49 protein-coding genes (2 of these 49 cut by a window edge) are annotated in these 57,671 nt (G+C 40.5%); 37 read left to right on the top strand and 12 right to left on the bottom strand.

Annotated features, from left to right (window positions below; translation table 11 throughout):
- The 3 genes from NK987_RS15490 to mfd all read right to left on the bottom strand — a co-directional run.
- Positions 1-2,087, bottom strand: the 5' portion of a protein-coding gene (locus NK987_RS15490; protein WP_259264581.1) for an alpha/beta hydrolase family protein. Its footprint begins 328 nt before the window's first position; 2,087 of the gene's 2,415 nt are visible here — the first part of the coding sequence; its start codon is at positions 2,085-2,087; its stop codon lies beyond the left edge, outside the window.
- A 224-nt stretch (positions 2,088-2,311) separates the two neighbouring features.
- Positions 2,312-3,535: a gliding motility lipoprotein GldJ gene (gene gldJ / locus NK987_RS15485; RefSeq protein WP_258422235.1), complete on the bottom strand. Its 1,224-nt coding sequence runs from the start codon at positions 3,533-3,535 to the stop codon at positions 2,312-2,314.
- A 180-nt stretch (positions 3,536-3,715) separates the two neighbouring features.
- Positions 3,716-7,069: a transcription-repair coupling factor gene (gene mfd, locus NK987_RS15480; protein WP_259264580.1), complete on the bottom strand. Its 3,354-nt coding sequence runs from the start codon at positions 7,067-7,069 to the stop codon at positions 3,716-3,718.
- A 140-nt stretch (positions 7,070-7,209) separates the two neighbouring features.
- Between mfd and NK987_RS15475 the strand changes: the two genes are divergently transcribed.
- The 4 genes from NK987_RS15475 to NK987_RS15460 are packed head-to-tail and all read left to right on the top strand — an operon-like array spanning position 7,210 to position 10,275.
- Positions 7,210-7,818, top strand: coding sequence for a cytochrome c oxidase subunit 3 (locus NK987_RS15475; RefSeq protein ID WP_258422237.1), 609 nt, complete (start codon positions 7,210-7,212; stop codon positions 7,816-7,818).
- A gap of 44 nt (positions 7,819-7,862) precedes the next feature.
- On the top strand, positions 7,863-8,840 hold the full coding sequence (gene hflK / locus NK987_RS15470; protein WP_259264579.1) for an FtsH protease activity modulator HflK: 978 nt from the start codon (positions 7,863-7,865) through the stop codon (positions 8,838-8,840).
- A complete protein-coding gene (gene hflC / locus NK987_RS15465; protein ID WP_258422239.1) occupies positions 8,837-9,775 on the top strand; it encodes a protease modulator HflC in 939 nt (312 codons plus the stop codon). The genes hflK and hflC overlap by 4 nt, the downstream gene beginning before the upstream one ends.
- A 56-nt stretch (positions 9,776-9,831) precedes the next feature.
- The gene (locus tag NK987_RS15460; RefSeq protein WP_258422240.1) at positions 9,832-10,275 is read left to right on the top strand and encodes an SRPBCC family protein; all 444 of its coding nucleotides are present in this window, start codon (positions 9,832-9,834) and stop codon (positions 10,273-10,275) included.
- On the opposite strand, the gene NK987_RS15455 is transcribed toward NK987_RS15460, so the two are convergent.
- On the bottom strand, positions 10,272-10,742 hold the full coding sequence (locus NK987_RS15455; protein ID WP_258422241.1) for a Fur family transcriptional regulator: 471 nt from the start codon (positions 10,740-10,742) through the stop codon (positions 10,272-10,274). The genes NK987_RS15460 and NK987_RS15455 overlap by 4 nt on opposite strands.
- 216 nt (positions 10,743-10,958) lie before the next feature.
- Here NK987_RS15455 and NK987_RS15450 point away from each other — a divergent pair, with 216 nt between their 5' ends.
- The 5 genes from NK987_RS15450 (at position 10,959) to NK987_RS15430 (ending at position 17,551) form a co-directional block, all read left to right on the top strand.
- On the top strand, positions 10,959-12,209 hold the full coding sequence (locus NK987_RS15450) for an aspartyl protease family protein (RefSeq protein ID WP_259264578.1): 1,251 nt from the start codon (positions 10,959-10,961) through the stop codon (positions 12,207-12,209).
- Positions 12,210-12,339: 130 nt separating this feature from the next.
- On the top strand, positions 12,340-15,639 hold the full coding sequence (locus NK987_RS15445; protein ID WP_259264577.1) for a PAS domain S-box protein: 3,300 nt from the start codon (positions 12,340-12,342) through the stop codon (positions 15,637-15,639).
- A gap of 74 nt (positions 15,640-15,713) precedes the next feature.
- Positions 15,714-16,304 carry a LemA family protein gene (locus NK987_RS15440; protein ID WP_258422244.1) on the top strand — a complete coding sequence of 197 codons (591 nt, stop codon included), beginning with the start codon at positions 15,714-15,716 and terminating at the stop codon, positions 16,302-16,304.
- A gap of 4 nt (positions 16,305-16,308) precedes the next feature.
- Positions 16,309-16,743, top strand: a complete 435-nt coding sequence (locus NK987_RS15435) for a TPM domain-containing protein (protein WP_259264576.1) — start codon at positions 16,309-16,311, stop codon at positions 16,741-16,743.
- A gap of 7 nt (positions 16,744-16,750) precedes the next feature.
- Positions 16,751-17,551, top strand: a complete 801-nt coding sequence (locus NK987_RS15430) for a TPM domain-containing protein (protein WP_258422246.1) — start codon at positions 16,751-16,753, stop codon at positions 17,549-17,551.
- A gap of 180 nt (positions 17,552-17,731) precedes the next feature.
- On the opposite strand, the gene NK987_RS15425 is transcribed toward NK987_RS15430, so the two are convergent.
- Entirely contained in the window at positions 17,732-18,430 is a 699-nt protein-coding gene (locus NK987_RS15425) for a ComF family protein (RefSeq protein WP_259264575.1), read from the bottom strand.
- Between the two features lie 79 nt (positions 18,431-18,509).
- Here NK987_RS15425 and NK987_RS15420 point away from each other — a divergent pair, with 79 nt between their 5' ends.
- From NK987_RS15420 to NK987_RS15290, 27 genes are all read left to right on the top strand, one after another.
- Positions 18,510-18,866 (top strand): carboxymuconolactone decarboxylase family protein, encoded by a 357-nt coding sequence (locus NK987_RS15420; protein WP_259264574.1) that lies wholly within the window; start codon positions 18,510-18,512, stop codon positions 18,864-18,866.
- Complete coding sequence (locus tag NK987_RS15415) at positions 18,859-19,221, top strand: hypothetical protein (protein ID WP_258422249.1); 363 nt, start codon at positions 18,859-18,861, stop codon at positions 19,219-19,221. The genes NK987_RS15420 and NK987_RS15415 overlap by 8 nt, the downstream gene beginning before the upstream one ends.
- Before the next feature lie 33 nt (positions 19,222-19,254).
- A complete protein-coding gene (locus NK987_RS15410; RefSeq protein ID WP_259264704.1) occupies positions 19,255-20,013 on the top strand; it encodes an exodeoxyribonuclease III in 759 nt (252 codons plus the stop codon).
- 37 nt (positions 20,014-20,050) lie between these two features.
- On the top strand, positions 20,051-20,449 hold the full coding sequence (locus NK987_RS15405) for an ATP-binding protein (RefSeq protein ID WP_259264573.1): 399 nt from the start codon (positions 20,051-20,053) through the stop codon (positions 20,447-20,449).
- 1 nt (position 20,450) lies between these two features.
- On the top strand, positions 20,451-20,873 hold the full coding sequence (gene ybeY, locus NK987_RS15400; protein WP_258422251.1) for an rRNA maturation RNase YbeY: 423 nt from the start codon (positions 20,451-20,453) through the stop codon (positions 20,871-20,873).
- 75 nt (positions 20,874-20,948) lie between these two features.
- Positions 20,949-22,814, top strand: coding sequence for a tRNA uridine-5-carboxymethylaminomethyl(34) synthesis enzyme MnmG (mnmG, locus tag NK987_RS15395; RefSeq protein WP_259264572.1), 1,866 nt, complete (start codon positions 20,949-20,951; stop codon positions 22,812-22,814).
- The gene (locus NK987_RS15390) at positions 22,814-23,713 is read left to right on the top strand and encodes a class I SAM-dependent methyltransferase (protein WP_259264571.1); all 900 of its coding nucleotides are present in this window, start codon (positions 22,814-22,816) and stop codon (positions 23,711-23,713) included. Before mnmG ends, NK987_RS15390 begins: the two co-directional genes overlap by 1 nt.
- Positions 23,710-25,395: an Ig-like domain-containing domain gene (locus NK987_RS15385; RefSeq protein WP_259264570.1), complete on the top strand. Its 1,686-nt coding sequence runs from the start codon at positions 23,710-23,712 to the stop codon at positions 25,393-25,395. Before NK987_RS15390 ends, NK987_RS15385 begins: the two co-directional genes overlap by 4 nt.
- 471 nt (positions 25,396-25,866) lie before the next feature.
- Positions 25,867-27,624, top strand: a complete 1,758-nt coding sequence (locus NK987_RS15380; protein ID WP_259264569.1) for an AMP-dependent synthetase/ligase — start codon at positions 25,867-25,869, stop codon at positions 27,622-27,624.
- A 211-nt stretch (positions 27,625-27,835) separates the two neighbouring features.
- Positions 27,836-28,312: a MarR family winged helix-turn-helix transcriptional regulator gene (locus NK987_RS15375; protein ID WP_258422256.1), complete on the top strand. Its 477-nt coding sequence runs from the start codon at positions 27,836-27,838 to the stop codon at positions 28,310-28,312.
- Positions 28,313-28,326: 14 nt separating this feature from the next.
- Positions 28,327-30,732: a 3-hydroxyacyl-CoA dehydrogenase/enoyl-CoA hydratase family protein gene (locus NK987_RS15370; RefSeq protein WP_259264568.1), complete on the top strand. Its 2,406-nt coding sequence runs from the start codon at positions 28,327-28,329 to the stop codon at positions 30,730-30,732.
- 132 nt (positions 30,733-30,864) lie between these two features.
- Complete coding sequence (locus tag NK987_RS15365; RefSeq protein WP_259264567.1) at positions 30,865-32,040, top strand: thiolase family protein; 1,176 nt, start codon at positions 30,865-30,867, stop codon at positions 32,038-32,040.
- 78 nt (positions 32,041-32,118) lie between these two features.
- Complete coding sequence (locus tag NK987_RS15360; protein ID WP_258422260.1) at positions 32,119-32,472, top strand: four helix bundle protein; 354 nt, start codon at positions 32,119-32,121, stop codon at positions 32,470-32,472.
- A 67-nt stretch (positions 32,473-32,539) separates the two neighbouring features.
- Positions 32,540-34,339 (top strand): acyl-CoA dehydrogenase family protein, encoded by a 1,800-nt coding sequence (locus NK987_RS15355; protein ID WP_259264566.1) that lies wholly within the window; start codon positions 32,540-32,542, stop codon positions 34,337-34,339.
- Positions 34,340-34,632: 293 nt separating this feature from the next.
- On the top strand, positions 34,633-35,514 hold the full coding sequence (locus tag NK987_RS15350; RefSeq protein WP_259264565.1) for a bestrophin family protein: 882 nt from the start codon (positions 34,633-34,635) through the stop codon (positions 35,512-35,514).
- 276 nt (positions 35,515-35,790) lie between these two features.
- Complete coding sequence (locus NK987_RS15345; RefSeq protein ID WP_259264564.1) at positions 35,791-36,564, top strand: hypothetical protein; 774 nt, start codon at positions 35,791-35,793, stop codon at positions 36,562-36,564.
- Positions 36,565-36,792: 228 nt separating this feature from the next.
- Positions 36,793-37,701: a helix-turn-helix domain-containing protein gene (locus NK987_RS15340; RefSeq protein ID WP_259264563.1), complete on the top strand. Its 909-nt coding sequence runs from the start codon at positions 36,793-36,795 to the stop codon at positions 37,699-37,701.
- A 128-nt stretch (positions 37,702-37,829) separates the two neighbouring features.
- Positions 37,830-38,708 (top strand): SDR family oxidoreductase, encoded by an 879-nt coding sequence (locus NK987_RS15335; RefSeq protein ID WP_259264562.1) that lies wholly within the window; start codon positions 37,830-37,832, stop codon positions 38,706-38,708.
- A 23-nt stretch (positions 38,709-38,731) separates the two neighbouring features.
- Positions 38,732-39,643, top strand: coding sequence for an SDR family NAD(P)-dependent oxidoreductase (locus NK987_RS15330; RefSeq protein ID WP_259264561.1), 912 nt, complete (start codon positions 38,732-38,734; stop codon positions 39,641-39,643).
- A 10-nt stretch (positions 39,644-39,653) separates the two neighbouring features.
- Entirely contained in the window at positions 39,654-40,463 is an 810-nt protein-coding gene (locus NK987_RS15325) for an SDR family oxidoreductase (protein ID WP_259264560.1), read from the top strand.
- 325 nt (positions 40,464-40,788) lie between these two features.
- Positions 40,789-41,691 carry an NAD-dependent epimerase/dehydratase family protein gene (locus NK987_RS15320; protein WP_259264559.1) on the top strand — a complete coding sequence of 301 codons (903 nt, stop codon included), beginning with the start codon at positions 40,789-40,791 and terminating at the stop codon, positions 41,689-41,691.
- 184 nt (positions 41,692-41,875) lie between these two features.
- A complete protein-coding gene (locus tag NK987_RS15315; protein ID WP_259264558.1) occupies positions 41,876-43,342 on the top strand; it encodes a hypothetical protein in 1,467 nt (488 codons plus the stop codon).
- A 127-nt stretch (positions 43,343-43,469) separates the two neighbouring features.
- A complete protein-coding gene (locus tag NK987_RS15310) occupies positions 43,470-43,877 on the top strand; it encodes a VOC family protein (RefSeq protein WP_258422270.1) in 408 nt (135 codons plus the stop codon).
- Complete coding sequence (gene gloA2 / locus NK987_RS15305) at positions 43,874-44,266, top strand: SMU1112c/YaeR family gloxylase I-like metalloprotein (protein ID WP_258422271.1); 393 nt, start codon at positions 43,874-43,876, stop codon at positions 44,264-44,266. The genes NK987_RS15310 and gloA2 overlap by 4 nt, the downstream gene beginning before the upstream one ends.
- Before the next feature lie 91 nt (positions 44,267-44,357).
- Positions 44,358-44,810 (top strand): hypothetical protein, encoded by a 453-nt coding sequence (locus NK987_RS15300; RefSeq protein WP_259264557.1) that lies wholly within the window; start codon positions 44,358-44,360, stop codon positions 44,808-44,810.
- A 122-nt stretch (positions 44,811-44,932) separates the two neighbouring features.
- Entirely contained in the window at positions 44,933-45,760 is an 828-nt protein-coding gene (locus NK987_RS15295; RefSeq protein ID WP_259264556.1) for a DUF4349 domain-containing protein, read from the top strand.
- On the top strand, positions 45,757-46,743 hold the full coding sequence (locus NK987_RS15290; RefSeq protein WP_259264555.1) for an AAA family ATPase: 987 nt from the start codon (positions 45,757-45,759) through the stop codon (positions 46,741-46,743). The genes NK987_RS15295 and NK987_RS15290 overlap by 4 nt, the downstream gene beginning before the upstream one ends.
- A gap of 18 nt (positions 46,744-46,761) precedes the next feature.
- On the opposite strand, the gene NK987_RS15285 is transcribed toward NK987_RS15290, so the two are convergent.
- Complete coding sequence (locus tag NK987_RS15285; protein WP_259264554.1) at positions 46,762-48,063, bottom strand: aminotransferase class V-fold PLP-dependent enzyme; 1,302 nt, start codon at positions 48,061-48,063, stop codon at positions 46,762-46,764.
- A gap of 319 nt (positions 48,064-48,382) precedes the next feature.
- Here NK987_RS15285 and NK987_RS15280 point away from each other — a divergent pair, with 319 nt between their 5' ends.
- Positions 48,383-49,171 carry a hypothetical protein gene (locus NK987_RS15280; protein ID WP_259264553.1) on the top strand — a complete coding sequence of 263 codons (789 nt, stop codon included), beginning with the start codon at positions 48,383-48,385 and terminating at the stop codon, positions 49,169-49,171.
- A gap of 49 nt (positions 49,172-49,220) precedes the next feature.
- Here NK987_RS15280 and alr read toward each other — a convergent pair whose 3' ends face one another.
- The 6 genes from alr to NK987_RS15250 form a co-directional block, all read right to left on the bottom strand.
- A complete protein-coding gene (gene alr, locus NK987_RS15275) occupies positions 49,221-50,375 on the bottom strand; it encodes an alanine racemase (RefSeq protein ID WP_259264552.1) in 1,155 nt (384 codons plus the stop codon).
- Between the two features lie 122 nt (positions 50,376-50,497).
- On the bottom strand, positions 50,498-51,238 hold the full coding sequence (locus NK987_RS15270; RefSeq protein WP_259264551.1) for a tetratricopeptide repeat protein: 741 nt from the start codon (positions 51,236-51,238) through the stop codon (positions 50,498-50,500).
- Between the two features lie 4 nt (positions 51,239-51,242).
- Positions 51,243-51,803 carry an RNA polymerase sigma factor gene (locus NK987_RS15265; protein WP_259264550.1) on the bottom strand — a complete coding sequence of 187 codons (561 nt, stop codon included), beginning with the start codon at positions 51,801-51,803 and terminating at the stop codon, positions 51,243-51,245.
- A gap of 183 nt (positions 51,804-51,986) precedes the next feature.
- Positions 51,987-53,198, bottom strand: a complete 1,212-nt coding sequence (locus NK987_RS15260; RefSeq protein WP_259264549.1) for a serine hydrolase domain-containing protein — start codon at positions 53,196-53,198, stop codon at positions 51,987-51,989.
- A gap of 79 nt (positions 53,199-53,277) precedes the next feature.
- Positions 53,278-56,517 (bottom strand): CHAT domain-containing protein, encoded by a 3,240-nt coding sequence (locus NK987_RS15255; protein WP_259264548.1) that lies wholly within the window; start codon positions 56,515-56,517, stop codon positions 53,278-53,280.
- Positions 56,518-56,647: 130 nt separating this feature from the next.
- A protein-coding gene (locus NK987_RS15250) for a hypothetical protein (protein ID WP_259264547.1) crosses the window boundary here: on the bottom strand, positions 56,648-57,671 show its 3' portion. It continues 1,490 nt past the right edge of the window; only the last 1,024 of its 2,514 coding nucleotides appear in the window; its start codon lies beyond the right edge, outside the window; the stop codon is at positions 56,648-56,650.

Raw genomic sequence — 57,671 nt, 5'->3', positions numbered from 1 at the left:
CTTCTTGCGATTCCTGCTGCAAACAAGTTGGAGTGAGAAAGTAAGTTTGCTGTCATGAAAGCCCCATAAGAATGTCCGCCTACAGCGATTTTTTCGCGGTCTCCGATGCCCTGACCCACGATGTAATCTATCGCTGCTTCCGCATTGGCCACAAGTTGCACCACAAAAGTGTCATTTGGTTCATCGTCCCCTTCCCCGACTATCGGCATTTCTGTTTGGTCCATGATCGCATATCCCTGCGTCACCCAATAGATAGGAGAGCCCCAACTCAATCTGGTAAACTGGTATTTGGAACCGCGAACCTGTGCAGCGGTGGCTGCGGATTTGTATTCCCTAGGATAGGCCCACATCAATACAGGAAGTCTTCCGTCTTTGGCAGGGTCATAACCTTCAGGGGTATAGACCACGGCAGATAAGTTGAGTCCGTCATTTCTTTTGTAGGTGACGAGCTGCTTGTTGATGCCCTTGATGGATTCATAAGGATGGGCAAAGTTGGTAATCTGCATCGGGGCGATGCGCTTTCTAGTATTGACCAACCAATAATTGGGTTGGATATCAGTGCTTTCCTTGATGGTGATAAATTCTGTGGCGTCGGCATTGAGGACTTTGGCTACCCTTTCGTAATAGGGGGCTTGGCTCCTCCAAATGATTTTTTCAGTTTTGGTTTTGGTATTGAAAGCTGAAAGATAAGGCATACTGCCCTCGGGACTGCCCCCTTCGGAGGTCATAAATACATCGTCTCCTTTTCTCAGAATCACATTTTTGCCAAATGCATTGGTTGTAAATACAGGATTTCCCGGATCGTTGTAGATATCATCTGAGTTGCGCTCGATGATGACAGCGCCTTTTTCCCCCGGTTTGGAGGGATTGATGACAGAAACCCTTTCCTGTCTGCTGGCAAACCATCTTTCATTCAAAAGGGCAAAATTGTCGTCTGACCAAGCAATTCCTGCAAAACGATAGCCTATACTTGCCAATTTTGTCGGCGTGGCGGTAAAAGGAGCTTCCAAAGTATAGATGATTTCTCTTTCTTCCATTTTGACTTTGGGGTCACCGCCATCCTGGGCTTCAGTCCAATACAATGAAGCACCTTTGTCAGCCCTCCAACTGATGGCTCTTGGGCCTTTTACTGTAGCATCAAATCCTGTCGGTCTGACTTCGTCCAAAGGAATTTGGGCTAGGGTTTTGACTTTATTTCCTTTGCTGTCCCAAATCTCTACATCGTAAGGAAAACGGGAAGCTGGAACAAGGTAAGAAAACGGTTTTTTGATCAAATCCACCATGATATAATTTCCGTCAGGTGAAAGGTCAACAGACGAAATCAAGCCTGGAGCCCCTATGGGTTGCTTGCTGCCGGCCAAGTCTACCAACATGAGTTGTGAATCCATGAAGTAGGCAAACAAAGCTTCATCATAAGAATTGCTCAACAAATCCTGATAGGTACGTGAAGGAGCAGCATTGCCGGAAGTTTCCTGAACAATCGGTCCTGCAGGTGCAAGTGGGGCTTTGGGCATGTTGCCCCGGCTTGGGTTGACAGCTTTGAGGAGGATTTTATTATCCGGTGTCCAGGTGATGGCATTTCCATAAACGCCGTTGACAATTTCGTCAGTTAGTTTTTTGGCTTCCAAAGTAGTTAGGTCAACCATCCAAAGGCTGATTCCGGTATTCGAGGTATGGGTCATTGCCACAAATTTTTCATCCTTGGAAAGGGAGAAATTTCCCAATCTCGGGGAAGTGGGAAGCCCTTTGATGTCCTGTTCCATACCGGAACGGGTGTTTTTTAATTTTACATTTTCTACGGATCCTCCACGGCTAGGGCCGTTGGTGGCGGGATTGATACGGATCCCTGCAATCCTCAGTTCGGGCTGTGCAAGTTCTTCGATGGATGGGTTTCCGGCCCGCTCGAGCAGCAACATAAATTCTCCCGATCTGCTAAAACTCGCCTGTGGCGTAATCGGTGCATTGACCAAATCAGCAATTGCTTTTGGTGGAGTCTGATAAGTCAAAGCATTCTGTGCTTGGACAGAAATGCCTTTCCCAATACCACAAAGGCCCAACACCAAGATAAAACGATATAAATTTTTCATAAGAGAGAATTAATTTTGATTTGAAAATAAAGCAAATCCATGTAACAGAAACTGGTTTTGGGCTTATTGGTTTGAAATTGGGGTGAAAGGGAAAAAATTCAGAATGATAAATTAAGAATTAGGAAATGAGGAGGGTTATAAAAATGATTTTTCAGTAAAAAAAGGACATAAAAAAAAGGTGTCTTTAGGACACCTTTTTTGTTCTGTGAAACACTAACGATACATTATTTTCCTTCAGCACCGATAGAAATCATGGCACATCTGAATCCAATATGGTTGGTAGCAGAGTCCTGATGAATAAATCTTCTGGTACCCGGAGCAAGCCAATAAGCCATATCTCTCCAAGAACCTCCTTTGTAGACTCTATAGTTATCATCGATCAAGGTAGTGCCATAAGTTTCAGATTCGTCAAAAATTCCGTCTTTTCTCAATGGGTTGAGGTCATCAAAATCCTGATAAGAAAGCGGCCTGTAAACGTCCTGAACCCACTCATTGACATTTCCTGCCATGTTGTACAATCCAAAATCATTTGGTGGGAAATCATATACGTTTGTTGGGATGATTTCACCGTCATTGGTGCGGCTACCTGCAATACCTGCATAGTCACCTCTTCCACGCTTGAAGTTGGCTAAGAAGTCACCTTGCTTGCCTTGTCTTTTAACATTATATGGGTTTCTGACACCTCTGCCATCCCAAGGATAGATTCTACCAAATTCCTGATTTTCGTCCATATACTGTACGCCGATCATAGCCTTGGCTGCATATTCCCATTCTGCCTCACTTGGCAATCTGTATTCTGCAAAGGCTACCCCTCTTTCAATCAGTTGGTTTTTTGTAAGTGAACTGTCCAATTCATTTCTTTCTCTCACCAAGTTGGATACAAATTCTGTCCTCCACTTGGCATAGGTATTTGCCTGAACCCAAGATACACCTGCTACAGGGTAGAAATTGAAACCGGGAAATCTGAAATAGTAAGTATCATACACATCATTATAGGACAATACCCCACCCCAAACTCCTTCAGCAGGTTCCAATTTTTTGATGGAATCGGCAGAAACTTTCTTTTTCATGTCGAAAAGGAATTCCCTGTAGTCATTGTTTGAGATTTCTGTTTCGTCCATGAAGAACGATGCAATGGTCACAGTCCTTTCGGCGTTATCCCTGAAAGCCATGACATCCTGTTCCTGAGAACCCAAAACAGCACGACCGCCTTGGATAAATTTCAAGTTTGGCCCTATTTCCTGCTTTGCAAGTCTGGTGACGACAAAATTAGAACTGTCATTAGCATCGAAGCTATATTCCGCACCCGTTGTTGGGCTGGCTTTACCCGGTTTGGCGGCTGTTCTTCTGCCGTATCCCGGAGTTTTGTTACAAGACGATAGCAGCGCTCCTGCTACAAGCAACGCTGAAGCCAAAATTAAACCTGCTTTATTTTTCGCAAAAACCATAATATTTAACTGTTTTTAACCCTCAAATAGAACGCTAATATATAATCAATAATATCTTTATCACAATAATTTTTTTGACAAGTCCCTGATGGTGAAATAGGTTTTATGCAAGATTGTTAGAAATAATGCAAATTATTTTTCAGGAAAAGCAAAAATGATCTTGTTAAAAATTTTCAAAATTTATGCATTTTTCATCTCTTCAAGCCATTTTTTTGCTTTTTCAATGCTTTTCACTTCACTGATGATCAAAATAAGTCTGTTTTTAGCCTCTTTGATCTTACAAAGTTTGCCGTGCTTTTGGATGTAAGCAAGGATCTTACCAAATGTATCTGATTTGAAATACTTTTCCTTTTCTGAAGGAAGGAAATAGCATTTCATAATCTCTCCTTTGAGTACGAGTTTTTCAAATCCCAAGTTTTCAGCAATCCATCTCAGTCGGACAGTTTCAAACAAATCCTCTACAGGGGATGGGATCGGACCAAACCTGTCCCTGACAGATTGGATAAAGGTCTGAAGCTCCTCTTCTTTTTTGATGTTGTCCAACTTGGCATAAAGACTCAGCCTTTCAGATATATTGCTGACATAAGATTCCGGAATCAACAATTCCAAATCTGTCTCTATCACGCAGTCCTGCACCAAAACTTCCACCTTTTCTTTCAGGTCTACTTCAAAGAGGTAGGCAAACTCATTTTCCTTCAATTCCTGTACAGCCTCATCCAATATCTTATGGTACATCTCAAATCCCAAATCGGTGATGAAACCGCTTTGTTCGGCCCCAAGGAGGTTTCCTGCACCACGGATATCGAGGTCCCGCATCGCGACTTTGAAACCATCACCCAAATCCGAGAATTCTTCCAATGTCTGTAATCTCTTCCTTGCCTCTGCCGTCAATCCCGAAGTCGGAGTGGTCAAAAGGTAACAGAAAGCTTTTTTGTTACTTCTCCCCACACGTCCCCGCATCTGATGGAGGTCACTCAATCCAAACATATGAGCACGGTTGATAATGATGGTATTGGCATTTGGAATATCGAGTCCGGATTCGATGATGTTGGTGGACACCAAGACATCATATTCTCCCTCGATAAATTTCACCATGATGTCTTCGAGCTTTTTTCCGTCCATCTGACCGTGTGCTGCAGCTACACGTGCATCGGGCACTAACCTCAGAATCAGGTTGGCGATGGAATCAATCTCCCCGACACGGTTGTGGACGAAGAATACCTGCCCGCCTCTTTTCAATTCAAATGCGATGGCATCACGGATGACTTCCTCCCTGAAAGTGTGGATTTCGGTGGTGACCGGTTGTCTGTTTGGCGGAGGTGTAGCAATGACAGACAAATCCCTTGCTCCCATTAAAGAGAAATGGAGTGTCCTTGGAATCGGTGTGGCGGTTAAGGTCAATACATCCACATTGACTTTCATTTCTTTGAGTTGGTCTTTGACTTTTACTCCGAATTTTTGTTCTTCGTCAATAACCAAAAGTCCAAGGTTCTTGAATTTAATGTCTTTGTTGACGATCCTGTGTGTACCGATTAGGATATCTATTTCGCCTGTTGCGACTTGGGCGATGATGTCCTTAATCTCTTTGGCAGATCTGAACCTGTTGATATATTCTACTTTGACAGGAAAATTGGCCAACCTTTCCTTGAAAGTGTGGTAATGCTGCATGGCCAAAATGGTGGTGGGAACGAGCACCGCTACCTGCTTTCTGTCATTCAAAGCTTTGAATGCTGCACGGATGGCCACTTCGGTTTTGCCAAAACCTACATCTCCGCAAACCAACCTGTCCATTGGGTAGGGTTTTTCCATGTCGGATTTGACATCGATGGTGGCGGATGCCTGATCCGGGGTATCTTCAAATACGAAGGAACTTTCCAATTCCACCTGCATGACCGAATCTGGAGAAAACCTGAAACCGTTGGCCCCTTTCCTTTTGGCATACAGCGCAATCAAATCCTTGGCAATGTCTTTGACCTTGCCTTTGACCTTCCTCTTTTTATTTTCCCATTCGGGACTGCCGAGTTTTGACATGGCAGGCATTGTCCCTTCCTGTCCGGAGTATTTGGAGATCTTGTGGAGTGAATGGATGTTGACAAAAAGGAGGTCGTCATCCCTAAACACCAAGCGTACTGCTTCCTGGGATTTGCCATGGACATCGACTTTTTCCAATCCCGCAAACCTTCCTACACCATAATCTATATGGACAATAAAATCTCCGGGGTGCAAAGTCCTCAATTCCCGAAGTGTTAGGGCTTTGGATTTACTTGATTTGGCTTTGGTCTTATACCGGTGAAAACGCTCAAAAATCTGATGGTCTGTATAGCAAGCAATGGAAAGGGACCGGTCCACAAATCCTTCGCGTAGACCGATTTTCAGGTATTGGACTTTTAATGTGGGGTCAAGTTCATGGAAAATGTTCTCCAATCTTTGGATCTGCTTGTCACTTTCGGAACAGACAATGTTGAGCATCCCTGTTTTTTCATTTTCGACCAGATTTTGGACAATCAGGTCAAAATTCTTATTGAATGAAGGTTGGGGCTGAGCGTCAAACTTGGCCGAGACAGCATTTTTCAGGTAAAATTTATTTCCAAATTCAACTTTCCCAAATTTCGAAACCTGGGTAATGAATGCTTCTTCTCCATCAAATAAGTCCTCAGGTTTGAGCAGCAACTTTTGATTGGAAGTACGACTGACAATCTGGTCAAACTGGTTTTTGGCTTTTAGGAAATTTTCTTCAATTACATCAAGGGTATATTGATAATCCTTGAACCAAAGCATGCTTTCATTTGGAAGAAAATCTAAAAAAGACTGTCTCTGTTCCTGAAGCAATTTGGTCTGCACATTGGGAATCAAGCTGATGTGGTCCAAAGACTCCAGGGAAAGTTGGGTTTCGGGGTCAAAAGTCCTGATGCTTTCTATTTCTTTGCCAAAGAGTTCAAGCCGGTATGGAAGGTCATGTGCATATGAAAACACATCCAAAATTCCTCCTCTAATGGCAAACTGACCGGGTTCAAAAACAAAGTCAGTTTTCTCAAAATCATAGGTACTGAGCAATTCGGCTATAAACGCTAGATCCACTTTTTCGCCCACAGCTGCTTTGAAGGTGTTTTCTGTCAGAGATCTTTTGTTGATCACCCTTTCGTAAAGCGCCTCTGCGTAGGTGATGATGATCGGGTTTTGAACTTCCCGAGCGAGAAGCTTATTTAATATTTCAGCCCGTTGCAAGACATTGGCGTTTTCCACCTCATCATACTGGTAGGGTCTTTTGTAACTGGAAGGGAAAAAGAAAATTGTTCCTTCTCCTAAGAGTTCCTGAAGGTCATTGTTGATATAGGCTGCCTCTTCTTTGTCATGTGCAATAATGAGGTGACTTCCGCCGAGGGATTTGAAAAGGACTGAAAAAAGTAAACTGTCCAAACTTCCCGACAAACCTTTGATCTGATGGTTGCCTGATTTGTCTTTGAGTATGTTCTGGGCAATGGTCTGTACAAAAGGATCCTTTTCGTAAAGAGCAACAAATGCGTTTTTTTCCAATTCTGTGGGTTTGGCTAATGATGGACAAAGTTAGGAATTTGATTTAGAAACCTATTCCTACTTCTGTTTATGAAATTGTAGTCTATTTGGATGAACCTATGGCTTATTTAAATGTTTACTGAAATATAACTTCATGACACATGGAAAAAACAAAGGAAAGCTGGCTACAAAGGGTCGAAAAAATGCATCCCTATCAGACCATGATGTATTTGGGAATGTTTGGCAGTGGGTTGATTTTCCTTTTTTTGACAGTAGCCTTTTTGGCTTCGGGCACCGGATATTTTGAGCAATATGGCCACAAGATTCCTAAAGCTTTCATTTTGAGTACTTTTGTTATTCTATTTAGTGGTTACACTGTTTCCAAGCTATTAATCTATTTCAATGAAGAAAATCTGGAAAAGCTCAAATCCAACCTCGTATTGACAGCCATACTTGGGGTGATTTTTACTGTCTTACAGTTTTTTGGCTGGCGGGAACTGACAATGATGGGAGTGGATTTCAAGGGTTTGCCAAGCGGGAGTTTTCTATATATTTTGAGTGGTATCCATATTTTCCACCTTTTGGGGGTGATGATTTTTTCGATAATCATGCTGGTTCAATATAATCAAAACGGAAAAAGCGAAATACAGCAGATCCTGATGTTGACCAACCCATTTGAAAAGATGAGGATCAGACTTTTTACCACCTATTGGCACTTTATGGATTTGATCTGGCTGGTACTCTTCCTGGTTTTTGTACTAACTTTCTAAAAATTTGTGGTATTTTCGGCTAAATCGACGTTAAAGAAAGCATCATGAATGAAAACAGGTATGAAATAAATATTGACCCGGACTGGATAAAAAAGTATGCAGGCAAAATAATAGGAGGGTTTTTATTAGTGGTTGCCATTTTTACAAGCACCAAAACAGTCGGACCTGAAGAAGAAGGTGTCGTGGTTTTGCTGGGCCAATATAACAGAACTGTACAGCCTGGTCTGAATTTTATACTGCCCTTTGGCATAGAAAGCATGTATAAAATCCCCGTTCAAAGGCAACTTAAGCAGGAATTTGGATTCAGGACAGTCAAAGCAGATCAGCGTACAGAATATGAAAAAGGGACTTTTGGAGACGAAAGCATGATGCTAACGGGTGACCTCAACCTCACCGATGTAGAATGGGTCGTCCAATATAGGATTGTGGATTCGTACAATTACCTGTTTAGAGTGAGAAATGCTGAAAAGACACTCAGGGACATGTCCGAAGCAGCGATGAGAAAAATTGTAGGTGACAGGACAGTCAATGAAGTATTGACTGTGGGCAGACAAGAAGTCGCCACAAGTGTAGAAGTACTGCTTCAGGAAATGTGTGACGAGTACCAAAACGGAATCCGAATCGATCAGGTAGTTCTTCAGGACGTCAATCCACCGGAACCTGTGAAACCTTCCTTCAATGCTGTCAACGAAGCACAACAGGAAAGAGAAACATTAACCAACCAAGCAGAAGCAGAATACAACAGGGTAATCCCCCGGGCCAAAGGAGAAGCCGAAGAAACCATACAGCTAGCCGAAGCCTATGCATTGAACCGGGTCAACCGGGCCAAAGGTGAGGCTGACAGGTTCAACAGTCTTTTTGATGCGTACATCAAATCTCCTGAGGTAACCAAGCAGCGGATCTATCTGGAAACAATGGAAAAAGTACTTCCCAAAATCGGGAACAAAATAATCGTGGATGATAAGGGAAACAATATCCTTCCACTGCTCAACCTTGACAAAGCTAAAAAAATCAACCTATGAGAAACAGACAAACCCTCACCTTGGTATTTTTGGCTATCCTTATTTATACCTTATATAGTAGCATTTTCATTTTGGATGAAACCAAGCAAGCCATCGTCACACTTTTTGGTAAGCCTGTGGGTGAACCACGGACAGAAGCGGGCCTGAATTTTAAAATCCCCTACTTCCACAAAGTACAGTATTTTGACAAAAGGTACCTGGAATGGGACGGAGCGCGTAATCAGGTTCCTACCAAAGACAAAAAATTTATTTTTGTCGATACTTATGCCCGTTGGGAAATCACCAATCCCCTTCAGTTTTTTATCAGGCTGAGAGACGAACGGTCTGCACAGTCTAGGCTGGACGATATTTTGGATGGTGAAACCCGAAATGCCGTGGCAAGTCATGACTTATTGGATTTGGTGAGGTCTTCCAACAGGGATCCCGAAATCACGGAGGAGTTTATGGAACAGATAGAAATCCTGGAAGACATCAATGTAGGCCGTGCCAAAATAGAAAAAATCGTTTTGGAAAAAGCAAATGAAAGGACTGCTGACCTTGGCGTGAGGGTTTTGGACTTCAGGTTCAAAAGGATGAATTATGTAGATGAAGTAAGGGACAGGGTTTACGACCGGATGATCAGTGAAAGGAACAGGATAGCAGACCAATTCCGGTCTGAAGGACAAGGAGAGGCTAGAAAAATCGAAGGAAACAAAGAAAAAGACCTTGCGGAAATCCAATCAGAGGCATTCAAAAAAGCAGAGGAAATAAAAGGCCGTGCAGATGCCGAAGCTACCAAAATCTATGCTGCTGCTTATAACCGAAGCCGGCAATCCGTAGATTTTTATAAATTCATCCGGTCTATGGAAAGTTTTGAAAAATCCCTTGATGAAAATACCACCATCATTCTTTCATCGGATTCCGAGTTTTTCAGGTATCTAAAAAAAGTGGATTAAGGGATTTTTAAGCGCAGTACAAAACAAATGAACACATTTTGGACTTAGGTCTAGGCATGAAAATCAATATTGAAACTGCTGTCGGACAAAACTACCTTCAAGTCAAAGAAGGTTTTGATGAATCCCTGTTTACCAAGCTTAGTCCACCTTTCCCTCCTGTAAAGCTCCTGCGCTTTGATGGATCAAAAAAAGGCGATGAGGTAACATTAGAACTGGATTTCATCGTATTCAAACAAAAATGGACAAGCCTGATCACTGAAGACCGTACTGATGAGAATGAATTCTATTTTGTGGATCAGGGAACTGAATTGCCGTTTTTTTTGAAAGAATGGAAGCATAAACACAGGATTATAAAAAACGGGTCAGGATCCATCATCAGAGATGAAATCACTTTTAGTGCAAAACCGGGATTTTTGGGAATACTTCTTTACCCGGCGATGTACCTTCAATTTTTATACAGGAAACCCATTTACAAAAAATACTTCAAGACCAAGTCTTAAGCCAAAGACAGGTTATCACAGTTTTGGATCTGGCAGTCTCCATACAAAACCAAAGAGTGACTGGTAATACCTGACTGAAATTCTTTTCCCATGGCATCTTTGATGGAATTGATCCTTTCGTCAGAAAATTCCCTGATTTTGCGGCATTGATTGCAGACATGATGGTCATGATGCTTGTAAGTCAAGGCTTGCTCATAAAGTGCGACTTTATCCTTAAACTGGTGCTTTACTGCGAGTCCGCATTCTACCAAAAGGTCCAAAGTATTGTATATCGTGGCCCTACTGATGGTATAGCCTTTGTTCCTCATCAATAAAAAGAGACCTTCAACGTCAATATGTTCGTCTTGAGGCAATGCATAAAGTTCATCCAAAACAGAATACCTCTCGGGGGTTTTTCTGCTTCCCTGCCTTAACAGGAAGTTTTCAAAAATTTTTTTTGCTTTTTCTACAACTGATAATTCTGCCATATTGAATTGTACCAAAAAATAAAGATGGAGTATTTTTTAGATTTTATCAATTATACTAAGGCTTGATTGATTTTACAAAGCCTTATTTAATTTCAGTCCTGATAAAAATTTAAAGAAAGAGGCCTCCAAAAATTTAGAAATAAACAAAAGACGAATGAAATGTATTTATGCTTATATTAAACGACATATAGACCCGAAAAAACGATCAAATTTACTGTGCGCCGGTTATTTCTTCTTATTCTGATTTTTTTCTGCAACATTTTTGCAAATGTTGCTCAGGTACCTGGATTCTATATGAGGGAAAAAGGCAAAAAAGTAGAACTGCCCATTATAGTATCCAATAATCTGGTGGTGATTCCACTGTCTATCAACAATGGTCCTCCCGTGAATTTTCTTTTGGATACAGGAGTTAAAACCAATATTCTGTTCAGCAAAACTTTTGGAAATTATATCGGGCTGAATTACACAAGAAAACTTGATTTGGTAGGGGCAGATGGACAGACCATCCTGACTGCCTCTGTATCTCCAAATAATTATATAGACATGGGTCCATTGGAAGGAATCTACCAAACCTTGTTGGTCTTGGATGAGGATTTCATGGAACTTGAGCAAGTCATCGGGATTCCGGTATTTGGGGTTATCGGCTACGAATTTTTCAAATACAACCCTGTCAAGATTGACTATGACAAACAAAAAATCACTTTCTATGCTGGTGAAATGATGAAAAGAAAGCCATTTGGCTATAAGAAAGTTGACATCAAGCTAGATAACAGTAAACCCTATATTAAGGGTGAAGTAAAACAGGTGGCAGGTTCAGAAATAGAAACCAAACTTTTGATCGATATCGGAGCCAATCACGGTCTGCTGTTAAACAGGGAAACAAGTGACAAGATTTTCCTGCCAAAAAACCATATAGCGAGTGATTTGGGGAGGTCTCTTGGTGGGGATCTGTTCGGATACGTGGGCCGGACGTTTCTATTGAATATCAACGGGATCAAATTCAAAGATGTGATCACTTCTTTTCCTGAAGAGACAGAATTCAGCTATGTAATCCGAGAGAGCGGAAGGCAGGGAAGCATTGGCTCTGAGATTTTGGGAAGGTTGACCGTGATAATGGATTACAACAGGGAGAAAATGTACATCAAAAGGGGAGACACATTTGCTGTACCCTTTGAGTTTGATATGAGCGGGATTACTCCTAGGCTTATGCCTTCGGACGAAAAAGTGATTTTTGTAACCCAGATTAGGGAGGGATCTCCGGCATATGAAGCGGGAATCCGGATGAGGGATGAGTTCCAGGACATCAATAACATACCGATTGATTTTTGGGAGCTTCCGGATTTGATCAAATTGTTTCGCTCCGAAGAAGGCAGAGAGATCAAAATCACGATGAAGCGATATTTGGGTGATGACTCATCGGATTTTGAGATCAAAGAGTTTAAATTCAAGCTTAGAAGACAGATTTAATATTTGTTATCGATATTTCAAATTTTTCATTTTTAAAGTTGTTAGCCGAAGAATCGTATATTTGGATGAATGTTTTTAAAGTTGGGATGTCAAAATAGGAGACAAACTCAATGAATTCTTTGATTATTTTATGTCAGAAGGCGCTAAAGTTTCTTTTCAAAATATTCTGCTTACTTTAAAAAAGTATGACAACGGCAGGTTTGAGCTGCTTTATATATCCTCTGAAATTAGGAATATTCTGACTGAAGGCGAAAAGTTTTACCAAGAGGATTATTTTGAAAAATCCTTTCCTACATTACCTAAACCTTTTTTTGAATACCTGTTTCAGATCTTGGGAAACGGTGACAAAATCACCTGTCCATTGACTTGGAAGGAAAAGTATTTCAGGTTTGTCCAAGTGGAAGGTTATGTGATTTCTCAAGAAGACAATTCCTATCTTGTAAACGTCCTTATTTCCCAATTGCCATTTGACTCAAATGTCAAATTCTCCTGGTTAATGGACAAATCAGAAGATCGTATTTTTACAGGAATCCAATCAGGTCATGATCTCGACCGTGTCTCAGCATGGAAGGCCTCCTTCTTTTCAAAATTTGATTTCATTCCGGAAGCGGATTTCAATGGCTTCCTGGAAAATAAAAACACCAAAATCCTCCCCATTTTTCCCGGCCATATATTCCTAACCAAAAAAATATTGACTGAAAATCATTTGCTTTTGCAGCTTGTTTACGGTCCTAGTCCTTTGGTAGACAAAAATGCATCAAGCACGGAGGCTTTACAAATCGGTCCAAAGCAGGCTCCTGTTTATTATGAGTATGACTTTAAAAACGACCTGATCAATTTTTCAGGAAACTTGGACGGTATTTTGGGCTATTCAGCAGAATTTTTTGAAAACTTTACCTCCAAAGATTGGATCAATCTTGTCCATCCCCTTGACCGTCATTACTTTAATATGGGTTTTGACCATGGCTCGAAAATGATATACAGGGTCAGTCATGCAGATGGCAGCTATGTCTATGTGCAAGATGAGGTAAATAAACTATTGGATGACCCCAATAATTCGGGGATTTCTTTAGGGATAATTACTGATATCACCGCACTCAAAGAGATTGAAAAGGACATTTTGGAGCATAAAACCATCCTTGACCAACTTACAGGAGTCGTTCCGGGGATGGTATACATGCTCAAGGCTTTTCCTGATGGTTCGAGAAAATTCATTTTTGTCAGTGAAGGAAGCAAAAACCTGTGGGAACTTGACCCATCCATGATTATGGAAGATGAGGCAAGTATCCGTCGACTTGTTCATCCTGAGGACATCGATCATGTAATTGAGGCAGATAAAACAGCCTTTCAAAAGGACCTCAAGTTTGAAAGTACTTTTAGGATTTTTACCCCTTCGGGAAAAGCCAAATGGGTATTTGGTGCATCCAACAGACTAAAGCAATTTCCTAGAGAATCTATTTGGGCAGGATTTTTTATTGACATTACCTATACCAAACAAAAAGAAACAGAGTCCTTTTTACTTCTCAATAGGTATAAAGTCTTGTTTGATGAAAACCCTCTTCCCATATTCCAATATAACAGTCAAGGTATCATCCTTGATGTGAACAAACAGTTTATGGACAAGGTCAATGTGTCTGATTCCACAGAAATGATCGGAAAAAACATGTTTGAACTGACCAAAGGGCATCCTATTGAAAAAGCATATAGAGACAGCATTGAAAAAGGAAGAGGCTTTTATGAAGGGCCCTACACGAGCCACTTCAACAAAAAGATGTTTCATGTGCGGGTCAATGCCAAGTCGGTAGAAGATGGAAAGGTATTTCAGGCTATTTTGGAGGACATCAGCGAACAACAATATGTTTCGAACATTTTATCAGAACTGACAGAGCGAACATCACGGTACTCCGGTCAGGAGTTTTTTGACGTGTTGACTTCCTTCCTTTCAGAGAAGTTGTTTATGAGTACTTGCTTTATCGCAGAAGTGGATGAAAAAAATCAATTTGCTTACTCTCTATCATATTTCAAAAACGGACAAAAAGAAAAGAATTTCAAATATTCCCTAAAAGACGCACCGTGTTATGATTGTTTAAATTCCAATAGTCCATTTATCATCCCTTCCGGTGCAGCTTCCAAATATCCAAAGGACAAAGGATTAGTTAAAATGGGAATTTCCACCTACATGGGTGTTCCGATTATTGATATCGAAAAAAACCGTCTCGGTATTTTGGTTTTGATGGATCAAAAAGACCATCCTTATAGTTTTGGTCTATCGGGATTACTCTCCGTATTGTCGGATAGGGTGGGAGCAGAACTGAACCGCCTCCATTTTGAAAAAAAGTTGATTTCCTCAGAGTTGCTTTTTAGGAGTATTGCAGAAAACTTTCCAAATGGGACGATTGAGATTTTGGACAAAGATTTCAATTATGTATTTACTGATGGAAAAGGATACCAATCCTTGCAGATTGATCAAAAAAAACTGATTGGAACTCCCCATCTTTCTATATATGATGATGCGACTTCTGAAAAAGTAAAAGAGTTTTTGGAAAAAGTCCTTGCGGGTGAAGCCGTAATTTTTGAAGTCATGGTCAATAACCAATACTATCTCAAAAACGGCGTTCCACTAACCAACAGTTCTAATAAAGTGGACAGGATACTTTTGGTAACGCAAAATATTACAGAATCCAAAATAGCAGAATCAGAACGAGAAAGGCTTATAAAAGATCTAAAATCCCAAAATGAAGAGCTTCAGAGATTCGCCTATATCATTTCCCATAATCTCCGCGCGCCTATTGTTAATATTACCTCACTTCTAGACCTGTACAACAGCCACAATCCTGCTGACTTAGAAAATGTGGAAATCATAGAAAATCTGAAAATATCCACCCAAATTTTGAACGGTACACTCGAAGATCTGATAGAAGTAGTATCAATCAAAAAGAATAAACTACCAAAAATTGAACGGGTAAGTTTCAGAAAACTTCTCAAAAACATAGAAAGGAGTCTGTCCAAGCAGTTTAAGGAATCGGGTGCTGTTATTGTGAGTGATTATAGCACAGCACCTTATATCAATTATATTTATTCACACCTGGAAAATTTTATCATCAACCTGACTACGAATTCCATTAAATACAAACATCAGGACAGGAACCCTGTCATTCAGATTAAATCCTATCACGAGGAAGGTTACACGGTGATTGAATTCAGAGACAATGGAATTGGAATTGACCTTGATAGGTATAAGGATCGTCTATTTGGACTCTACCAAAGATTTCATTCCCATGTGGATGGCAAAGGATTGGGTTTATACCTGATCCGTGAACAAATCCGGGCACATGATGGCAACCTTAGGGTTGAAAGTACTGTTGGTGTAGGAACTACCTTCTACATCTATCTTAGAAATATGAAGGCCAATTATCCAGAAGAAAAATAATTGCGTATAAAAATCAAACACAAAAGATATTCACTTCAATATTTTAATTTTGAGCATCTAAAACAAATCAAAAAATGAAAAAAGCACTCATTCCTATTTTGATCATTGCCGTAGTGGGCATATTTATGTACACCAAAGCAGTGGGAGTTTACAATATGTTTGTCCAAAATGAGGAAACCATCAATGGCCAATGGGCGGAGGTCCAAACACAATACCAGAGAAGGGCAGATCTTATTCCCAATCTTGTCAATACCGTTAAGGGATATGCTGATTTTGAACAGGAAACCTTGACCGGTGTCATTGAAGCCCGTGCAAAAGCCACTTCGATCAATATTGATGCAAATGACCTCAGTCCTGATAAAATAGCCCAATTTCAGCAGGCACAAGATCAGTTGAGCGGTGCATTGAGCAGACTTTTGGTGACGGTAGAAAAATATCCGGATCTAAAAGCCAATCAGAATTTTCTTGACTTACAAGCGCAGCTTGAAGGGACAGAAAACAGGATTGCAGTTGCTAGAAGGAATTTCAATCAATCTGTGCAGGCCTATAATTCGGATCTGAGAAAATTCCCGAACAACCTATTTGCAGGTTGGTATGGATTTGAAACCAAGGGATATTTTGAAGCAGCTGCAGGTGCAGAAAACGCGCCGACAGTTCAATTTTAAGGATATGGCAGAAAATCTATTTTCTCAAGAAGACAAAAACAGGATTGTTTCGGCGATTGCAGCAGCTGAAATGGCTACTTCAGGAGAAATTCAGGTTCATATAGAAAACCATTGCGGTTCGGACGTTTTGGACCGGGCCGCAGAGGTTTTTGAAACCCTCAAAATGCATAAAACAAAAGAAAGAAACGCTGTGCTTTTCTATTTGGCTGTAGCAGACCACAAATTTGCCATCTTAGGAGATTCGGGTATCAATAAGGTCGTTCCGGAAAATTTCTGGGAAAAAATCAAAGAGGAGATGGCAAAATCTTTTAAACAACACGCTTTTACAGAAGGCCTGTCAAATGCGATTGAAGCATGCGGTCAGCAGCTCAAAACACATTTCCCTTATGATCAAAAAGGTGATGTCAACGAATTACCTGATGAAATCTCCTTTGGATAAAAAAATCATGAATTATAGATATTTCCTTTCAATAATCATTTTCCTATTGTTTGTCGGTGGTCTGTCAGCTCAGGGGGATTTTCCTGAAGTTCCAAATCCGCCGAAGCTCGTCAATGATTTCACAAATACCCTTTCTTCAAGTGAGGTTAGAAGTTTGGAAACCAAGCTTGTGGCCTACAATGACAGTACCTCTACCCAGGTGACTATTGTCATGATTCGCTCTGTAGGCCAATATGATATCAGCGACTATGCGTTTCAATTGGGTGAAAAGTGGGGAATAGGCCAATCAAAGCTTGACAATGGCGTGTTGATTTTGGCAGCGATGGATGACAGGAAAGTATTCATTGCTACAGGATATGGGATGGAGGGTGTATTGCCTGATGTGTTGGCAAAAAGGATTGTCGACCAATTAATTGTTCCAAATTTTAAAATGCAGGCCTATTATGATGGTCTGGATAAGGCAACTGAAATGATTTTCAAGTTGGCTTCAGGGGAATATGAAGCTGAAAAAGTTACTTCAACAGGAGAACATGGCGGAGCCATAATATTCTTTTTGATCTTCATCTTTATTTTTGTTATCCTTCCAATGATCAAAAACAGGAAAGACAATGACAACCACATGGGAGGCAAAGGTGGGGGAATTGACTTGTTTACCACAATTATGCTCGCCAACATGCTCAAAGGAAGTGGGAAAGGCAAGTTTGGAGACTTTTCATCCGGCCGTGGTGGATTTGGTGGCGGAGGCGGCGGCTTCGGTGGTTTTGGAGGTGGTTCATTCGGGGGCGGCGGTGCAGGAGGAAGCTGGTAAATTTGAGTTTTCGGATCTTTGAAGGCATTTTCCTTTGGTACTCGGTCAAAATCTCACCTTGATTTGAGTCTTTAAATATTTCATGCTTTCATATTTTAATATAAGCCTTTTTCAAAAAACAGCGTTGGTTCAATCAGGAGGCACTTATTTTCTGTTGTGAAAAATTTAATTAATCGCAATCTATTGATTCTTTCCTGCTGCGATGACGGCTAAGTCTACCAATTGACAACCTTTTTCTAAAAGGACATTGGCGCAAGTGATCAACGTTGCTCCTGTGGTCATAACGTCATCCACGAGCAGTAGCCTTTTTCCATTTACATCTTTCATCAAATCAACATCAAAGACCTCGGCCACATTTTCTATCCGTTGCAATCTTGATTTTTTGGTTTGCGTTTCCGTGAACTGTTTCCTTATCAGAGACAGGACAACGGGAATATCCAAAGCCTCTGAGAGTCCTATTGCAAATTGCTCACTTTGGTTATAGCCCCTTATTTTCTGTTTCAAAGGATGTAAGGGAACTGGCGTTATTTGATCCCAATTATTTGAAAAACCATTTTGGTAAAGAATATTCCCATATAATCTTCCTAATTCGACTCCGATTTCTGGCTTGTTTTTGTATTTGAGTTGGTGGAGAAGAATTTGGCTTGCTCCTTTTTTCGAGAATCTCAAAAAGGACATCGCCAAATTTGGTTTGGTAAGTCCCATTATTTTGGTGACCAATTCATTGTTTTGAGGTCTAAGGTGGTAATTGGTGACCGGAAGGGCGGCAATACATATTTTACACAACTGATCTTCAAAGTCAAAAAGACTTCTTTTACATAAACAGCAGGTTTTTGGAAAAACCAAAGCCAAAAAATCTTCAAAAATCTTAGAATACATTTTCAAAATGAGGAGATCGAACTGAATGACTGTAAATACCTGTTATATTTGCAATTGACTAAAACCACCTTAAAATTTAATGAATTTAATAGAAGAATTCAATGCCTATAGGAGCGAAATGAATGAAAAAATCATGGCTTCAGACAATAAGGTCATCAAACGTTTTTTCAACCTTGATACCAATACCTATGCGGAAGGGGCATTGGATGTGAAAACGAAGGAAATGATCGGATTGGCATGTTCTATGGTCCTGAGATGTGATGATTGTATCAAATACCATTTGGGCAAATCATTTGAGGCAGGTCTGAATAAAGAGCAGGTCTTTGAGGTTTTTTCAATCGCAACCATTATTGGTGGGTCAATTGTAATACCCCATTTGAGAAGAGCGGTTGAATATTGGGAATTATTGGAAAAAGAAGGAAAAGCAGATGTTTAAGAAAGACCTTGATCTGGAAAAAAGATGGAGTAAACTGCTGAAGGGCATGGAAGAGCTTATCGGGAAAAAGCCCAATGACTTAAATGGGGTTTTATTTTTGATAGGAGTACAGGAACTTGGACAGGGAAACAAAAATTTTTCGAAAGAACAAAAGCAGGACTTGATGCATATTGGGATTTGCAGGGTGTTGAGCCAAGTTGGGTTTTATGAATTGGATTATATAGACCAAGATGGTTGGCCCCATTGGAAACTTGTAAACAAACTTCCTCATTTTGACGTGTTAGAGCAGGAGAAATTGTTGAAAATACAGGTTTTGGAATATTTCGAAACAGAATTTCAAATAGAAATCAAATAATAAACGAATTCAAAATTGAGTGATCTTAGTAACATAAAAGTCGTATCCTATAATGTAAACGGAATCCGTGCAGCACTTACCAAGGGCTTTGCTGACTGGTTAAAAGCAACAGATCCGGATATTATTGGGTTACAGGAAATCAAAGCTGAAGAGAACCAAATTGACAGGTCTATCTTTGAAGATATGGGATACCACATTTATTGGTATCCAGCTGCAAAGAAGGGATATAGTGGTGTTGCCATTTTGAGTAAAATAAAACCTAACCATGTTGAATATGGAATGAGTTTCCCTCTTTATGATGATGAGGGAAGAATTATAAGGGCAGATTTTGATGGCTTTTCATTCATTTCTGCGTATTTTCCATCAGGGACAACTGGTGATATAAGGCAAGATTTCAAATATCGCTTCTTAGATGACATATTCGGGTATACCCAAGACTTGGTTAAAGGATACCCTAATTTAATTCTCAGTGGCGATTACAATATCTGTCACAAAGCAATCGATATCCACAATCCAGTGTCCAACAAGAATTCATCAGGTTTTCTTCCTGAGGAAAGGGCATGGATGGACAAGTTTACAAAATCAGGTTTTGTAGATACATTCCGGTTGTATAATCAAGATCCACATCATTACACTTGGTGGAGTTATAGGGCAGGCTCAAGGTCAAAAAATCTCGGTTGGAGAATTGATTACCACATGGCCACATCACCTATGAAAGAAAAAGTGAAGCGTTCTATTATCCTACCAGAGGCACATCATTCGGACCACTGCCCAATAATGATAGAATTATAAAAATATTATATTTAACGTTTATATCAACATTATTTTCATGAATTCCATTAAAATTTCTATTCCATCTCTAATTGAGAATATAAAGATCGTTGAAAGCTTTATAGATAATGCTAGGGAGAAATATCCTATTAATGAAGATATCTATGGGAATATCATGATTTCTGTGACAGAATGTGTGACTAATGCCATCATTCATGGAAACAAAATGGATGGAAATAAAAAAGTAAATCTTGAATTGCATCTTGATGAAAATCAAGTTGAATTTGTGATATTGGATGAGGGAAAGGGTTTTGATTTCGAGCATTTGGTAGATCCGACAGCACCTGAAAATTTAGAGAAAACAGGAGGGCGTGGGATATTCATTATGAAGCATTTAGCAGATGGAATTAAATTTGAGGAGAACGGTAGAAAAACCATACTAACTTTCTACATGTGATATGGCAATTCTTTTTTTTGAAGAAGACATAAAATTTTCCCTTCCGGAAAAGAACAAAAAGAAAAAATGGTTAAAAGAAATAGCCAATCTCGAAGGATTTAAAATTGGAGAACTTAATTACATTTTTTGTTCCGATGAATACCTTTATCAAATCAATGTTGACTTCTTGAACCATAAAACCTACACAGACATTATTACCTTTGACAATTCAGAAAAAGAAAATCTAATAGAAGGAGACATTTTTGTCAGTGTAGACCGAATTAAAGATAATGCCATTAAAGAAAGTGTGTCCTTTGAAAAAGAACTCTCAAGGGTTATGAGCCATGGGATTTTGCATTTAATGGGATATAAGGACAAAAGAGAAGAAGATATAATCAGTATGAGAAATATGGAAAACAAAGCCATTTCTTTACTGGACAAATGAAACGTTCCACGTGAAACACCATTCAGATTCAATTGATAAAAAAGTTCCACGTGGAACAAACCAAAAAAGAAAATTATGTTTCCAATATATGATGTGATCGTTGTAGGGGCAGGGCATGCAGGCTGTGAAGCTGCGCATGCAGCAGCAAAGATGGGTTCCAAAGTCCTTCTTTGTACAATGAATATGAATACCATTGCACAAATGTCATGTAACCCGGCAATGGGTGGCGTAGCAAAAGGTCAAATTGTGAGGGAGATTGACGCCTTAGGAGGAATGTCAGGGATCATTTCTGACAAATCCATGATCCAATTCAGGATGTTGAATAGGTCCAAAGGTCCTGCTATGTGGTCTCCAAGATCGCAAAATGATAGAATGTTATTTGCAGAAGAATGGAGATTGGCTCTTGAACAAACACCCAATGTTGATTTTTGGCAAGAAATGATAAGTGGGTTATTAATTAAAGACAATAAAGCTGTTGGAGTAAGGACAGGAATTGGGATAGAAATCCAATCCAAATCAGTGGTTCTTACCAATGGAACATTTTTAAATGGCATAATTCATATCGGAGAAAAACAATTTGGGGGAGGAAGAACAGGAGAAGCAGCGGCAAAAGGAATAACCGAACAACTCGTCCAATTGGGTTTTGAAGCGGGAAGAATGAAAACTGGAACACCTCCAAGGGTTGATGGACGTTCATTGGATTACAGCAAAATGGAAGTACAGTACGGGGATGAAAACCCTGAGAAGTTTTCCTTCTCTGACGCTACATCAACTTTAAAAAATCAAAGAACATGTTGGATTACCTATACCAACAAAGAGGTACACAATACACTAGAAACAGGTTTTGACAGATCCCCCATGTTCAATGGCAGAATCCAAGGCCTAGGACCAAGGTATTGCCCATCAATTGAAGATAAAATCAACAGATTTGCGGAAAGAGAAAGACATCAGATCTTTGTAGAACCAGAGGGATGGAACACAGTAGAAATGTACATCAATGGTTTCTCCACTTCATTGCCTGAGGATGTACAATATCAAGCTCTAAGGAAAATACCAGGTTTTGAAAATGCAAAAATGTTTAGACCCGGTTATGCCATAGAATATGATTTCTTTCCTCCAACACAGTTAAAATTGAACTTAGAGACACATTTAATAGAAAACCTATTCTTTGCAGGACAAATCAACGGAACGACAGGCTATGAAGAAGCCGCCTGCCAAGGATTGATGGCGGGAATAAATGCTTCTAGGAAAGTACATGAAAGGGATCCATTTGTTTTAAAAAGATCCGACGCATATATAGGTGTATTGATAGATGATCTGATCAATAAAGGGACTGAGGAACCATACAGGATGTTTACATCTAGAGCCGAATTCAGATTATTGCTACGTCAGGACAATGCAGACTTGAGATTAACCCAAATGGGTCATAAAATTGGTTTGGCAGATGATACGAGACTAGAAAAAATGCAGGACAAAAAATCTGATACAGCTAAACTGATCAATGATTTAAAACAAAAAAAATTGTCTCCTGATATAATTAATGAAGGCTTAGAAGGATTTGAAACAGCGACCATTAAAGAAAAGGTCACGGTTGAAAAGCTTTTGAAAAGGCCTCAAATTGGATTAACAGAAATTATGGACTTAGACCAGGACATAAAAAATTATCTTTCCAAATATAAAAAAGAGGTTCTAGAACAGGCAGAAATTCAAATCAAATATGACAGCTATATAGAAAAAGAACAGCAAATGGTAGAAAAATTGAATAATATGGAAGACTATAGAATCCCGATACAATTTGATTATCTAACAATAACTGCACTTTCGGCTGAAGGAAAACAGAAATTAAATAAAATAAAACCCGAAACACTCGGTCAAGCATCAAGAATTAGTGGTGTGACCCCTGCAGACCTTTCTATTCTCACCGTTTATTTAGGAAGATAATGTCACAGGAAAGATTAAACAAATGCCCACTATGTAAAAGTGGGCTTTTTCTTAATCATTTGGAAGTTAAAGATTTTTCAATAAGCAAGGAAAACTTCTTGTTGTGTAAATGCTCATCCTGCCAATTGATATTTACAAACCCCCGACCGGATAAAGAAAGCATTAGTAAATATTATCAATCGGAAGACTACGTTTCTCACCAAAACAAAACCACAAATTTCACAAACCTACTTTATAAATGGGTAAGGAATATCACTATCAGAAAAAAGGTAAAATTGTTAAATAAATATACTGAAGGAAATAAAACTCTGCTTGATTACGGATGCGGAACAGGATATTTCTTAGCAGAAGCAAAAAAATCAGGATGGAAAACTCAAGGAATAGAACCGAATAAAACAGCGAGAAAAATATCCAAAAGCAAAAAGCTTAAAATTAAGGGCAAACTTGAGGAGATCGAAAAAGATACTAAATTCAATGCAATCAGTCTATATCATGTTCTTGAACACATACACAGCCTAAGAAAAACAGGAAAAAATATTGTCGACTTATTGGAGGAAAACGGTACAATCTTTATTGCCGTACCAAATAACAATTCTCATGATGCCAAAAAGTATGGCACATTCTGGGCAGCATTAGATGTACCAAGACACCTGTATCATTTCAATCAAGATACAATTCAGGTTTTCGCAGAAAAAATGGGACTAAAAATTGTAACTATTGAACCAATGAAATTTGACAGCTATTATGTTTCAATTCTATCTGAAAACTACCTAAACCCAGACAAAGGAATGATAAGCAAAATGATAAGAGCCTTTATAAATGGTTATAAATCAAATACTTGGGCCAAAAAAAACAATAATAATTACTCAAGCTTATTGTTTATTTTAAAGAAAAAATGAAACATTCAAATTACCTATTAGGCATAACATTACTTTTTACTATCGTTTCATGTGCGAAACAAGGAACACCAATGGGAGGACCCAGAGACGAAGATCCACCAAAACTTTTATCCATAACTCCATCAAATGAAAGTACAAATGTCAAACCTTCAATTATTGAACTTGAATTTGACGAATATGTAAAAGCGGAAACTCCAAACAAACAAATTATCATAACTCCAAGAATCAATAAAGATGAAATGGAGGTAACGACAAATAAGAATAGAGTAATTATTAACCTAAACCAAGAACTTGAAGACAGTACAACTTATGTATTTAACTTCCAAAAATCCATAAAAGACATCACCGAAAACAATATTCCGGACAACCTCAAACTTGTTTTTTCGACGGGACCCAACATCGACAGCCTTAGTTTTTCAGGAAACGTTTCATACATTCTCCCCCAAAAACAGAAGAATATTACCGATGTTTTGGTAGGGCTATATTCAGTAAGTGATACTACCAATGTTCTAACGGCAACACCCTATTATATAGGACAAACAGATTCAATAGGAAATTTCAATCTCAGCAATATAAAAGCAGGGAATTATAGAGCATATGCTTGGCATGACCAAAACAACTCTTTAAAAGCAGAAGAAAAACAAGAGGAATACGGATTTATATCTGATACAATCAGCATTTCAGAAAACGTAAAAGATGCCAAACTCTACCTTTCAAAGGCGGACTTATCTGCATTCAAAATTAACAGAGCAAGTGCATCAGGGCAGAATTTCGACATCTATCTCAGCAAATACCCAACAGACATCATCATTGATCATCAGGATATAAACAAAAGCTTGTTTTACAGGCAAAATGAAAAAACAATTAGATTATACCATAGAAGTATAATCAATGACAGTACAGCTGTAAAATTGATGTTAAGAGACTCTGTTGGATTCAAACTTGATACAATCGTTTATGCAAAATTTGAGGAAAGTGACAGAAAAAATGAAAAGTTGGAAACCACAGTAAAAGCAAAAAGAAACTTTTTGAAAGAAATTGAAGCAGAAATTAAATTCAACAAACCAATAGACAATGTAAATTATGATTCACTATATATAAAATACGACAGTGCTTCTTACATTCCGATAAAACCTGAAATGCTTTCATTTAAAGACAGCTTGGACAGAACATTGATTTCCATCGCAGTAAATATCCCAGACTCCTTAAAACAAGAAGCATACACCTTATATGCGATGGACTCAACATTCCAAGATATAGAAGGGGAATTCAATACAACAAAAATTGAAAACCTATTCAGAAAACTTGACCCAGAAACTTTGGCTGAAGAAATCAAGATTACAGTAAACACGGAAAACTTACCAATCATAGTCCAGATTATTGACAAAAAAGATGAAGTAGTAGCAGAACAATACTTAACTGAAACCAACGTAGCAATATTCAAAAATTTAGAAGCAGCTACATATAATATCAGGGCAATCCTTGATTTAAATAAAAACAGACGATGGGATACTTCCAATATGAATGAAAATCGACAAGCAGAACCAATATACTACCTAGAGAATAAAGAAAGCGATAATCCAAAAGACACAATAATTAGAGGGGGATGGTCACTTGATGTCACGATAGACCCTTTAAAATTACCTGGAATACCAAAAATTAAAGAAAATATTATGAAATAATTGTAGATAACCTAAACAAAACATGTGCATAAGTTCTCACAACTTGGGTATAAAAGGAGACTTATCAATACCAACCAAAATTTGAACCATCAAAAAATTGGACAAAGCGAATAACCCATCATTCATCTACACTCATTCACAAATACAGACACAGCAAAGAACACACATTTATCTATTTTCATTTTCCCACAACAATAAATCCTTTTTTTCAATACGATTGAAATTCAACAAATTAAAGTAAAAACGACTGTGGATTAAAAGTGGAGAAAGTGATGAAAACTAAACACAAATATGTGGATTACTTCAACCAGATTTTTTATCCACAAATCCACACCTTAATAATAACAGTAGTTTTATTTAATTAAATAATATATTAAATATATAAGGCTGTGGAAAATTCTTGAATTCCCGTTTTTTGGTTTACTGCAAGCTTTTATCTAATTTCAAGAACCTTATTAACCCAAGATAATCATGCAAATCCACAGACTCTTCGACCTGATCAATTTCCAAATTGCAACATATGACAAGCCAGTTGCCTTAGCCCAAAAAATCAATGGTTCTTGGAAAACCTATTCAAGCAGGGATTTAAAAAAAATAGTGGATAACCTAAGCCTGGCTTTTTTAAATTCAGGAATCCAACAGGGTGACAAAGTAGCCATCATTTCTGACAACAGACCCGAGTGGAATTTTATCGATCTCGGCTTGCAACAGATTGGGGCCATTTCTGTTCCCATGTACCCGACTATCTCCTCAGAGGATTATAATTATATTTTCCATCACGCTGAAGTTAAAAAGGTTTTTGTAGGTAACACAGAAATCCATTCAAAAGCAGTCGAAGGATCCAAGGATATGGATGTTCAGATTGTCTCTTTTGATAAAATTGAAGGTTGTGAATATTGGGAAGATTTTATGGCCAAAGGTGAAGGCGGTAATTTAGCCGACCTCGAAGCACAGAAAGAAGCAGTCAAATACGAAGATCTTTTTACGATCATTTATACTTCTGGAACTACCGGTAGACCAAAGGGTGTAATGCTTAGCCACTCTAATGTCATCAGTAATCTTTATGCTATTGAAGATAGGATGATTATCCCTAGAGGAGAAGCCAAAGCGCTAAGCTTTCTTCCGTTATGTCACATCTATGAAAGAACGGGATCATTTTGCTTTATGTTTATGGGAGTGTCCATTTATTATGCCGAGAGCATGGAAGCAATCGGAGAAAACCTCAAAGAAGTACAGCCGCATATTTTCAATACTGTTCCAAGGCTTTTGGAAAAAGTCTATGACAAGATTGTTTCCAAAGGATATGAACTTACAGGTGTAAAAAAATCTCTTTTCTTTTGGGCGTTAAATCTTGGTTTGAAATATGAACCAAACAAAAACCAAGGCTCTTTTTATAATTTTCAGTTGAAACTTGCCAATAAAATTATTTTCAGCAAATGGCGTGAGGCATTGGGAGGCAATGTGATGCAGATCAATTCCGGTGCTTCTGCATTGCAGCCAAGATTGGCAAGGGTGTTTTGGAGTGCAGGTATTCCTGTCAACGAAGGTTATGGACTTACTGAAACTTCCCCTGTTGTTTCTGCCTCTATCTGTAACCATCAGGATATTCGCATCGGAATGGTTGGCAAAATCGTCAAAGACGTCGAAGTCAAAATAGCCGCTGATGGAGAAATTTTGGTCAAAGGTCCCAATATCATGCAAGGATATTACAAGCAGCCTGAATTGACTGCTGAAGTATTAGAGCAAGACGGATGGTTTCATACGGGAGATATAGGTGAACTTCATGAAGGTAATTACCTCAAGATTACTGATAGGAAAAAGGAAATGTTTAAAACATCCGGAGGTAAATACATCGCCCCTCAGCCAATGGAAAACAAGTTCAAGGAATCATCTTTGATTGAACAGGTTTTGGTGGTAGGGGAAAATAAAAATTACCCGGCGGCTTTGATTGTTCCAAGTATTTTGGGTCTTCAGGATTGGTGCAGACACAAGGATATTCCTTATACCACTGATGTTGAAATGCTTCAAAAACCCGAAATTCTTGATAAATTTCAAAAGGAAGTAGATCATCTTAATAAATACTTTGGCAAATGGGAGCAAATCAAAAGGTTCAAAGTTCTGACACAACAATGGACTATCGAATCAGGTGAACTTACTCCAACCATGAAGTTAAAAAGGAAAGTAATCCACCAAAAATTTGCCAAAGAAATCGAATCCCTATACGCTTAACAATAAATTCAAATAAGAATCTTATTTTGGGATAATCTCAATTTTACCGCCCAAACCATTATTAAAAACTATATTCTGTAAATATTCAGAATATAGTTTTTTTTATTTACCCAAACCCTAAACTTAATTTCTTATGCATGCATAACTTTTTTTCAATTTAGTATGCATGCATACAATATTTTTATTACATTAGACGTACTAAAATACACCTATGAAGCGCGAAGAGACAGTTGACTATCATATCAAGAGTGCCTGGCATGCGATTTCCAGGATGTACAATCAAAAAGCAGCTCAGGAAGATTTTACCACAGCTATTGGATTTGTATTGATCAATATCAACTCAAAAGAAGGTACCCCGGCTACAAAAATTGCCCCGCTGATGGGCTTGGAAGCAAGAAGCCTTACCCGCATGCTGAAGAGCATGGAAGAGAAAGGGCTGATTTACAAGAAACCTGATCCCATTGACAAGAGATCGGTGAGGATTTTTCTGACTCCGGAAGGAAAGAGGAAAAAGGAAATCTCTGTGCAGACGATCATGGAATTCAATGAGCAGGTAAGAGAAGTGGTCAGTAGCGAAGAATTGGAGACCTTTTTTACTGTTTTCCAAAAGATCAATCATGTCATAGATAATTTACAAACAGAAACTATAAACCCCAATGAGTACAACAGTCAGTTGTATGAAATTTAAAACCAACACATTTTATGAAAAGAACCATTAAGAAAGTAGCTATTTTAGGTTCAGGAGTGATGGGGTCAAGGATTGCCTGCCATTTTGCCAATATCGGCGTGCAGGTTTTGCTTCTTGATATTGTCCCCAACGAGCCTAATGAGGATGAAAAGAAAAAGGGCCTGACCGTCAGTGATAAATCCGTCAGGAACCGGATTGTGAATACTGCGCTTGACAACACGATGAAGGCAAAGCCTGCGTCATTGTACGATGCTGCGTCAATTTCAAGGATTACCACAGGAAATTTTGATGATGATTTGCCAAAAATCAAAGACTACGATTGGGTCATGGAAGTCGTAGTCGAAAGGTTGGACATCAAGCAATCACTTTTTGAGAAAGTAGAGAAATACAGGAAACCTGGAACTTTGATCACTTCCAATACTTCGGGTATTCCGATGCACTTGATGAGTGAAGGCAGGTCAGAAGACTTTCAGGTCAACTTTGCCGGAACCCACTTTTTCAATCCGCCAAGATACCTCAGGTTGTTAGAAATCATCCCTGGACCAAAAACAAATCCCGAGGTCATCGACTTCCTCATGGATTTTGGGGATAGGTTTTTAGGCAAAGAAACTGTTTTATGTAAAGATACTCCCGCATTCATCGCCAACAGGATCGGGGTTTATGCCATCATTTCAGGGATGCATGCCATAGAAAAAATGGGTCTTAGTGTATCTGAGGTAGACAAACTTACCGGACCGATTATCGGTAGGGCAAAGTCGGCTACTTTCAGAACCATGGATGTGGTCGGTTTGGATACCACTGTCAATGTCTCCAATAACCTTTACAAGACATTGACCCACGATGAATCAAGAGACAAATTTCTTCTCCCAAATATTGTCAAGGTATTGTTTGACAACAAATGGTTGGGGGACAAAACCGGTCAGGGATATTTCAAAATGATCCGCCACAAGGACGGGACTAAAGAACTGAAAGAACTTGATTTGAAGACTTTTGAATACAAAGACACAGAAAAACCAAAATTCAAAGCCTTGGAGGCTTCCAAAGAAATCGATGACCTGAAGAAGAGAATCAAATTCTTGGTGAACTTCGATGACCGTGCGGGTGAATTTTACAGGGCGTCCTTTTATGACCTCTTCAAATATTGCTCCCACAGGATCCCTGAAATCTCCGACGAATTATACAGAATCGACCAAGCTGTTTCGGCAGGTTTTGGTTGGGAATTGGGTCCCTTTGAAACATGGGATATCCTTGGTGTCAAAGATACGGTAGAGAAGATGGAAGCTGCAGGAGAAAAAGCTGCTGCTTGGGTTCATGAAATGCTTGCTGCAGGACATGCATCTTTCTATAAAGTGGAAGGCGGACAGCGTAGATACTACGACATTCCTTCTAAATCCTATTTGCCAATACCCGGCGTGGAAGATTTTATCATCCTTGACACACTCAAGGCAGCCAACAAAAAACTTTGGGGCAATGCCGGTACGACCGTCTACGATTTGGGTGATGATGTCATCGGTTTGGAATTCCATACCAAGATGAACTCTATCGGTCAAGAAGTGATCGAAGGAATCAATACCGCGATCAATATGGCAGAAAAATCCTATAAAGGTCTTGTCATCGGTAATGAAGGAGGAAACTTCTCCGCCGGAGCCAACCTTGCCATGTTGTTCATGTTTGCCGGAGATCAGGAGTTTGACGAAATCAACTTGATGATTGCCGGATTCCAAAACACCATGATGCGTGCACGGTATTCTTCCGTTCCGGTAGTAGTAGCACCGCATAATATGGCTCTTGGAGGAGGTTGTGAACTTTCGCTTCATGCAGATGCCGTACAGGCCCATGCAGAATTGTATATGGGTTTGGTGGAGTTTGGTGTGGGATTGATTCCTGCCGGCGGTGGTACCAAAGAGATGACGCTTCGTTTTTCGAATGAATCCAAAGCAGGTGATGTGGAGCTCAACAGGCTTCAGGAATATTTCATGAACATCGCCACTGCCAAGGTTTCTACTTCGGCTGCTGAGGCAAGAGGATTGGGATACTTACAAGTTAAAGATGCTATCACCATCAACCGCAAGCGTCAGCTCGCCGATGCCAAGGCTAAAGTTTTGGCTTTGTATGAAGCCGGATATATCCAACCTGTGCAGCAGACCAATATCAAGGTCTTGGGAAAAACCTCGCTGGCACTTTTCGAAGCGGGCATCACAGGCATGGTCTATGGCAATTACATTTCCCAACACGACGCCAAAATTGCAAGGAAATTGGGTTGGGTCATGTCAGGAGGCGATCTGTCATCTGCGACCGAAGTCAGCGAACAGTTTTTACTCGATCTTGAGCGCGAAGCATTCTTGAGCTTGACAGGGGAGAAAAAAACCCTGGAAAGGATACATAGTATTCTGTTTAAGGGAAAACCACTGAGAAACTGAAAAATAGATGTGAGATATAAGACGTGAGATATGAGACTGTCTCACATCTCAATTCTCACATCTCAAATCTATAAATCCAAAAAGGAAAAAAAGTTTGGATTTCAACAAATAACCTAAAATTAAGAAGACAACATGGAAGCATATATAGTAAACGGATATAGATCGGCGGTAGGAAAAGCCAAAAAAGGCGGCTTCAGATTCTACCGACCAGATGACCTGGCCTCAGATGTGATCAAGCACCTTGTGGCCAACACGCCCGGATTGGAAAATAAAATGGTCGATGACCTCATCGTTGGCAATGCCATCCCGGAAGCCGAGCAAGGCATGCAGATGGGAAGGATGATTTCCCTTTTGGCACTCGGTATCGACAACCCGGGTTTTATCATCAACAGATACTGCGGTTCGGGATTGGAAGCGATAGCGCTTGCAGTAGGAAAAATCAAAGCAGGAATGGCTGATTGCATCATTGCAGGCGGGACGGAGTCCATGTCCATGCTCCCAATGATGGGATATAAAACTGTCCTCAACTGGAAAATCGCCTCCCAGACTCCGGAATATTACCTGAGCATGGGTTTGACCGCCGAGGAACTCGCCAAGGACTACGAAATCACCCGCGAGCAGGCAGATGAGTTTTCTGCAAATTCCCATACCAAAGCTTTGGCAGCCATCTCAGCAGGAAAATTCAAAGAACAGATCGTCCCGGTAGAAGTAGAAGAAACTTATCTCGATGAAAAAGGGAAAAGGAAAACCAGAAAAACCATCGTTGACACAGACGAAGGTCCAAGGGCAGGCACGACTCCTGAAGTCCTTGCTAACCTCAAGCCGGCCTTCAAAATGAACGGACAGGTAACAGCGGGAAATTCCTCCCAAACCTCTGACGGGGCCGCATTCGTGGTCGTCATGTCAGAGCGGATGGTCAAAGAACTCAACCTTGAGCCGATCGCCAGGATGATGTCTTATTCCGTAGCTGGCGTAGATCCTAGAATCATGGGCATCGGTCCGAAAGAAGCCGTACCCAAAGCGCTGAAACAAGCCGGATTGACATTGGATAAAATTGACCTGATCGAATTGAATGAGGCTTTTGCTGCACAGGGTTTGGCAGTAATCAAGTCCCTCGATATGGACATCAGCAAAGTCAATGTCAATGGAGGTGCAGTCGCACTCGGCCACCCGCTAGGATGTACCGGAGCCAAACTTTCCGTGCAGCTTTTTCACGAACTCCGCAGACAAAACAAAAAGTACGGGCTTGTCACTGCCTGCGTCGGCGGAGGTCAGGGTGTGGCTGGGGTGTTTGAGTTATTGCGGTAATGTTTGAAGTCAAGTGTAAGAGAGACAAAAGACATAAGACTCAAGACACAAGATTTTAAAAACTTAAATCTTAACGATATGCATAATTATAAAGAATTGAATGTCTGGAAAAGATCAATCAAGCTAGCTGTCAAAGTCTATAAATTGTCTCAAAAATTTCCTTCTGATGAAAGGTTTGGATTGACATCACAGATCAGAAGATGCGCTGTATCAGTTCCATCCAATATTGCTGAAGGAGCAGGAAGAAGAACAAACGGTGAGTTTGTCAATTTTCTCGGAATATCCCATGGTTCTATTTGCGAATTGGAAACCCAACTCTACATAGGTTTCGAATTGGAATATATTGGCGCAGACCAATTAGAAGAAATCTCTTTAGAAGTGACAGAAATTCAAAAAATGCTTTATTCACTCATCATAAAATTTGAAAAATAAATAACCAAACATAAGCGGTAGTCTAGTTTATCTTATGTCTAGCGTCTTGTGTCTTATGTCTACAATTATGAGCACAATAACCAAAAATTCAATCAACGGCGGCGAATTCCTTGTCAAGGAAACCGAAGCGAAGGACATCTTCATTTTTGAAGAATTTACTGAAGAACAAAAAATGATGGCTCAGGCCTGTCAGGATTTTATCGATACCGAAATCCATCCACGCAGTGAGGAAATCGACAGCATGAAACATCCTGAACTCGTTCCCTCCATATTCAAAAAAGCCGGAGATCTCGGTCTCCTGGGAATCGCCGTTCCTGAGGAATTCGGCGGCATGGGGATGAGTTTCAACTCTTCTATGCTCATCGCTGACATCATCGGTGGAGCGGGATCTTTTTCCACCACTTACGGCGCACATACCGGTATCGGTACGCTTCCTATTTTGTATTATGGTACTGAGGACCAAAAATCCAAATACCTACCCAAGTTGGCTACAGGAGAATGGGCAGCTTGCTATTGTCTCACCGAGCCGGATGCAGGTTCGGATGCCAACAGTGGCAAGACCAAAGCTACTCTGACCGAAGATGGCAAGCACTACCTCATCAACGGACAAAAAATGTGGATCTCCAATGCGGGATTTGCAGACCTGTTCATCGTCTTTGCCAAAATCGAAAACGATAAAAACCTTACCGCATTTATTGTGGAAAAAGGATTTGGTGGCATTACCATGAATGAAGAAGAGAAGAAGATGGGAATCAAAGGATCATCCACCCGTCAGGTATTTTTCAATGACTGCAAAGTTCCTGTGGAAAACATGCTTTCCGAAAGACAAAACGGTTTCAAAATCGCTGTAAACATCCTCAATATCGGAAGGATCAAACTCGGTGCAGGCGTTTTGGGTGGCTGTAGATCTGTGGCTTCGATGTCGGTGAAGTATGCCGGAGAGCGTAAGCAGTTTGGAGTTTCGATCAATTCCTTTGGTGCTATCAAGCAAAAATTGGCAGAAATGGCCGTCAGGACTTATGCCTGCGAATCACTTTGCTACCGTGCCGGTCAGGATATTGAAGACAGAATGGATGCACTTGCTGCCGAAGGCATGCCGGATGCACAGGCTAAATTGAAAGCCTTGGAGGAATTTGCCATTGAAGCGGCAATAGCGAAAGTTCACGGTTCGGAAGTACTCGACTATGTTGTGGATCAGGGCGTGCAGGTATATGGCGGTATGGGCTATTCTGCCGATGCACCGATGGAGCGCGCTTATAGGGATGCCCGTATTTCCAGGATTTACGAAGGAACAAACGAAATCAACCGCATGCTGATGGTGGGCATGTTGCTCAAGAGGGCGATGAAAGGAGAAATCAACCTCTTCGAACCGGCCATGGCTGTTTCTGCGGAGTTGACTTCTGTGCCGAGCTTCGAGACGGTGGATACTTCAGAGCTTTTTGCAGCAGAAAAAGAAACCATCAAGAAACTCAAAAAAGTATTTCTGATGGTGGGCGGAAAAGCAGCGATGGCTTTGGCAGACAAAATCGAATCCGAGCAGGAAGTCATGATGAACCTTGCAGACCTGATGATTGAAATCTATGCTGCGGAGTCTGTCATCCTGAGAACAGAAAAACTCGTGGGCATGAGAGGTGAAGAGGCCTGTCTGCCGCAGATTGCGATGACGCAGGTATATCTTTTTGAAGCTGTGGAAAAAATCCAGACAGCAGCCAAAGAAGCCATTGCGGCATTTACCAAAGGTGACGAGCAGAAAGTGATGTTGATGGGATTGAAGCGCTATACCAAAGCTGACCTTGTCAATACCAAAGAGTTGAGAAGGCAGGTTGCGGACTATATGATTGAGAAAGGGAAATATCCTTTTTCTTAAAAATTTAGAGGCCCACAAAGGCACCAAGTCACCGAGATAAAATCTCACGCAAAGACGCAATGACGCAAAAAAAGCCTCCAGAAATGGGGGCTTTTTTGTTGCTATTCTGCTTCTCCAGAAGCAAGAGAACTGCTATTTATTTCTCGCAAAGCCGCTAAATCGCAAAGGGGAAAAAAAGAGACTCTACTCCCAGTTCCCAACTTCCTCACCTCTCACCTCAGCCTTCATCCCTCATCCTTCATCCTTTCCACCCTTTTCCATTATATTCGCAGTATTCCTTTTTTCTCCGAAACATGTTTTACTACAACTCCAAAGACTGGCTCCTAGCCATTTTCAGAATTCCAAAGGCAGATACCCTCCGCCCCTTAATACCAACATTGATTTTTATAGCGCTATACTCTTGGGGGATCGTGTATTTAGAGGTCAATTACTTGAAGTTGTCTGAAAACAGCGATGCTCGAAACATCACCATCATGCATACACTATTGGGTTTTGCGATCTCGATGTTACTGGTTTTCAGGACCAATACGGCTTACGACAGGTGGTGGGAAGGACGGAAGCACTGGGGAAGCCTTGTGAACAACAGCCGGAATCTCGCCATCAAACTCCAGGTTTTTTTGCCGGTAGAAGACCACGGCTCCAGGACATTTTTTAAGCAAGTGATTCCGCTGTATGCTTTGGCACTTCGTAGGCATCTCCAAAAAGACAGTACCATGCTCCAACTTGATGAAAATCCCCATCCCGAGCTGCCCGACTTTGGTCACAAAGTACATGTACCCAATAAAGTGGCTGAAAGCATGATTTTCAAAGTCCATAACTTATACAAGAACAAAATCATCAGCGGGGACCAACTCATCGTCCTCAATGGAGAAATCAGTTCCTTCACTGACATCTGCGGTGCCTGCGAGCGGATCAAGAATACCCCGATTCCATTTAGCTACAGCGCATTTATAAAGAAATTTATCTTTATCTATGTGGCGACATTACCCTTTGGCTTGGCGCTTTCGATGGGATATTTTACCATTCCAGTGACGACTTTTATATTCTATGTATTGGCGAGTTTGGAACTGATCGCCGAGGAAATCGAAGATCCCTTTGGTACCGACAGCAACGACCTGCCGATGGCCAAGATCGCCGAAAACATCAAAGGGAATGTTGGGGAGATTTTGGGGTAGATTGTAAAGAAAAGAGGTGAGAACAAAGAAATCCTCTCCCATCCAATTTTGGATAGTGGAACAGATCTTCGTTATGTTCAGTAGATTGTTGGACAACAAAACGGCTGGAAATGTGAAATCCATACTCATGTCAGGTGCAACTGTATTAAAAAAATCAAATCGCCATTTGTGATCTATAAATAAAAGTAAGAAAGGTATACATACTCCGCTGAAATGGAAGGGTATGTATTCCCTTGGTATATATAAGTAAGTTAAAGGGCATTTTAAAAGACGACCATGTTCAACTTTTTTAATTCAAATAAGAAATACGAGCCACTCGACAAAGAGCTGAGAAAGTACTTCGAGAACAATTTTCTTTGGCTGATGCAGGAGTTTCCTGAACCAAAAATAGAAGAGCGTAGAATCCTGACGCCAACAATATCAGACTTTCCAATAAAATGGAATAAAAGCAGAGACAATGCATTTGAAGCCCTTAAAATTATTTGTAGCAATATGGAGCTTGACCCAAATGACATTAAGGTTGACTTCTATGACAATGGACTAAAAGACATTAACATGGGGACATCTGTGATATTTATTGAATCAGACCCCGAAAATCCAGAAGCCGCAGGATTATATCATCATGAAAAAATTGATGGCAAGTACAGTATTTCACTTGACGACGCATTATTAGAAAGCCCTGACAGGTTAATTGCAACAATTGCTCATGAACTTTCTCATGTAAAATTGCTTGGTGAAAAAAAGCTTGAGCAAAACGATGAAATGCTCACTGACTTTACAACAGTCTTTTTCGGACTTGGTATTTTCAATGCGAATTGTTCTTTTCAGTTTTATAATCAAACAGACCGTTGGGGTTACAGTAATTTAGGATATTTAAAAATTGACGAATGGGCGTATGCGTTGGCTTTGTTCGCATTTATTAGACATGAAGATGAACCTCATTGGAAACAGTTTCTAAGCAAGACTGTTAAAAGTGACTTTGAAAAGTGCCTAAAATATATGATTGACAATGAAGAAGATATCTTCAAATTTGACGATGAAAACCAATGAAAAAAAACGCCATATAACAGCACCTACCCAAAAGTGGCGGTTCAGTGGTTAAATCATGCTTTGTGCTTCTATCAAAGTTTGTGCTTGGTTGACAGTGAAGTGCTTCGAAATCGCCACCTTATGGTAGCTGCAAACCGTTAGCTAAATTAAAACCAAAACATGTTAAGCATTCAGCGATTTGTGTTAAGGAATTTCATAAAGCCATAGTAGTTTTGGAAAAAATATAGGATGAGAGAGCATATTATTCATTCAAAATCAATAACTGAAATCAGGGCTGTATTTGGCTTGGATAAGCCAACACACCCGTTGATTACCATTCTTGACACCCAAAAACTAGCTTATGGAGAGGAAACGGTTGGCAAAAAATTTACTTCCGATTTGTACTGCATTGCTCTAAAGGATTCGAGTTGCGGAATTGATTACGGGCGAAATCCATATGATTTTGATGATGGTGTTTTGATTTTTACCGCACCGATGCAGGTCATTACGGTTAAAAAACCGCAAGCACTAAACGAAGTACAAGGTTGGATGCTTTACTTTCATCCTGACCTTATCAGAAACACTGCCCTTGGCTCAAAAATTGACGCTTACAACTTCTTTAACTACGAAGTTCACGAAGCATTGCATCTTTCTGAAAATGAACAAAATACACTCAATCAAATTGTTCTGCTGATTCAAGATGAAATCAAAGAGCGAATTGACAATCACAGTCAGCAAGTATTAGTTTCTAATATTGAATTGTTACTTAATTACAGCAAGCGATTTTACGAAAGACAATTCAATACCCGTGCAGCAAGCCATATTGATATTGTCTCTAAGGTTGAGTTGTTGTTAGAAGATTACTTTTCCGAAAATCAGCTTATTGAAAAAGGTCAACCTACTATCCAATATTTAGCAGACCATTGCCATTTATCGGCTAGTTATTTGAGCGACCTTTTGACAAAAGAAACAGGACGTTCTGCAAAAGACCACATTAACGATTTCCTCATAGACAAAGCCAAACATTTGCTACTCGGTTCTACCGATTCTATAAGTGGAATAGCCTATACTTTAGGCTTCAATTACCCCCATTATTTCGGGAGACTATTCAAACAAAAAACAGGCAAAACACCACAAGAATACCGTCAATTAAACTAGCATAAAGGGAGCAAAACAGCTTCCTATTTTTTTCTGCGATTTGTGTTTAACCTTCCTCTATTCGTGTTAAGCCAACCTTCAAATCTGAAGGATATTTGTTTCATCGAATCTTTAAAAATTTGAAAAAGATGAAACATAAAATTTTAATTACCGGCGCAAGTGGCGCTTTCGGAAGTCTGACCTGTATTCTATTGGCAGAACACGGACATCAGGTGGTGGGAACAATGCGTTCGATGCAGGGAAAAAATGAAGCCATCGCCAATGAGCTTAAAGCAAAAGGTGTAGCGGTGGTTGAAATGGATCTGACCAATGAGGAGAGTGTAAGTGCAGGGGTAAAGTTAGCCGTTGAACAGATGGAGGGCTTGGATATAGTTTTCAATAATGCAGGCATAGGTGCAAACGGAATTCTAGAGTGCTTCACAGCCGGAGACATCCTAAAAATGTTTGATGTAAATGTGTTTGGCGTTCAAAGGCTAATGAGAGCTGTTTTGCCACATTTGAAACAACAAGGAAAAGGAACAATTATTCATACATCAAGCTGTATCGGTAGAGTAACCACTCCTTTTTTGGCTTCCTATTCTGCCTCAAAATATGCTTTAGAGTCTTTGGCAGAAGGTTATCGGGCTGAACTTTCAGGATTTGGGATTGAATCTTGTATAGTAGAACCAGGTGGATTTCCTACGGGTTTTATGAGTGGAATGATCAGCCCAAGCGATACCGATAGAATGAAGCAGTATGGCGAAATGGCAAGTCTTCCCGAAACCTCTATTAATGGATATGTAGCATATGTAGAATCCATTCCCGAACAAAGACCTGAACGGGTAGCAGAGGCCGTATTGCAATTGGTAAACACGCCTTTTGGCGAAAAGCCTTTCAGAACCGTTGTTGATTTTTCGGGCTTAAAACAATCCATTGAAAACTATAACAAAGTGCTGAGCGAAACCACAAAAGCCATATATAAAGCCAACGGTGTAGAGAATTTATTAACCTTAAACAAGGAAGTTTAACCTCACTCCATAAATAAAAAGTCATGAAAAATCTTAAGAATTACGTATTTATCCTATGCCTGATTCTTGTATCAGGCTTGCATCAAAATGTTGCGCAGGCACAAGATGATTCCAGCGCGGAGCGTAAAGAAGGCCCTCAAGTAATCATCATCACAGGCACTGCCTCGGGTTTTGGCAAAGCCACTGCAGAGAAATTAGTAGCCAAGGGTCATATCGTTTACGGAGGCGACATCAATGTTGAAGGCAATGCTTATCTCAATAAAATTGGAGGCCATTCTCTTGAAATGGACGTGACCAATGATTCCCAGGTTCGTGCCGGAATTGAACGCATCATTTCAGAACAAGGCCGCATTGATGTATTGATCAACAATGCTGGTTATGGTGAATATGCCACTATCGAGAACATAAAAATTGATGACCTCAAGCATCAGTTTGACGTCAACGTGTTTGGTTATGCCCGTTTGCAGCAAGCTGTTCTTCCCTATATGCGTAAGCAACGGTCAGGACGTATCATCATTGTTTCTTCAGTAATCGGTAAATTCTCACTACCCATGCTCGGTTGGTACGCATCGACCAAACATGCCGTTGAAGGTATGGCAGATGCACTGCGACAAGAAGTGGCACCGTTGGGCATTGAAGTAGTAAAAATACAACCGGGGGCTGCTAATACAGGGTTTGGTGCAACAGCCTTTGCCCGACTTGAGCAGTCCTACATTCCGGATGATTACCGCGCAATAATAGATGCCAGCGTTAAATCTTTAGAGAACAATTTCGCATCTGCACCATATGCCGAGGATACCGCAGAAACGATCGTTGATGCTACTGAATTAGTGAGACCAAAAATCGCTTATATCACGGCAAATGCACATGAAATTGTACGTTTGAGGAAAGAAATGACAGAAGAGGATTTTTACAAGATGTTTTTAAATAGGTAATTTTAAATAAATGAAAAAAACCATATTGATCACAGGAGCAAGCAGTGGAATTGGAAAAGCAACTACCCTGCATTTTCAAAAACAGGGATGGAATGTAATTGCCACCATGCGTTCACCTGAAAGGGAAACAGAACTAAACAATTTGGAAAACGTCCACTTGGAGCGATTGGATGTACTCGATTTAGTATCCATTGAAGCAGCAATCAGCAATGGAATTTCAAAATTCGGAAAAATAGATGCGCTTCTCAACAATGCAGGATATGGAGCTTACGGACCTTTGGAAACATTCCCACGAGAAAATATTGTTAGGCAATTTAATACCAATGTGATTGGCTTAATGGATGTTACCAAAGCGATTATACCACATTTCAGAAAAAACCGTAATGGCGTAATTGTGAATATCTCATCAATCGGTGGTCAAATGACGTTTGCCCTGGGCTCGCTCTATCACGGGACAAAGTTTGCAGTTGAAGGTATTTCAGAGTCATTGCACTATGAAATGGCCGCCATTGGAGTAAAAGTTAAGGTTATAGAACCGGGATTCATTGCCACTGATTTTGGTGGACGGTCTTTCGACTTTCAAGCGGGAAATATTGAAGACTATCAACCCATGATAAAGGCCTTAATGAAACAATGGCAGGATCCCAATAACACTGTTTCCCCACCAAGTTTGGTTGCAGAAGTAATTTATGACTCAGTAACTGATGGAACAAATCAGTTGAGATACAGGGCAGGACAAGATGCTGATTTCTTACTAGACAACCGAAAGAAAATGAAAGATGCGGAGTTTTTTGAAATGATGAACAGTCAATTGGAATAATAAAACGGTAGCCAACAGGATGGATAAGTCATAGCGGTTTAGGTGCAAACTTGAACCGCTTTTGCATTTTAATAAGTATCTTACTTTCCTAAAAGTTAGAGGAGATAAATTAGCTGCTGCCCATACAGTAGACGGTAAGTTTTTCTTTTACCTTAACCGAAATTTAAAAAGTGAAAATAGCAACCTTATTTCAAGTATTGATTGTGACATGAATTGGAAGAAGGCTAAGACCTGAATCAGCCCTACATTCTTCCTGACAAAGAAGTCAAAATCTCCAAAAGCACTGAAGTAAAAACAATCATTGACCATCAAACCTTAAAACCCTATGACTAAAAAACGAATATTCTTTACCGGTGGATCAGGAAAGGCAGGAAAGCATGTCATCCCCTATCTTCTTGACCAAGGACACCGTGTGGTGAATGTGGACCTGACACCCTTGAAATATCCCGGGGTGGATAACCTGACAGCGGATATCACGGACTCCGGACAGATGTTCAATGCCATGAGTTCTTATGCCGCATTGGATGAGTTGGAACCAGGAAACGGCATTCCAAAGTTTGATGCAGTCGTTCATTTTGCAGCGGTTCCCAGGATTCTGATCAAGCCGGATAATGAAACTTTCCGGGTCAATACCATCGGAACTTACAATGTGATCGAAGCGGCTGTCAAGATGGGTATCAAGAAAATCATCATTGCTTCCTCAGAGACGACCTATGGAATCTGTTTTTCGGATGGGCCGACCGATCCCAAATCACTTCCCTTGGAAGAAGACTATGATGTCGATCCCATGGACAGCTATGGCTTGTCAAAAGTTGTCAATGAGCATACGGCACGCAGTTTTCAGCGGAGGTCAGGCTTTGACATTTATGCACTTCGAATTGGAAATGTGATTGAGCCCCATGAATATGCAGAACTTTTTCCTCACTATTTCAAAAACCCCGAAGTTCGACGCAGAAATGCCTTCTGCTATATTGATGCGCGTGATTTGGGACAGATTGTGGACTTGTGTCTGCAAAAAGATGACTTGGGTTTTCAGGTTTTCAATGCCGGCAATGACCACAACGGAGCGATTATCCCAAGCAAAGAATTGGCTGAAAAGTTCTTTCCCGGTGTGCCCCTCACCCGTGAATTGGGCGAACATGAAGCCTTGTTTTCAAATCGCAAAATCCGTGAAGTCCTTGGATTCCAAGAGGAGCATCACTGGCGGAAATATGTGAAAGGGGAATAGGGTTTTAACTAGCATTTTTTAGTAGTCCATTCAGAATCAGCTCTTTCATTTTCAGGAAATGATTAACTTTAAAGGAGAGGATCTTACCCAATCTCGGGTAGCTTCCTTATTCCGGCAGGATTTTTATTTATGCCGGAGAATGAGATTTTAGTGATTTCAAATTTCCATTTCAGGTATCGGTCATATGAAAAGAAGAAAATTCCTTAAAACTTCCATTACTGCAGCCGCATCACTTTCGGCATTTAGCACACGGGCATGGGGTAAGCAGACAAACCAAAATAGTGGCTTTTTTATCGGCACTCCCGTTTTACCCGAGTATCTTTTTGACAAGGGAATAGCAAATAGCCTCGATGCCATGCAGGAAATGGCCGGGATTAATACCGTCATGACATTTAGCCATGACCACGTATTTAATCAGTATCAAAAAAATTTCCGACCAAAAACCGATGAAAACGGTAAAGAATACACCAACATATGGGTGAAATCTGATCCGGCTTTGTATCCAAACCCAGAAATGGGCAAGCAAGATCCGACAGCCAAATATGCAGGCCGTGATGTTTTGGATGAATTATGGGCCGAGGCCGAGCCTCGGAAAATGAAAGTGTATGCCCGCATTCTTGAACCTTACGTCATTACAGGAGCCATACCGGGTTTTGAGGAATTTGCCGAAGTGGATGTTTTTGGAAACAAAGGTAAAAATGTCTGTTTCAACCACCCCGGCTACAACCGCTATTGGGAGGTCGTAATTGAGGACCTGGTAAAAGCCCATCCTTACCTACATGGATTTAAGTTTGGGCAGGAAAGGGCCGGTCCTTTCCTGGCTGCATTGGGAAAAAATACAGCGGGAACCTGCTTTTGTGAGCATTGCCTCAAACTGGCTGCGGAAAGAAAAATTGGTATAGAAGGCGCAAGGAAGGGACTCATTGAACTCCAAAATTATGGCAACAGCATTAATGCAGGAAAAAAGCCAATTGACGGTAATTTTACTGCTTTTATGCGCCTCCTATTTCAATATCCAGATATGCTTAAATGGGAGCAATTTTGGATGGATTCCCGGGAAAACCAGCGCAAGCGTATATACACACAGATCAAAAATATCAATCCCAACATTCAGGTAGGTTGGCATATTGATCATGGCATGACTTGGGACTTGATGATGCGCGCCTCTTGGGATTATGGAAAAATGGGACCCTATTCTGATTGGTTGAGCGTGGCTGTTTACTTTGATAGCATGGGGCGCCGATCTCTTGGACATTACCAGCGCAATTATGAGAAAATTCTGTTTGGTGATGCGGATCAGCGGTATTCCTATCCCATGTACCTGAGCATGTTGGGCTATGACCCGGAGTTGGAACCAACACTTCATCAGCATCTGGAAAAGGATACTGCATTCAGTTCCGATTATGTTTTCCAAGAATGCAGCAGGGCTGTCAAAAGGGTAAATGGTGAGGCTTTGGTTTATGCCCGACCAGGATTTGATATGCCTGGATATGATTGTAATGTCTCTCCAAGCCAGGTATATGAAGTAGTGACCAAGGCATTGGAAGCTGGAGTGAATGGACTTTGGTGTGGCCGTGAATGGGATGAACTCAAGCCTGAAAATGCTGTAGCCTTTGGAAATGCAATAAGGGATTGGGAAAAGAAAAAGTAAGAAACAATTAGGATTTTATATTCCTATTTGACCTCGTTCAAAAGGGTTTATATTGGAATAATAATAATCAAAATGATTCTTGACAAATCTGTATCCGGTTTTAGATTGATTTTTCCGATCATTGAAAATGAAACAAATATTTATTAACCTTCCAGTTCAAAACCTAGAAGAATCACAGGTTTTTTACACGCAATTGGGATTTTCTATCGACCCTCTTTTCTCTGACAACCAACAAAAATGTATGGTTTGGAGCGAACAGATCTATGTGATGCTACAGACGATGGAGGTATTCAGATTGTACAACAGAAAAACAATATCTGACCCTAAAACCTATATTAATGCTTCTTTTACACTGCCCGTAGAAGGCCTCGACCAAGTCAACGAAATTTTGAACAAAGGATTGGAAGCAGGAGGAAAAGAACCAATCCCAATGATTGATGAAGGATATATGCAGATCAGAAGAATTGAAGATTTGGATGGGCATACCTGGGATATTATTTATCTTGATCGGGTTAAATTTAGCCAAAACAGATGAACTACTTGCTCAAAAATGTCCACCATATTGCCATCATCTGTTCGGATTATGCCAAATCAAAGCAATTCTACACCGAAATTTTAGGCTTGGAAATCATCCGGGAAGTTTACCGACAGAAGCGTGGTTCCTATAAGTTGGATTTGGCCTTGAATGGGCAGTATATCATCGAACTTTTTTCTTTTCCCGATCCGCCAAAAAGACTTTCGAGGCCCGAAGCGACCGGCTTGAGGCATTTGGCTTTTTCTGTGGATAACCTTGAGGCTGTATTGGCAGTGATGGAAAAACACAAAGTATCCTATGAACCGATCCGAACAGATGAGTTTACAGGAAAAAGATTCACATTTATTTCCGATCCGGATGGATTGCCGATTGAGTTTTATGAGAGGTAACAAAAGTCAAAAAATGGGTGAATCCCAGCTTTCCTGTTTGATACATTTCCAAAATATTTAGGTAATTTTCAGCCACCTTAATAGCTACCCAATGATCCCCTCTAATCCCAAAGCCAAGGAAATGGCTTCCAAAAGAAAAAAGATCATCCTGTTTTTTGGATTGATAATCATTTTAACCGGTGCATTTGCAGTTAAAAAACTCTTCTTTACTGACTCGATTTTTGACAGGCAGCTGTATTCACTTTCTCAGGAAATCAACCAGTCTACCCCCATCATGATAGATGAAAACATCCGCCTTGAACGTACTTCTGTCAAAAGGGGGGAGATTTTTGTCTACCATTATACTTTGGTAAACATGGAAAAGGGGAAATTTGAGGAAAATGAGTTAAAGGAATTTTTCAGGGAACAGATATTGGATAACATCAAAAACAATCCGGATCTCAAGTATTTTAAAGAAAACCAGGCTTCTATGGTATATGATTACAAGGATAAAAACATGGAGTCACTTTTTGAATTGAGATTTACCCCCAAAGACTATAACTGACTAGAAGCCCTTTCTTTCCTTTTCCCTTTCAATCCAAAACAAGTTTTCCTTCACGGTAAATCAAACACGATTTTTTTAGGTTCTTTTTACTTAAATTTTGGTTGAATTTTAACCCGTATTCTATGAAGCTGTTTTTTGCTTTGGCGTTTATTGTTGCCGCCTGTTCCAATAGTCCATCTGAAAATGTAGATTTTGTCTCTTCAGATTTTGAAGTAGTCCAAGAGATACCTGTCAGCAGACAAGAAGCACCTCCTTCAGATTCAAAACTTCTTTCCCCCGAAATCAGCCAGAAACTTGTCCGCTCAGGAGGGATCAATTTCCAATCAGAAGATTTGGAAAAAGACTTTCACCAGATCAAAGGTATGCTTGGTAGATACGAGGCCTATTTGGAGAATGAAACCCAAAACAACGACCAATTCAGAAAAAGCTATAACCTCAGTATCCGTGTTCCTTCCGACAGGTACGACAGCCTGCTGAATGCGATTTCGGGAATAGCCTTCAGGGTCGAAAACAAATACTCCAATGTAGATGATGTGACCGAGCGCTACTATGACCTGCAAAGCCGGATCCAAAATAAACTTGAACTTGAAAAGAGGTATAGAGAAATATTATACAAGGCAAATGAAGTCAAAGACATCTTGGAAATCGAGCGGAACCTCAACGAAGTCAGAACAGACATTGAGATGATGGAAGGGCAGTTCAACTACCTCAGCAAGCAGATTAAATTCAGTTTGATTCAGGTGCAGTTTTATGAAGAACTGCCCTATGAATTGAACTCAGATAAGAAGAAGTGTTTTTGGGTACGCATTATCAATGCTTTGGATAATGGCTTGCAGGTATTTTTGACTGTTTTTGTAGGATTGGTGACCTTATGGCCTTTTTACATTGCTGGTGCTATGGTTTTTATCTTAGTCATGTATCTCAGAAGAAAAAACAAATCACACTCATGAGACCGGGTTTTTTTGGTTTATACCTCAGTTTGGTTTTTTTGTTCGCTTCCTGTGCGAGTGTTCAGGATTCGAATATCAACCTGCGTCTTGACAAGAGCAATTGCTTTCAGGAATTCTTCTATGATTATCAAGAGGACCAGATCCCTGCACCCCTGCATAGCCTATCATTGCCCGAAAGCCTTCAAAAAAACTTTTCCAAGAATAGCCTCAACGTCGCAAATGCGATGGGGATTTTGGAATTGTTGGAAAGGTACATTATCAGCCTGGAAGCTTTTTACGCCAATCCAACATTAGAAAACAGGATTAGCCACTTGGAATTGTATCAGAAACTTTCACAAAGAATCGGATTTGCGGAGCTTGAAATTTCCTCGGAGTCGGCCGAACTTGGATGTGAAGAGGAGCGCATTGACCAAATTGCCAATTACCTCAAAGCAAAAGAAGGAGATACAGATACCAAATTGACCGTCTCTTCCATCATCATCGGTGCAGCCGGCGCAATCCTGACTACTGTATATCTTGATCAGGGAAATACCGGTGAATACATTGCCCTTGCCACAGGTATTGCTGGGGCGACTTTGGGTGTGATGATTTTGGTCAACAAGAAGAAGGTCACTTTTAACCATGAACGCAACCACCTTCAGGAAATTTGGGAGGGACCGACAGCTTCTAAATATTTTCCCGCCTCGGTTTGGTATTACCTCAATTATATTTACCCGGAAAAGGAAGTACAAATTTCAAAAAGAGAAGAAATCATCGAAAAATGGATGGGTTTGGGAATTTTTGACAGCCTCAATCCCAAAGAGAAAAAGGAATTGGTTGGAAAGTTTTTTGGATCCGGGGGTATTTACCTCAGCGATGAACTTGTGGAAAGGGCAAGTATGTACGATCAGCTTGGCTCACAGATCAACCTTATGATGCAGGACCTGAAGAGCCTTTCGCGAGAACTGGAGGTCCTGCAGGCGGGCAAGATTTCAAAACCTTAAGTTATTGAAATCGGATTTCTATCCCTTTGAAATTTTTGACAGGCATTCCACCAACTTATCCAAATCCGAAATCTTGGTATACACATGGGGTGAGATTCTGACCACATTCAGTTTGCCCAATGCAATGGGTGAAGTTTGGATTTTGCCTAATTTGATCAGTTGAGAGTAGACTTCAGATGGGCTTAGCCCATCTATGGAGATACAGGCCAAGGCACAGCTGTACTCTTTTTTTAAAGAAGTGTGAAGCTTAAGTTTGGGGATTTCCACCGCTTTGGTAGCCCAATAATCTTTTAAGTACCGGACTCTTTCCTCTTTTCTTTTGGTACCGATAGCATTGTGAAAATTAAGGGCTTCCCCGATTCCCTGCTCGATGGGAAAGCTTCTTGTCCCGAGATTTTCAAATTTTCGTATATCTCCTGATTTTGGATCCCCTGCACAGATCAAAGGCCAAACTTTGGAGATCTTTTCTTTTTTGACCCAAAGCATGCCGCTGCCAATCGGTGCGGAAAGGTACTTGTGGAGGCTGGTACCAAAGTAGTCCCCTTCCAAATCAGGAATATTGAATTCCAATAAGCCATAAGAATGTGCTCCGTCTACTATGACTTCTATGCCTTTTTGATGGGCCATTCTTGCGATCTTTTGTACGGGCATGATCTGACCAGTCCAGTTGACCACATGGGTAATGTGGATGAATTTGGTTTTTGGGGTGATGGCATTTTGGTAGGCCCTTACGATCTGTTCATCATCTTCTATAGGAAATTCGAAATCAAGCTGTTTGTACACTATGCCCTCCCTCATTTCCCGCTGTTTCCAAGCCTGCATCATGTTAGGATAATCTTGATGGCTCCCGATCACTTCATCTCCTCTTTGGAGATCCAAGCCATAGATGACCGTCACCAAGGCTTCTGTGGCATTGCGGTTGATCGCTATTTCTTCCGGTGAGCAGCCACCTAACTTGGCGAGGCTTTCACGGAGATTTTCTCTCCCTTGGTCCAAAATCTGCCACATGTAGTATGAAGGACCCAGATTGGTCATCTGATTAAACCGCTCCACAGCTTGTTGTACTACTATCGGACTTGGGGATACGCCCCCGTTATTGAGCATGACGATGGGGGAAGTGCTTGCGGAATACCCCTGCTGAATTACTGCCCAATAATCCTCATTGGATGCCATTTCCACGGCATCGCGGCCATGGTAAGTTTTCTCCAAGTTATCCCACTCTGCTGCATGAAGCTCGTTAAAAATACTGTTTGCCGAAAAAGCCCCTACCATTGCTGTGGCTTTTTTGAGAAATGAGCGACGGTTATTGGATTGATTCATTTTTTTGATTTAGAGATTAAGCCTACAGGGACAGGGGTTTAATTTATTTCATTTTAAATCGTAATTCAAGGCGTTTCATTTGGAATTAAATCTGATCTTTTGGGAATAAAAACTTTGTCTTTGGACAGCCAACTCCTAGACTTATTAAGTGGAGTATGGAATCCGAAATACCTGAATCTGAACTAGATAACATATTTAAATCAAAATCCGAAAAAAAGTGAGAGCACAGATTTTCGTTTTTAAAAACTACGCAAAAAATTAAGTAAATTCAATCTGAAAAATGATAAATGGTGCTTTTTGATCAATATCCTATCATGAAATGAAAAGAATCCACCTGTTTGAATTTGAGGACATGTCTTGGTTTCCTGACCGGATCAGGGTATTGATGACGCGGTATATCATGACCTTTCATAAAATCCTTGGGACAGCAGGTCTATTGGAAAAACTGGTGGAAAAAGGTTTGCAAAAATCGGAAGCTCTTTTGATTTTGGATCTCTGTTCAGGAAGTGGTGGTCCGATGCTGGATGTGGCAGAAAACCTCAGGACTTCTGGAAGATTTCCTGATCTCAAGTTGATGCTGAGTGACTTGTATCCCAACCATGAAGCAGCCAAATCCATCAATCAAAAAAATGATCCATCGGTAGCTTATCTTACAGACCCACTAGACGCTACACAGGTTCGCAAGGGTTTGGTTGGCCTGAGGACTATGGTCAGCAGCATGCATCACATGAAACCGGAGCTGGCCAGAAAAATATTGAAAAATGCCAAAGAGGCCAATCAGCCTATCCTGATTTTTGAAATTTCTGACAACTCCGTCCCCATTTTTCTTTGGTGGCTGGCTATGCCATTTGCTTTTATCATGACCTTTATTTTTACTCCTCTGGTGCGTCCCATGTCCTGGCAACAACTGGTTTTTACTTACCTGATTCCGATACTTCCCCTATTCATCGCTTGGGACGGGGCTGTATCCAATGCCCGAACCTACACTTTAGAAGATATGGAAGATTTGATTCAAGGATTATCGGACAAAAGCTACAGCTGGGAAATGGGCAAATTGAAAGGAAAGGGAGGCAACAAATTGTATCTTTTGGGAAGTCCTCTGCATTGAACCCCACCGCCCAAGGATTCAAAGTCTTTTGATTTTTCGTTCCTGAGGCTTAGTCCACAATCCTTCTTGGGATATCCAATGGCAATCTTGTAAGTAATTCATAATTCACCTGCTGGCTTGACTCTCCAAATGAAGCGACGGTGATTTCATGGTCGCCCTGAACACCGATGATGACGACCTCATCCCCTTTTTGAACTTGTCCCAAGTCTGTGATGTCCACAGCAATACTGTTCATGGTCACTGTTCCGGTAACAGGCACAATCTTACCCGAAATCAGGACTTTGCCCTGATTACTAAGCCATCTGCTATATCCATGTCCATAACCGATAGGGACCAAAGCGATCTTCATGTTTCGCGGTGCCATATAGCTGGAACCATATCCGATGAATTCCCCCATCTTGACAGACTTGGTATTCATGATGCTGCTTTTCCAGCTGATGAGCCTCTTGAGCGGGTTTTTATTGTTTTCTGCCAATGATTGAAACCTGTACATATAAGTTTCTTGTGTTGGCCAAAAACCATAAGAGGCTATTCCTATTCTTACCAAGTCCATTTTTGTTTCCGGATAAAGTAGCGTTGCAGCGGAACAGGCGGTATGGTATTTTTCAAAGAAGATATTTTGTGCATCAAACCACTGTTTGAATTTTTTGTACCGTTTGATCTGTTTTCGGACCCTGACATAGTTGCTGATACTTTCCGCCCCGGCATAGTGTGTACACAATCCCTCGAGAGAAAGGTGGCTGCTATTTTCTTTCAGGAGTTGGATAAGGGCTTCTTTTTCATCCCATTCAAATCCGGTGCGGTGGAATCCCGTTTCCACTTCGATATGGATTTTGGCTTTGATTAGGAGCTTTTTGGACACAATAATTGCCGCTTCCAATCGATCAAATTCAAAAACATAAAAGCTGATTCCTTTCCTGATAATTTCTTCCAAATCCTCATTTTCCAACATCCCCATGACCATCACGTCACTGGTTGATTTGCTTGCTTCATGTACCCGCAAGGCTTCATCTGCGCTAAAAGTGCTGAAGTGCTTGATTCCGTTTTCTTCTGCCAAAGCCACAATATTTTCAATACCGTGACCGTAGGCATTTCCTTTGACGACTACGGATATTTCGGTTTTGGGACCTATATCTGATTTCAAAAAATCCATGTTTTTCCTGTAAGCCTGTCTGCTGATTTCTATGTAAGAAGTATGTCGCATGGGGGCAAATTATAAAATTTGAAGGGATTGATGCCTAAAAATTCCAAATTGCTCTCTTCTTCGAAAAAATTTTACTGGAAAAACATTGCCGAAATTGCTTTGTGAAGAAGTCACAAAATGGCTTATTTCAGTTTTTCAATAATTTCAGCAGCTTCTTCCCTTCCTGAATTTTGGAGGTATTTTAATGCTTCGGCATTATTTCCTGATTTTAGATAGGCGAGCCCAAGATACCAAGATGCCTCTTTTAGGAAAATTCCGCTTTCGGTTTCAAGAGTTTTTTGAAGGAATGGTAGGGCAAGTTTATCATCACCTACAGCGAGGAGCGCAGAGCCAAGGAAGTAATTGAGGGTATCGTTATGTGGTTTTTGTGCCAATAGTTTTTCCCACCTTGTGATGGCTGCCTGATAATCCCCGGTTTTGTAATCCACCATACCGCGGTCAAATTCATAATTAGAATTGGTACCCATCGCTGTCACCATCCCGGGATCCGGTTGGTAATAGGCCGTGAATAATTTTTCATTCTCATTGGTATTGCCCAAAAAGACCCAAAGCGTAATCGCCAATAGAAAAAGCAGGGAAGCAGCTACGGCAAGTGGCTTCCAGGTAAATGGTTTTTTGGAATTGATCGGGCCTACCGGGGTGGAAGATTTCAATTCGGCATGGAACACTTCCATGCTGTCCTTCAAAGAAGCCAATTCTACCTCCTGTAACAGGACCTTGATGTCTTCGTATCTGGTCTTGAGGTTTTGGTCAATCTTCAGTTCTGATTCAAAGGAAAGCTTTTCTTCTTCGGTCATCAGACCCAGGATGTAGCTTTCGATTCTTTCAAATTCCTGTTGCGAGTATAAATTGTTAGAGTCCAATTTTCTAATTATTTAGGGTATTCATTTTTTCTTTGAGGCGCTGAATGCACCTGTATTTGTTGTTCCGGGCTGTGGCCTCAGTCCACTGGAAAGCCTTTGCAATGGTCTCCATGGATTCTTTTTGGAAGTAAAACCTTTTCAGGATTTCCTTGCAGTTTTCTCCCAATTTCTTGAATTCTGCGGCCATTTGGCTTTGCAAGGATTCCGAATTTCCTTCCTCCTCCTCAGACCTGTCATGCTTGGTATCGAGGTTGGTGGTTTTTTGATATTTGGATGACCTTAGGTAATCCAACCATTTGTTTTTTGCGATTTGATACAAATATCCTGTTACTGCAGTACCGTTTTCGGGTATGAATTTATCTGACCTGACATTGTTCCAAACTGTTATGAAAGCTTCCTGAAATATATCCTTGGCCTGATCTTCATCACCGTTATTGGCTGCCACATATTTTTCAATTTTTGGGTATTGGGATTGGTAAAGCCATTTGAGCACTTTTGGCTCATTTGACTTGATTCCAAGGATCAATTCATCTTGGGTAAAAGGATTAAAAGTAGGTTCCTGCATGATTCAAAACATTACAGAAATATACTATTTAACGGCTTTTTTACAAACTGAATTTCTTAATAGTCTTATATACTTACATCGAAACAAACCTTAAATGTCATCAATTATTCAAAAAAAAATCGGCCAAGAGAACTTGGCCGATTAAGGGTTGGTCGTCCCAGTGATAAAAAAATTAATTTCATCTTAAAACTGATCAATGTCTAGGTAAACATTGAGGTCCTTGGTAATCAGGTCCACCAAAAGTGCCTGATGGGCCTGTACGAATGGGTTATAAACCGAATTGTTGGTATAATCAGCGTTTCCATTGAATATCAATGCCACAGCCATGCCATTGTTTTCTGTCATGTAAGAAGACCGGGTACCAGGAAGTGCACCATAAAATAGAAACCTGGTATTCCATTTTAGGATTCCGTTGCCGAAGTTGGGATTCAATGGTGCCGGTCCTGAACCTTCAATGAATTTTTGAAAAGTGGAGGCATCCAAAATATCCGGGCGACTTGGATTGCCGTCTATGGCCAAAATAAACTTCAACAAATCCGGGGCACTGATTACCAATCCACCATCTCCATCCCTTCTTTCAATATTGAGGTTATATTCATATCCTTTTAATGCTCCTTGCCCGTAATATTTGGTCTCATCGGGATGAAGGTTTGTCATGGCCGATTTTCCATATACTGCCGAATTGATCCCAAGTGGAGTGAGAAAATCATCTTTCATAAATTGGTAAAAAGACTTCCCCGAAACCTTTTCGACGATTCTTGCAGCGATGAAGTAGTTGGTATTGATGTACCAATATTGGGAACCAGGATTGTATTTTAAAACCGCATTGTCCATCATCCAATTGAAAAAAGCGGTAGTGTTCATCGCAGGATTCGAATCGATGGCATCCCGGTCATTGGGTAAAACCCAGCCTCCTGTTGTCATTTGAAGGAGGTTTTTCACAGTTACGCTTTTTACCCGGTCATTATAGGCTTTGGTTCCGTAGGTGGTACCCAAAATTCCGTCAGCTCCAAATACTTTGTCGTCAAGGTTCAATTTGCCTGCCTGAACCAATCTCATAATAGCCACTCCGGTAAAAGTCTTGGACACACTCGCCACCCGCATGCGGTGGTTGGTGGTCATGTCCACATTGCCTTCCACATCGGCTTTTCCATACCCTTTTTTGTAGACTAATTTACCGTTTTTAGAAATGGCAAGAGATGCCCCGGGGATTTTTTGGGCAGCCAAAAAAGCTTCTATTTTCCCATCAATCACCGGAATGTCCACCTGAGTTACAGGCTTGGCTGGAGTGGGGTCAGTGTCTTCTTTTGGACTGCATGACCAAAAGTAAATCGGTAAAATGCCAAAAAAGACGATGGCGCGAAACAAAGTTTTGGTTAAGGATTGAGATTTCATGGTGAAAAGATTTTGGTGAGCAATGGATTTTTAATCAGACATCGAAACATCTTCAAAATGTCATCATTTCCACTTCCATTTATTTCATATTTTCTTTCCCGTACTTTCTCCAACCGATCAGCAAAAGACCTAAAGCCACAAAGACCATGAGGTACCACCATTTCCCAATGGATTTTTCAAAAACCAAAGGACTCGGGTCTCCCATCAGGATCAAGCCTGCCCAAAAATCAGGGGACAATTCTCTTCCTTTGGAAATAGAGAGGTAATTTAGTTTGGCTTTTTGGAGTGCTTCAGCTTTGTCCAATCCTTCTGATAGGTTTTTGTAAAATTCCTCCACGATGATGCTACTTGCCTTTTCGTCTATCTGCCAAAGCCCAATCAGCAAACTTTCGCTCCCTGCATAGTTGAATGCATGGGCTAAAGATACCATTCCTTCACCTGGATCGAAAGTATTCTTGCCTGTTTCGCAAGCTGTCAAAACAGCCAATTTTGCCCTTAGGTCAATGTTGTATATGTCAAAAGCATACAAGGAATTTTCTTCGGGAAAACTTTCTTCTTTTGCTTCTTTGGAAAAGATGAGCTTTGAATAGGCAGGGCTGAGGTTATTGGATTCGGCATGTGTTCCTATGTGAATGATCCTGTTCATACCTGCTGTTTCTTTGAAGCGGGAGACCGTGGATTCGTCTTCTACAAACAAGGATCCTCCGAAAAGGGATTTTACCTTTTTGACCAAAGCCAAAGTGAAAGGCTGAGGAATTAATGTCAGGTACGCTTTGTCCATGTATAAGGAATCTTTTAAGCTGGACAGGTATTCCGATTTCATTTTGTCAAAAAACCCCGGAGCAAATGCCACAAAATTGGATTTGAAACCAGTCTCCGGCTTTGGTTTTTGAATAAGAAGGGAACTGTAGTGATAACTGATGCTATGTTTTGCCAATAGGCTTTTTGTGGCAAATTCACTGTAAGCACTGATCTTTTGAGGTGTCAAGATCTCGAAACTCAGGTTAAAAAGCTGTCCATCCGGGATGATGATGAGCTTTGGGCTTTGGATATAGGATTCCAAAGGTTTCCAAAGCGCTGAATGTAGCTCCTCCAGTATTTGGAAAATCACCTCCTCATTGTTCCAATTGGCTTGAAGTTCCTGAATATGGTTTTGTACTGGTGCAAAATCCAAGGCAACAAGCCTTTTTTGGTTTTGGTCCATGACGACTGCGGCAAGATTTTCTCCGACAAAAATGTACCTGACTACGGTAGTTTTTGCAGGGATATTTTTCCGGATATCGTCTATGGAACTTAAAATATTGCCATATCTAAACTGGAAATATGCCGGATAGGTTGTTTTCAGCATGCCAAGGTATTCTTCCCATTCTTGGTTTGCTTTGAGAAATGGGCTGATGCCAGGAGATTCTTGGTTGAGAGCTTGTTGAAGGTTGGTTTTGAGAAAAGACTCTTTTTCTTGGATTTCATCGGGAATGTCGGCAAACTTAATGTTGTCCACTTTCTGCAACCTTGCCCGGACTTTATTGTAAATGGAGGATTCATGTTTGCTCAAAAAATCATCAAGGTATTTTTCATTTCCGGTAAGTTCATGCAGTTCAAGGTCTATTTTCTTAGAAAAGTCAAACAGGTCTCTGTTTTCTGAAAGCAGTAAGTTCAAGTCTTCTTCAGTACCGATCGCAGTTTTTCTTCTTTCCAAAATCAAAATGGCCTTGTCCATTTTTGACTTTTGGTTCAACAGGAAATATTCATCCTTTGAAGGCTCAAGCTGATAAGCTGATTTTACCTGGATGAGGATGGCCCGGGACTTTTTGGTTTCGGTCTGTATAGAATCGAGCCAGGTCATCTGCGAATCATACCTTCCATCGATTACCTGAAGTGCTTCATCGCTGAGCCTTAGGGATTCTTGATATTCATGCAGCAAGTAATGGATGTCGGCAAGGTTCAGGATTTGGTTGAAAGCAAGCAGGCTGTTCTTTCCCTGATTTTGGATGACATAATCAAGACCTCTTTTGGCAGTGGTCTTTGCCTCTCTTGCCAATCCTGTTTCTGCATAAAACAGGGAGGAATTGGTCAAAAAACCAAGATAGATATCATCAAATTCCCCTTCGGTAAAGGTTTGAAAAACGCGGTCAGCCAATTGGTAAAAATGAAGCGCATCCTCATTTTCCTCTTGGACATCTTTGATTCTGGCCAAAGCATAATAAGCATCTGCCTGCCAAAAAAAATATTCTCCGCCAAGTTTATCTATAAGCGCAAGTCCCTCAAGAAGGAAATTTTCTGCCAATTCAAATTCAAGGATGTCATAATATAATTGTCCGAGGAGAATCTGTGACTTGAATACTTCGGGACTTTCAGGACCAAAGCTTGCTTTCTTTTGCTCATAGGCATATTCCAGAAGGTCTTTGGCGCGGGAATAATTGCCAAGTTCTTTGTGTTTGCCGGCAAGATTATCTATTGCTTGGTATTGAAATTCCTTTCCTTTATTGATTTCCTGCACATCGGTCATTGCTTTGATGTAAGAGGTTAAGTGGTCAATCGTTTGCTCTAGGGAGAGAATACTTGCTGATGATTTGCCTAAAGCTGATTGTACAGCAGACAGGTTATTCAATACCATCGCAGGCCGGTAATGCTTGTTCCGCGGGGTATCTTCCATGGATTCAAACTGCTTGAGTGCTTCCAAATAAAAATACTTTGCCGAATCCATCCTTGCCCCAAACCAATGGATATTTCCCAATGCATTGTAGCTGAGGTATAGGGATTCGGCATCTAATTTTGGTTCTTGATGGTAAAGTGAAATAGCCTTGTGGACATGGACTTTGGCTTGGACGCGGTTGCCAAGATACAGGGAAAGTGTGGCCATGTTGTTTTGGATTTTGCCCAATTCTTTGAAAGTGATTTCGGGATCTTTTTGTCCCCAATCAAAAGCAGATTGGTTGGCTTGATAGGCAAGTTCCAATTCCCCGATGTATTCATAAAATCCCGCAGCCTCACGGTGGATTTGGATGTTGAGTTTTGTGGATTGTTTTTGGGAAAGAAAATCAGAGATAAACTTTTGGACTTTGGCGATCCCGTTTTTTTGGCCGGATTTTTCTGTTTCGACCCTTCCGATATAAGAAGTATACAAGGGAAGGGAATCGATCAGCCCCTCCTGGTAAATGGATTTTATTTGTGCTTTCAAAGCGGAGTCAGCTTGGAGGTAGTTTTTTTCTTCCAAAGCCCAGTCAATCCATTCCAATCCCTTTTGCCCGACCTGACCAAAACTTTCCGGTATGCTAAAGGCAAAAACTATAAGAAAAAAAAGATTCCGGTTGAGGTTCATTTTTGAAAATACCAAGGGAGAAACTTGTTGGCCAAATCTTTAAAGGATCCCAAATGAGAATAAGTCTTTGAAGATTTGGCCAAAATGAAATTAGTGAAATTTATGGAAAATATTGTAATAATGCCGGACCTTAATCTTCAATTTCAATCACAATATTTGCCCTTCCTCCGTATTTTGCATATTCTGCCTCATATCTTGGTATTGAGGAACCGCAAGAAGAACTCATAGGGCCAGACCCCCAAGACCTTCCGATAGTAAAATAGTAGTTTCCTCCAACGATTTGATTTGGACCTGCACCTGGAAAGCCATAAGTAACAGGAGGTGTTTGGCCTGGAAGCCAACTGCTGGTTCTGTTTTCCCACGACGAGGCTTTTTTGAACCCGTAAAATGTGACAGTGTATTTTTTGGCTTTGGGGTGTACCGGAACGACTGCCATCATATTTGTTCCCACGTTGCAACTCTTATCGGTGCTATTGTTCCATGATCTGGTTTCTAAGGCAATATCCAGGATGATTTTATTTGGGTCGTTGTCGATTTTGATCACCCCTTTCACTGTTTCTCTCAATGTCCAATTGTTGTCATCTTTGGCTTTGAAATAAACCCGGGCAGTGATTGTTTCCTTTGCGTCTCTTACCTCATCATCAAGCACTTCATAATTCAAAGCATTACCCATAGTAGTGGCACTTCTTAGTCTGCCGTTAAATTTCCCATAAGCACCGGCTGTCTCCCATTCCACTTTGTAATCAAGGGCCCCATTGGGTATGATGTCATTTACCCCATCTGTCCGCTCAAGGTATAGCCTCACACTTTGCCCTCCTTTCAGTGTGATATTGTCAGGCTTCATGACGAGCTTAAGCTTCTTGACATTGATATTGGCTTCGGCATCACCGATCCTTGTCAGCGTTGTTCCTTTTTTGGTAAATACCTCTACTTTGATAAGGTCAGGATTGTTGTCATCGGAAAGGTCTGCCGCTTTAGTGTCACTTCTGTAAGTCATGGTTGGAGTACTTGTTTCTACCTCAGTACTTTTTTTGCTTTGGTGCCATAGGTATATAAATTTGCCTGGTGTTGACCATTTGTAGACAAAGGATTCTCCATCTGCCAAGGTTGTCTTGGTTTCTACCTTGACTGAATAATATTTGGAAGTAGTGATA

This window comes from Aquiflexum gelatinilyticum, from assembly GCF_024813435.1.
Taxonomy (GTDB): domain Bacteria; phylum Bacteroidota; class Bacteroidia; order Cytophagales; family Cyclobacteriaceae; genus Cognataquiflexum; species Cognataquiflexum gelatinilyticum.
This window is presented reverse-complemented; position numbering and strand designations above follow the sequence as displayed.

Excerpts from the sequence above, each read along its gene's own strand:
- NK987_RS15460 (WP_258422240.1), top strand. The coding sequence starts at position 9,832 with ATGAAAATCAATATTGAAACTGCTGTCGGACAAAACTACCTTCAAGTC.
- NK987_RS15345 (WP_259264564.1), top strand. The coding sequence starts at position 35,791 with ATGTTCAACTTTTTTAATTCAAATAAGAAATACGAGCCACTCGACAAA.
- gloA2 (WP_258422271.1), top strand. The coding sequence starts at position 43,874 with ATGAACTACTTGCTCAAAAATGTCCACCATATTGCCATCATCTGTTCG.
- NK987_RS15265 (WP_259264550.1), bottom strand. The coding sequence starts at position 51,803 with ATGCAGGAACCTACTTTTAATCCTTTTACCCAAGATGAATTGATCCTT.
- NK987_RS15390 (WP_259264571.1), top strand. The coding sequence starts at position 22,814 with ATGTCACAGGAAAGATTAAACAAATGCCCACTATGTAAAAGTGGGCTT.
- NK987_RS15335 (WP_259264562.1), top strand. The coding sequence starts at position 37,830 with ATGAAACATAAAATTTTAATTACCGGCGCAAGTGGCGCTTTCGGAAGT.
- hflC (WP_258422239.1), top strand. The coding sequence starts at position 8,837 with ATGAGAAACAGACAAACCCTCACCTTGGTATTTTTGGCTATCCTTATT.
- NK987_RS15360 (WP_258422260.1), top strand. The coding sequence starts at position 32,119 with ATGCATAATTATAAAGAATTGAATGTCTGGAAAAGATCAATCAAGCTA.
- hflK (WP_259264579.1), top strand. The coding sequence starts at position 7,863 with ATGAATGAAAACAGGTATGAAATAAATATTGACCCGGACTGGATAAAA.
- NK987_RS15425 (WP_259264575.1), bottom strand. The coding sequence starts at position 18,430 with ATGTATTCTAAGATTTTTGAAGATTTTTTGGCTTTGGTTTTTCCAAAA.
- NK987_RS15350 (WP_259264565.1), top strand. The coding sequence starts at position 34,633 with ATGTTTTACTACAACTCCAAAGACTGGCTCCTAGCCATTTTCAGAATT.
- NK987_RS15325 (WP_259264560.1), top strand. The coding sequence starts at position 39,654 with ATGAAAAAAACCATATTGATCACAGGAGCAAGCAGTGGAATTGGAAAA.
- NK987_RS15455 (WP_258422241.1), bottom strand. The coding sequence starts at position 10,742 with ATGGCAGAATTATCAGTTGTAGAAAAAGCAAAAAAAATTTTTGAAAAC.
- NK987_RS15430 (WP_258422246.1), top strand. The coding sequence starts at position 16,751 with ATGAATTATAGATATTTCCTTTCAATAATCATTTTCCTATTGTTTGTC.
- gldJ (WP_258422235.1), bottom strand. The coding sequence starts at position 3,535 with ATGGTTTTTGCGAAAAATAAAGCAGGTTTAATTTTGGCTTCAGCGTTG.
- NK987_RS15255 (WP_259264548.1), bottom strand. The coding sequence starts at position 56,517 with ATGAACCTCAACCGGAATCTTTTTTTTCTTATAGTTTTTGCCTTTAGC.
- NK987_RS15310 (WP_258422270.1), top strand. The coding sequence starts at position 43,470 with ATGAAACAAATATTTATTAACCTTCCAGTTCAAAACCTAGAAGAATCA.
- NK987_RS15340 (WP_259264563.1), top strand. The coding sequence starts at position 36,793 with ATGAGAGAGCATATTATTCATTCAAAATCAATAACTGAAATCAGGGCT.
- NK987_RS15315 (WP_259264558.1), top strand. The coding sequence starts at position 41,876 with ATGAAAAGAAGAAAATTCCTTAAAACTTCCATTACTGCAGCCGCATCA.
- NK987_RS15405 (WP_259264573.1), top strand. The coding sequence starts at position 20,051 with ATGAATTCCATTAAAATTTCTATTCCATCTCTAATTGAGAATATAAAG.
- NK987_RS15330 (WP_259264561.1), top strand. The coding sequence starts at position 38,732 with ATGAAAAATCTTAAGAATTACGTATTTATCCTATGCCTGATTCTTGTA.
- ybeY (WP_258422251.1), top strand. The coding sequence starts at position 20,451 with ATGGCAATTCTTTTTTTTGAAGAAGACATAAAATTTTCCCTTCCGGAA.
- NK987_RS15295 (WP_259264556.1), top strand. The coding sequence starts at position 44,933 with ATGAAGCTGTTTTTTGCTTTGGCGTTTATTGTTGCCGCCTGTTCCAAT.
- NK987_RS15385 (WP_259264570.1), top strand. The coding sequence starts at position 23,710 with ATGAAACATTCAAATTACCTATTAGGCATAACATTACTTTTTACTATC.
- NK987_RS15435 (WP_259264576.1), top strand. The coding sequence starts at position 16,309 with ATGGCAGAAAATCTATTTTCTCAAGAAGACAAAAACAGGATTGTTTCG.
- NK987_RS15375 (WP_258422256.1), top strand. The coding sequence starts at position 27,836 with ATGAAGCGCGAAGAGACAGTTGACTATCATATCAAGAGTGCCTGGCAT.
- NK987_RS15365 (WP_259264567.1), top strand. The coding sequence starts at position 30,865 with ATGGAAGCATATATAGTAAACGGATATAGATCGGCGGTAGGAAAAGCC.
- NK987_RS15370 (WP_259264568.1), top strand. The coding sequence starts at position 28,327 with ATGAAAAGAACCATTAAGAAAGTAGCTATTTTAGGTTCAGGAGTGATG.
- mnmG (WP_259264572.1), top strand. The coding sequence starts at position 20,949 with ATGTTTCCAATATATGATGTGATCGTTGTAGGGGCAGGGCATGCAGGC.
- NK987_RS15445 (WP_259264577.1), top strand. The coding sequence starts at position 12,340 with ATGTCAGAAGGCGCTAAAGTTTCTTTTCAAAATATTCTGCTTACTTTA.
- NK987_RS15415 (WP_258422249.1), top strand. The coding sequence starts at position 18,859 with ATGTTTAAGAAAGACCTTGATCTGGAAAAAAGATGGAGTAAACTGCTG.
- NK987_RS15290 (WP_259264555.1), top strand. The coding sequence starts at position 45,757 with ATGAGACCGGGTTTTTTTGGTTTATACCTCAGTTTGGTTTTTTTGTTC.
- NK987_RS15260 (WP_259264549.1), bottom strand. The coding sequence starts at position 53,198 with ATGAAATCTCAATCCTTAACCAAAACTTTGTTTCGCGCCATCGTCTTT.
- NK987_RS15420 (WP_259264574.1), top strand. The coding sequence starts at position 18,510 with ATGAATTTAATAGAAGAATTCAATGCCTATAGGAGCGAAATGAATGAA.
- NK987_RS15320 (WP_259264559.1), top strand. The coding sequence starts at position 40,789 with ATGACTAAAAAACGAATATTCTTTACCGGTGGATCAGGAAAGGCAGGA.
- NK987_RS15355 (WP_259264566.1), top strand. The coding sequence starts at position 32,540 with ATGAGCACAATAACCAAAAATTCAATCAACGGCGGCGAATTCCTTGTC.
- alr (WP_259264552.1), bottom strand. The coding sequence starts at position 50,375 with ATGCGACATACTTCTTACATAGAAATCAGCAGACAGGCTTACAGGAAA.
- NK987_RS15380 (WP_259264569.1), top strand. The coding sequence starts at position 25,867 with ATGCAAATCCACAGACTCTTCGACCTGATCAATTTCCAAATTGCAACA.
- NK987_RS15440 (WP_258422244.1), top strand. The coding sequence starts at position 15,714 with ATGAAAAAAGCACTCATTCCTATTTTGATCATTGCCGTAGTGGGCATA.
- NK987_RS15300 (WP_259264557.1), top strand. The coding sequence starts at position 44,358 with ATGATCCCCTCTAATCCCAAAGCCAAGGAAATGGCTTCCAAAAGAAAA.
- NK987_RS15280 (WP_259264553.1), top strand. The coding sequence starts at position 48,383 with ATGAAAAGAATCCACCTGTTTGAATTTGAGGACATGTCTTGGTTTCCT.
- NK987_RS15475 (WP_258422237.1), top strand. The coding sequence starts at position 7,210 with ATGGAAAAAACAAAGGAAAGCTGGCTACAAAGGGTCGAAAAAATGCAT.
- NK987_RS15285 (WP_259264554.1), bottom strand. The coding sequence starts at position 48,063 with ATGAATCAATCCAATAACCGTCGCTCATTTCTCAAAAAAGCCACAGCA.